Consider the following 47,013-nt stretch of genomic DNA (forward strand, 5'->3'; position numbering starts at 1 on the left):
CGGCGACGATGGAGCAGGGGCACGCCGCCGTCCGCTTCGTCAATCCGACGACCGGCGGCGATGTGATGTCCACCATCCGGTGCGAGTTCCACCGCCTTCGCGAAGGCACAAAGACGCCGGATCGACAGGAAGTGGGCTCGAGCGTTTTCCAGATATTCGAAGGCCGGGGGAGTGTCGTTCTCGACGGCAAGACACATCGGCTCGAAAAAGGCGACCTTTTCGTCGTGCCCTCCTGGGTGGCGTGGTCTCTGGAAGCGGAAAGCCAGTTCGACCTTTTCCGCTTTTCGGACGCCCCCATCATAGAGCGCCTCGACTTCGCCCGAACCCTTGTCGGGGGGCGCGAGGCGTGAGCGAGCTCGACTTCCGCAGGCAGGAATTGCGTGCGCGGCAGGGCGCTGGTGCGCGTTACGATGCGCCGGAAGCTCCTGTGGACGCGCTTGACCTCATGCGTCGCGGCACCGCCTATTTCGCACGTATTCTCAATGGATTGCCCGACGAGGCGCTGTTTGCACCCGTGCCGGCATGGCCGACGCGTGCGCACCTTGTTGCGATGATCGGCTTTCAGGCGCGGAGTATGTGCGCCACGCTTGCTGCCGTGCGGCGAGGCGAGCCGGTGACCGGGGTCGCTTACGATTTGGAACCAAACTGGACCGGAATCGCGGTCGCCGCCACCCTGCCGCCCCGCGCGCTGCGCAATCTGTTCGCGCATTCGGAAGTTCATTTGAACGTGGAGTTTCGCGATCTCGGTGACGCTGACTGGGCTGTCGAGCCGAAAGATCCTGCCGGCCGACCGTCGCCGGTCGCGCAGATGCCGCATCGCCGCGCGGTCACACTTTGGCAGACTTCGTTCGCCATGGCTGCGGGGGCAAGCGAACGGGACTGCCCGCCCGAGATCATGCAAGAGGTGTTCTGGAAAGATGCTCATCCCGAAGTCGAGGTCTAAACCGCTACCTTGATACGTTCGGAACGTTTGAGTGAAGAATTCCGACAGTGCCGTATTCTCCGATTTCCTGCCATATGAAGAGATGCGGGAGGTGATTGACTTGTTCTCACGGACGGGGCACCCACGCCATGTGTAATGCGAATGCCCCACTTGTGGCGGCGAGGAAAGCTCGATGCCGGATCATGACTGGTCGGCCGCGACGGCTGCGGCAGAGGAGAAGCTCGACGGTTGGGCGGAACACGACCCCGGCGGCGTTATTCTGGGGCTGGAGAATGGCGAGCCGCGCCTGATTGCGACGGCGGGAAAAGGCGGTGCGGGTCTTGGATCGCTCGGGCCCGAAAGCGTCTTTCGCTGGGCGTCGGTGACCAAACACATCTTTGCAAGCTGTCTTCTGGAAAGCGGTGCGTTCGCGCTCGACATGCCTCTGGGCGAGGCATTGCCGGACCTCGCTCCGGCTCCGGCTGCGGCAACGATCGGTCAGGCACTCGCCATGCAGGGCGGTCTGCCGGATCCGCGTGAGTGCCTCACCCTGTTGGGTTTTGGCGGCCATGCGCGAACGGAAGCCGACACACTTTATCGATGGATGGCCGGTCTCGATTGGCTCAATGCGGCGCCGGGCTTCGAAGTCGCCTATTCCAATGGCGGTTATCGGCTGCTGGAAGTGGCGTTGGCGCGGCGTGGTTTTGTTTTTTCCGAGATGATCGCTGCTCATGCTGAACGGCTTGGGATCGGTATGCGGGCGTCGGAACACTGGACGGATCCGGTTCCCGGTCTTGTGCCCGGGCACGTCCCCGACGACGATGGATGGTCCGAGGGGTTTCAGGGCATGCATCTTTCGGCGGCGGGATCGCTCTGCGGATCGGCGATGGATCTCGCGCTTTGGCTGACCGACCTGATGTCGCGGGAGATGTTTGCGCGGTTGGCCCGCCCGCTCCCGCTCGCTTCGGGGGAGCCAACCGGTTATGGGCTCGGGATGAGCCTGACACGCTTGGGTGCGATGGCGGTGCCGGGGCACGGAGGCGCGCAGGCCGGCTACCGCGCCGGCTTCCTGTGTGATCCCGCTAAGAAGGTTGTGCTGGTTGCGCTCACCAACCGCGACGAAGGCGATGCCACGGGCATTGCCGCACATGTGTGGGCCGCACTTTGCGGCGCACGGCAGGAGCTGCCGAAACCTGCGGGCGAATGGGCGCCACCTGGTTTGTATGCCGCCGGAGAGGGGGATCTCTGGGCGGAGGTGCGGCCCGGGTCGATTGTCGTTCGCGATGCCGAGGAAGCACTGTTCGAGGGAGAGGATGGCTGGTTCGTCTCGAATGCCGCGCAATCGCGCATGCGCCTGCGTCATGTGGAAGGCGCTTTGACCGGAAAGTTGTTTCACCGCCCGGTTCGGCTCCTGCCCATTGCCGATCATCGGGAGGCACCTGAACTCGATGGAGACTGGGCGTGCGGCGGTGCTCTGTTGCGGATCGAAGGGCGGCAGCTGCAGTGGGGAGTCGGACCGCTGCGAAAGACGGAGACGCTCATGCCTCTCGGCAATGGCCGGTGGCTCTTCCCGGCCAACGGGCGACGTATCTGTCTTCAGCGCCTGGCGGGTGACCGGCTCAAGCTCTCGCTCGCAAGGGCACGAGGGATTACGTACCGGCGCGTCTAGGATATCGACACTAGATGGCGCCGTCGGCGCTTTCCTTGCGGAATGTTTCGAATTCCCCGGCGGAGGCATAAGACTTCTGTGTGCCGCGCCGGCCGACCGAATAGGCCGCGTAGCACGCAGCGCTTTGCAGTGCGCTTTCCGTATCTCCTGTATCGGCCAGGAAATGCGCGAACGCGCCGATGAAGGCGTCGCCCGCACCGGTCGTGTCCACCGGTGTGACGCGAACCGGCTCGATGGTCGCGAAGCGGTCGGCGGTGACGAGACGTGCGCCGCGCGCACCGAGCGTAACGATAACGGTGCCGATGCCTTTTTCGATCAGACTTCGGGCGGCGGCAAGAATCTCGTCTTCGGTGTCGGTCGGCATGCCCGAGAGAAGGGCGAGCTCGCTTTCGTTGGGCACGAGAAAGCCGAGGCTTTTCAGATTGGCGACGCTGAGCGCTTCTGTTGCGGGTGCGGGATTAAGAATGGTGGGCACCCCCCATTCGGCCGCGCGGCGCACCGTGTGGTAAATGGTCTCCAGCGGAATCTCGAGCTGCATGAGGATCAGACCGGCTTCGCGCAGGACATCCTCCGCGGCGTCGACATCGGCCGGGAGTAGGTCCTCGTTGGCGCCCTTGACGATCAGAATGGAGTTCTCGCCGGATTCCTCTACGAAGATCGGCGCGACCCCGGACGACTTTCCCGCTACCTTGGCAACATGGCGTGTATCGATGCCGTGGTCCGAAAAGTTGCGGATCGTGTTGTCACCGAACAGGTCGTCTCCCACCTTCGAGACCATACTGACGGCCGAGCCGAGTTTTGCTGCCGCAACGGCCTGATTGGCCCCCTTGCCGCCGCAACCGCTCTCGAAACTCGGCGCTTCCAATGTTTCGCCGGGTGCCGGCATGCGGTCGATATAGGTGATCAAATCGACCATGTTCGAGCCGACAACGGCGATCCGGCCGGTTCCGCTGGGTGAAGCCATGGGTCAGTCCTTGCTCATATCGTTGATATCCGAGATCGCGGCCGGTGTTTCCTGCGCACTCAGGTAACCGACGGTGACGGGAAAGTTGACCGTCTCGCCGGGTGCCAGCATGCGCACATGCCCCTTGGCCTTCTCTGCCGTGTAGCCCTCGGGCTCGCAGGTGGAGGGCAGGGCGAAGGCCGCAACCTGCGCATCGCCATCGTTCAGGATCCAGCGGACGCAATGGGGGAGGTCTGCCGGATCGTAGCTGACGGAGAAACAGTCGCCATCCGGCAGTTCCATGACGAGCCGAGTGCGGCCTCGCTCATCGCGCCCGAGCCCACGGATATAAAAGACCTGTTCCGGGCTGTAGCGGTCGGGCTCATCGAGCTTTTGCATGCGTGCCGGATTGACGGCCAGATCTTCGAGAAGAGCGGTGAAATCCGGGGACGGCTTTACGTGCCCGGGGATCGTTTTGCGTACGACGGTGCTGTCAGGCGAAAAATCTGTCGGCTGATGGATCTGCGCCCCGGCGATGAAGTCGAAATTGGCATGCAGCATATACATGAGTTCCATGGGATGCGCCGACAGGTTCTTAACCGCCATCTCCACATCGATCAGGCCGCTTTCGGCGTGCAGTCTCACGCGCGGGCGGGCGCTGTAGTGCGGTCCGAACCCCATGACATATTCCGCATGGCCGCCGACTTCGACGAAAGCGCCGTGCTGATCATGGCCGCAGCGCAATTGGGCGCTGTCCATGGCTGCAACCGGCATTTCGCCGTGCAAAGGGTGATCATCCTGCGGGCCGGGTGTCCCATTGCGCAAAACGCCGGCGTGATAGGCGAAGGCGCCATAGGTTTCGAGGATGGATGCGCCACGGCGCGGATAAGGAAACATGTTGCCCATGGTGAGACGCCGCCCGTCGAACACGGCATCCCATATCATCTGTCCGAGATAAGGCAGGACCGTCACCTGGCCGCGCGCGTTCTCGATGCGCAGACCCTCGACGGAGGATGGATAGCGGAAGGCCGTGACGGTGAACGCGCCGTGCGTGGCCAGAACACGTTCGCCATGCGCGGGAAACAAATCCGGCGAAAGATGGAAAACGGTATCGTTGTCGGAAACGGTCATTTGCTGGACCTCAGATAGTTGATGGCGATCACCAACACCAGAAAGGCGCCCCAGACTGCGTCGATCATGAAGTTGGAAGCCCGCATCATCTGCATGCCGGAGGAGAGGAACATGAGTGCGACGAGCGCCAGAAGGACGCCAAGGACACGCCCCTTGCCGCCTGCCGGATTTGTGCCGCCGAGCACGGCGATGAGCACCGCCTGCAGGAGATAAGACGCGCCGAAATCGGCCTTGGCCGAATTGGTGCGCCCGGACAGAAGGATGCCTGCAATTGCGGCCATGACGCCGGTGAGGGCATAACTGTAAAGGATCATGCGCGAGCTGCGGATGCCGGCGAATACGGCGGCGCGCGCATTGGTGCCGATCAGCATCAGGTTCACGCCGAGATGGGTGCGGCGGAGCAGAATGGCGACCACGGCGGCAACGAGGATCAGCACCCAAAACGGAGCCGCGACGCCAAGCAGCTTTCCGGTGCCGATCCAGTTCCAGGTTTCGGGGAAGCCGACGATGGCCGGCCCGCCGGTAAGGACCAGCGCCAGACCCGAGAAGATCTGGCCCGTGCCGAGTGTCGCGAGGATGGGAATGATGCGCAGGCGCGATATCAGAAGCCCGTTCACGAGCCCTGCCGCGAGGCCCACAAGAAGCGCGATCGTCACGCCCATCGCGGTGTGCAGGACTAGCGCGAGGCCGCCGGCATCGAGAGCTTCGGCGACGACGGGATGGCGGAAATAGACCCCCGCCGTGATCGCGGCCAGATTGGCGATGGCGACGATGGAGAGATCGATGCCGCCCGTCAGCATGGCGACCATCATTGCGATACACAGGATGCCGAGCTCCGGCATGATGTAGGTAATGGATTCGAAATTGTAGTAGCGCAGGAATTTGTCGGGGTTCATCGCCGCCATCAGGACGAAGATCACCAGCGTGATTACGGCAAGCTGTGCAATGGAGGCATCGCTGCCCAGAAGGCGGCGAAGGAGGGGTTTCTCTTCAGCTTTTGCGGACATCTTATGCTCCCTCAAGCCAGTTTCTTGCGATCACGCCATGCGGTGATCGCCGTCGCGGCAACGATGATGACTCCGACAACGACACGCTGCCAGGTGGTGTCCACCTTCATGAGGATCAGCGAGTTCTTGACCATGACGAGCGTGAACACGCCGATCATCGTTCCCAGAACTGATCCGCGTCCGCCAAAGATCGAGGCGCCGCCGAGCACCACTGCGGCGATGACGTCGAGCTCCAGACCGATGAAATCGCGTGGGTTCGCCTGCCAGATCATCGAACTGTGCAGCAGACCTGCGAAGCCGGCCAGGAGGCCTGCGGTGCAGTAGACGAAAAAGATCGTGCGCCGCGTGTTAACGCCGGCACGGCGGGCCGATTCCATATCGTCGCCATAGGCGTAGATCGAACGGCCAGTCATGGTGTGCCGGAGGACCACATGGATGACGAGGGCGATCGCCAGATAGACGAGTATCATTGCGGTCAGGCCGACCGTTGCGCCGTTCTGGGCCGTCACGGTCGTCAGGTCTTGCTTGCCGAACTCGATCAGCGCATCCGGCATCTTGTTGATGTTGACGATCGAGGTGCCCAGCAGGCCCAGCACGAGGCCGCGTATGATCGAGGCTGTACCAAGTGTGACGATCAGCGGAATCATCTTGAACCGGTCGATGATGAAGGCGTTGAACGCGCCGAGCAGAACGCCGATCACGGAAGCGGCGATGAAAGGCAGGAGAACGCCGTCATAATCGAGCGCCACCATGGTGCGCACCGTTATGTATAGCGCGGCGGCGGAAATGGCGGGGAACGACACGTCGATGCCGCCCGATATCATGATCAGGAGCACGCCGAGCGCCATAATGCCGATTACGACATTGGCTTTTGCCAGGCTGAACAGATTGGCGACGCCCCAGAAGGCTGGATTGACAAGGCCGATGAGCACCATCACAGTCAGCAGGACGAGTGCAATCACGGCCTCCGTGGATTGAAACCTTTTCATCTCACCGCCCTATTTCAGTGCCTTCAGGCTGTCGTTGATTGCGTCCTCTGTCATGGCCGTGCTCGAGAATTCTGCTACGAAACGGCCTTCGTGCATGACGTGGATGCGGTTGCAGTTTCCGGTCAACTCCGGCACGTCGTCCGAAATCATCAGTACGGCCACGCCTTCCTTGCGAGCGAGGTCGCGGATGATGTGGTGAATCTTCGCCTTGGAGCCGACATCGACGCCCACGGTCGGGCCATTGAGGATCAGAACTTTTGCGCCGGTCAGAAGCCAGCGTCCCAGCATGACACGCTGTGCATTGCCGCCGGATAGGTTGCCCACGGCCGTTTCCGGCGAGGGCGCGGCAATCTGCATGGAGGCGAACATCTCCTCGGTCTTCCGGCGCATGGCATCGCGATCCAGGAAGAGGCCGCGCCGCAGGCGTTCCAGGATGCTGACCACCATGTTGCGTTCGATGGACTGGGTGAGAAAGAGACCTTCGCTCAGCCGGTCTTCCGGCACATAGGCTATGCCGTGCGCGATGGCGTCCTGCACGGAATGCGGAAACGCATCCACGCCGGCGATTCGGAAGGCTTCTGCTGTGGCATTCTCCATTCCGAAAAGCGCTTGGGCAAATTCGGTTCGACCAGAACCGATCAGACCCGAAATGCCGACGATTTCGCCCGGGCGCACGGAAAGGCTTACATTGTCGACGTGCCCGGGCACGCTCAAGCCTTGCACTTCGAGTGCGGGTTGGCTCTCGGATGGAATGTCGGGCGTGTAAGTTTCTTCGTCGATCTCCAGGCCGGTCATGGCGTGGGTGATCGCAGGTTCGTCGAAGCTGCTCATCGCGCCTTCGGCAACTTTTCTGCCGTTTCGAAACACGGTCAGGCGCTCCGAGATCTCGAGCATCTCGCGCATCTTGTGGCTGACGAAAAGTATGGCAATGCCTCGCGCCTGCAAGTCGCGCACGATGGTGAAAAGCGCATCCACCTCGTGTCCGGTGAGCGCCGTGGTCGGCTCGTCCATGACGATCAATCTGGCTTCGGCGAGAATGGCGCGGGCAATGGCAACGATCTGCTTACCCGATGTGGGCAGGGTCTCCACCTCCGCGTCCACATCGATCGCGACGTCGAGGCGAGTCAGGACTTCGCGCGCCATCTTGCGGGCACGGTGCCAGTCCATGCGTCCGCGCCCCTCGAGCAGATAGGTGTTGAGGGCGAGGTTCTCGGCTACCGTCAGATTTCCGAAAAGGGAGAAGTCCTGGTAAATGACCTGCACGCCGTTGTGAACGGCGGCGATCGGATCGAGACGGTCGACCGGCTTGCCGTCGATCAGGATTTCGCCCGCGTCGGGCGTGTAGATGCCCGACATGACCTTGATAACGGTGGATTTTCCCGAACCGTTCTCGCCGGCGAGGCAATGAATTTCGCCGGGGCGTATGCCCATGGAGACACCGTCCAGTGCGTGCACGCCACCGAAGCGCTTGCTGATGTTCTTCAGCTCGATCAGATACTCGGACATGGTTTTTCCGGCAGGCTGAAAAGGAATGTCCCGGTCAGCAAAGAGATATGGCCAGGGATGGACAAACGCCGGCACACGGACGCGCGCCGGCGTTTTCGGGATCAGAAGTCGTACTTGTCCATGTTTTCGGCGGTAACGCCGACCCATCCGGCTCCGTAGAGCAGGTTCGGACGATCTTCATTCGGCGTAATCAGCGACTCGTAGCCGTTGAGGCCGAGATTCAGCTCCGCCTTGATCTGGTCGCCTTTGCCCTCAAGTGCGGCAATGGCGAGCATGTTCATGGCATAGCCGGCTACCGCAGGGTCCCAGAACTGGATATACTGGATGTCGCCGTTGGCGAGGTACTCGCCAGCGACGGACGGCAGGCCAGTGCCGGCAAAGAAGACCTTGTCCTTGAGCCCGCTTTCGGCGATCAGTCGACCGGCGCCGGCCGAGGTCGGCATCGGTGCCCCGAGAATTCCGGTGATGTCCGGATAGGTGGTCATCGCTTCTTTCAGCTTGGTGTAGTCGGTTGCCGCGTCGTCATAGGTTTCAAGGCGGTCACCAACCATTTCCATGTCCGGGAAATGCTCTTCCTGATAGGCGACGGCACCGTCCACCCACTCCATCTGGCTCTTGGAGGTAAGGGAACCGACAGTCGCGACATACTTGCCCTTGCCGCCCGTGTATTTGCCAAGCTCCTTCATGAGATTGGCGCCATAGGCGAGGTTGTCGAAGGCTTCGAGATCGTAATCGGTGTTCTGGAGGTTCGAGGCTTCGTGTGAAATGACCACGATACCGCGGTCGCGCGCCTTCTTGAGCACCGGTTCCACCGCCTCGACCGAGAACGGAACGACGGCAATGGCGTCCACGCCCTGCGCGATCAGGTTTTCGATGATCTGCACCTGCGCGGCAGCGTCCGCCTGGCTGGGTCCCACCATCCAAACGTCGTGCCCGGTGTCGGATTTGAATTGTTCGACGCCGTTGCGCATGCGGTCGAACCAGGCAATGCCATCCACCTTCACAACGGTCGCAATCGTGTATTTCTTGTCGTCTTTCGTGGCGATCAGCTCTTCATTGAGCTTGGACGTATCCACGATCTGGTCCGCGAACGCGGATGTCCCCAGAAGGGACAGGGCTAAAGAAGCTGCGGTCAGCAGGGCTTTCATTGCTTTTTCCTCCTCCTCGATCCCGCCGGAACGCAAGGAAACCGCGTGGCGGGAACACATATTGAACGAATTAACTCAATATCTTGCGGCAATATTGATCAATTCGGTTCAATATGATCATATCCAATCAAAACCTGCAACCCTCTGCAAGCCAATCATCGCACTTGCGGACAATGGTTTTGGCGGTGGAGTATCGCTGAAACTATCATGTGGCGAGACCATCCGGACGAGCGGCGCGAATCGAAGCGCTCAGAAAGCTCTGCGCGTCGGGGACCATTCTGCATATCGCCGAAGCCGCGCAAGAACTCAAGACGTCCGAGATAACGATCCGCCGTGATCTCGGCGATGGCGAAAACGGCATATTGTGCCTCGGGGGCTATATCATGTCGGCCAACGAGAAGGGTGAGCGCTATTCCCTTTCGCACGCGCAGGGCACGAACACGCAGGCCAAAGCGCAAGTGGCAAAACAAGCCGCGGCGATGGTCGTTCCCGAAGACACGATCTTTCTGGATTGCGGTTCGACCCTCCAATATCTGGCGGCGAACGTTCCGCAGAATGCAAATGTCACCGTCGTCACGCAGGCGATGAACGTTGCCGAGATCATATCGCGGTTGGAAGGGGTGAGCCTGATCCTGCTTGCCGGCATTTATCATCCTGAGAGCGGCAGTTTTTCCTCCGACACGGCGCTGAAAATGCTTCAGGAGATCAATGTTACGAAAGGATTCTTTTCGGCGGCCGGCATTCATGAAAACGAAGGCGTTACCTGCTTTCACTTCCATGAAGTCGCCGCCAAGCGTGCGGCGATGGCGCGCTCGCAAAGACGTTTCCTCGTCTCCGACCCCTCGAAATGGGGTCGGTTGCGGCCCGCGACATTCGCTCAGCTGAACGAGTTCGAAACATGGATCGGCAAACCCGGAGCCGATTGAAAAACGCCGCATCGCTACGGCGTCTTTGTGCTCAATCGCGCAGCACTGTCAGTCTCTCCGGTTCCCAGCTGATCCAGAGTTGATCGTCGGATATCTGCGCCGCATTCCCGGCATCCATATAGGCGCGAATGACGGTGTCTTCCTTCTCGCCGACACGAATGTCGAGCGAAGTGCGGCTGCCCTTGAAGAGCTTGCTGACAATGCGGCCTTCGATCGCGTTCTCCCGCGATGGCTTTTTTGGATGGCAAACCACATTCTCGAGCCGCAGCGATGCGGTGACGTTGTCGCCTTCGCCAGGCCGGTGGCCGTGACCGGAGCCGCGTATGTCGAGGCCGTTCCAATCGATCACAACCCTATCGTCATCGATGCCGCGCACCGTGCCGTTGATGAGATTGGTTTCGCCGATGAATTCGGCCACAAACCGGCTCTCCGGACGGAAATAGAGATCTTCGGGTGTGCCGGCCTGTTCCACCCTGCCGGCATTCATGACCACGATGCGATCCGACATGGTCAGCGCTTCTTCCTGATCGTGGGTGACGAAGAAGAAGGTTTTTCCGGTGCGCTTCTGGATATCCTTGAGCTCGATCTGCACCTGACCGCGCAGCTTGGCATCGAGCGCTCCGAGAGGTTCGTCGAGCAGAAGCAACTTAGGATCCGGTGCGAGCGCCCGGGCAAGCGCGACGCGCTGGCGCTGGCCACCGGAAAGCTGATCCGGTGTGCGATCGCGGAAGCCGGAAAGCTGCAGGAAGTCGAGCAACTCCGTCATACGGCGTTCGATCTCGGGGCGTGACTGGCCCTTCAACTCCAGACCGAACGAGACGTTCTGGCCGACTGACATATGCGGAAAGAGGGCATAGTCCTGAAACACCATGTTGACGTCGCGACGGTTGGGCGGCTGACGGGTCACATCGACGCCGTCGAGCACGATACGGCCCTCGTCCGGAGTCTCGAAACCGCCGAGCATGCGCAGTGTCGTCGACTTGCCGCAGCCGGAGGGGCCGAGAAAGGTGACGAACTCACCGGCCACGATCTTCATGTCGAGCCGATCCACCGCGACGACATTGCCGAAGCGCTTGGTGATGTTGTCGATATGGACGATGGTGTCCTTTTCGCCGGTCATGTTCAGGACCCCTTGTTCAGGCGCCGCATGGAACGCTCGGCCCACAGGCCGAGGATCGCGGTCATGATGAGAACGATGGTTGAGATGGCGTTGATCTCGGGCGACATGCCCGAACGCAGCTTTGCGAAGATCAGTACGGGGAGGGTGGGCTGATACCCGCCGAGGAAGAATGCACGCACGAAATCGTCGAAGGACAGGAGCATGCAGAAAATGCCGGCGCCGATCAGTGCGGGCTTCAGATAAGGCAGCGTGACGCGGAAGAAGGCGACGATGCTGTCGGCGCCAAGATCGCGCGCGGCCTCGATATGGCTTTTCGGCTGGGTCGACAGGCGCGCCATCACCACCAGAGCCACGAAGGGTACATTATGAACCGTATGGCCGAGAATGATGGCGAACATGCCCGGCTCGATGTCGATGAGGCGGGCGAAGATGCGCAAGGCGATTGCCGAAATGATTCCGGGAATGACGGCCGGAAGGCAGGCGAGCGCGAATATGATCGCCTTGCCGCGGAACTTGTTGGGGCCGAGAAAGACGGCAATCCATGTGCCGATGATCAGCGAAAGGATGGTGGTCGAAATGGCAATGGTCATCGAATAGCCGAAGACCGAAAGAACCTCCGTGTCCTGGATCACGGCGGTGTACCAGTCGAGCGTCCAGGAACGGATCGGGAATCCGATGAATTTCGAATCCTTGAAGCCCATCGTCACCATGAGTGCCAATGGGACAAAAAGATAGACGATAAAGGCCCAGTAGATGACCGACATCAGGATGCGGGTATTGCGGGTCATCGCATCATTCCCTTTCCGTCGCGGCCCATCAGCTTCAGGAAGAGCCCGGTCACGCCCAGCGTGGCGATCAGCATGATCGACGAGAAGGCCGCGCCCATGGGCCATTGGTCGCCGGCGACGTGGAAGAAGCCGGCAATGGTTTCGGCGAAGACGGTCGAGCGTGGCCCGCCGAGCAGCACCGGAGTGGCGTAGTAGCCGGTCGAGATCAGGAACACGAGCGTGCAGCCCGAAGCGATGCCTTCCTTGGAAAGCGGCAGCGTGATGCGCCGAAAGCGCGTCCAAGCGCCGGCTCCGAGATCGGCTGCGGCCTCGAGGTAATTGTCGGGAAGCTTCTCCAGGGCCGAGTAGAGCGGGAGGAGCATGTAGAGCGCCGTCAGATAGATGATGCCGACCCCCAGCGAGAACCCGGTATACATGAAAGGAATGGGGCGCTCGATGAGGCCGAGCGACTTTAACGCCAGATTGACGGCGCCGTTGTTGCCCAGCAAGATCATGATCGCATAGGTGCGCACGATCTCGCCCACCCAGAACGGTATCAACAGCAGAAGCAGAAACAGAAGCTGGTTCTTGCGTTTCACGTGCTTGGCCAGGAAATAGGCCACCGGATAGGTGATCAGCAATGTGATCGCCGTGAAGATGAAGGAGAAGGCAAGCGTTCGAAAGAACGGGACGATAAACACCTGATCCTGAAAGAACGCGGCCCAGTTGGCCAGTGTGAACTGCGGCTCATGACCCACTTTCGGCGGATAGGAATCCAGGAACCCGATCCAGAACATCTCGACGATGGGTCCGAGATTGGCAAAGAATATCCAGAACAGCGGCAGGCTCGCGAGGATCAGGAATTGGCGTCGCTGCGTCTTGAACAGCGCGCTGGCCACCGCCTGGTAGGTGCCGTTGTGCAGCAGCGCTCCCCAAAAAGTCATTCTGCCACCCGGCGCGGTCGACTTTCGAAGGTCTGCCCTGTCGGTATCTGCATGGGCCATAGAGTCAGTTGCTCGTGCTTTTCAATGCGCGGTGTCGGGAAAAGGGGAGGTCCGTGCCGCGTCCGATTGTGTTTTTCAAGACCGCCCGGGCGGGTTTCCCACCCGGGCGGTTCGTTCATCAAGCGGCTTTGATTTCCTCGACTGCCGGATCAACGAGCTTGTATTTCATATCGTTGGCTTCGGCCCTGAAGAACTGCAGCCCGGCAAGTTCCTCCTCGGTGAAGGAGGATGCCTTCTTCTCGATGTCGGAGAGATACTGATCGGCGCCCTTGTAAGTGGAGATGAAGCCTGACGACTGGGTCATCTTCGCACCCACCTCGGGGTTTGCCAGAAGTGCGTCGAGAAGCTGATAGGCGTTGTCGGCATTGGGCGCGTTGTTGGTCACATTGAGCGTGTAGACGAAGCCGTACGTGCCTTCCTTCGGAATGGTCATGTCGACCGGGAAACCGTCGGCGATCAGCTTGGCTATCGGTCCGTTCCAGGCATGGGCGAGCACGATATCCTGGTTGATGAACATCTGCTGCACTTCGGCGCCGGCGTCGTAATACTTGCGGACAAGCGGCTTCTTCTCGATCAGGAAGTCGCGTGCTTCCTTGACGACTTCGGCAGCCTTTTCGGGATCGTCCATATAGGCAACCATATTGCCGTCATAGCCCTTGTAGAGCATCACGACGGACATCATGTCCTGGATCGTATAGGCGGTCTGGCCGCCATACTTCTCGGAGAAGAGCACGTCCCAGCTCCCCACCTCGTCCGCGCCGACAACCTCGGTGTTGTACGCGAGGATCTCCGCGCCGGACAGGATGGGTGCCCCCCATTTGTTGTCGTTGATCGTGGCCCAGTCGCTTTCCGAATAGATCGGATTGATGTTGCCCCAGTTTTTCAGGCGGTCCGTATCGAGCGGCGCCAGTAGATCGGACGAGATGAACTGGAGGAAGCGGTGACCGGCAACGGTGACGATGTCTGCTGTCGGGCTCGGCGCTTCGGCGGCGAGCAGGTTGAACTGTTTGCCCTGATCGTCGACCAGGCGAATTTGGATCTCAATGCCCGTGTCCTTCTCGAACTCCGCCTTGAAGTCGTCGGGAATGAAGTTCGCATAGGTCCATACATTGACCACGCCCGAAGCGCGGGCGGCGGTCGAGCGGAGATAGGCGGGAGCGGCAAGCAGTGCTGCGCCCGCGGCGCCGGTCTTGATGAAGCGTCTGCGGTTGGTGATAAATTTGGTCATCGCGATAAGCCCTCTTTCGGTTGTGATTTATCCGTCGCGTTATGCACATCGTTTGACGGAGCTCTTGCCGGCTCCTGTTGCTGCCTGGTCCTTCATGCTGGCTGCGTCTGCGGGCAGTAACCCTCACGGGACAAGGTCTTGAGGTCGGCAAGTGTCATTCTGTCTATCGCCAGTGCATCCAGAAGCTCGTTTTCGGCGAAGAAGTCACGGCCATACATGGCCGAGAATATCTCCACGCCAGCGCGGTGCAGCCGGGCCTCGCGCCCGGTCAATTCGCCCAGTTTCACGGTCATCAAAAGGCCATACGGCACATCCTCCGTGACATAGCGGCTGTCGGCGGTTGCTGGACCCGTGCCACCGCGGCCTTCTGCATGCATCTGCTGATTCATCGCCGACACGGTGTCTTGCGGCACATGGAACGAGAGATGGAAATGCTCGAAAATGGTGCGCACGGAAAGCCCGAGTGCCTCGGCGATGGCCAGTCGTTCGCGGTCGAGCGCTTCGAGAAGACGTCCCACATTGGGCGTAACGTTGAAGCCCTGACTCCAGGTTTCGCCGTGCTCCATGCGTGTCATGTTGCACAAAGCGATGCCCATATGATTTTGCGGGTTGAGATTGCTGAGTGCGATGGCCAGTAGCCCGTCGCGCTCGACGAAGCGGTCGCCGAAGAGACGCTGGCAAAGAGCCATTCCTTCATTGGCGCGGTCTTCGGGGACGGTGCAGAGATCGATTTTGCTGCGTACTGTGTTGACGCTGGCTTCGACCAGGCTCGGTTGTCTGCCGGTGGTGGCGGTGGTCCCCCAGGCGACAATGGGAACGGTTATTCCGCGTGCGGCCAGAAGTCGGGAGAGATAGAGCGCTCCGAACGATGCGTGCGAGGAAATGATCACCGCCTGACCGGGGCGAATATGGGGGGCTATCGCATCGAATGCGTGCTTGTGACCGTAGCCGGGCAGCGCGATCAGGAGCACGTCGGCTCCGGCAACGAGCGCTTCGGCCGATGGCGCGACGCCAGGATGGAACGAACCCTCGACGGCGCCGGTCGCAAGCAGTGGCTCACCGGCAGCCAGCCGGTTGGTGCGCTCGCCCGAGGGCGACCACAAAACCGGGCTGTGACCCGATTGTTCGAGAAATGCCGCCGCGCCGAACGCAATCGCGCCGGCTCCGGCGATGCCCACACGCAGTTTACTATCCACCTTACTCACAACATCTGCCCCAAACTGTTTTACTGCTCTTCGACCACGGGATCGCCCAGTGTGTGCATCAACCGGTTGGCCCAGCCAAAAAGAGACGCGGAAAGAATGAGATCGAGGATCTCGTCATCCTTGAGCCCGGCTGCGCGCAATGCCTGCATGTCCTCTTCCGTCGCTTCGCTCGGCGCCTTGGACAGTTTCGCCGCAAAAAGGAAGATCGCTTTCTGGCGCTCGTCGAGCGCGGCGTCTTCACCATCGGCGAAGATGCGCTGCATCGCCTCTTCGTCCTTGGTAAGTTGGTTATACCGGCTCGCATGCACGGCGGCGCAATAGACGCAGCGATTAACCACCGACGCGCCGACGGCGCTCAGCTCGCGCTCTGCCCGGCCCATACCACCGCGATTGTACATAATGGCATTGAAGAGCGGGGTGCGCACCTTCAGTGTTTCGACATCGTTGGCCAGCACCAGCACATAATCTGAGACTTTGGTGTTGGAGGGCGTGACCTTCAGTGCGTCGAGCTGTTCGGGCGTTGCCTCGTCGAGCTTGATGGGTTGAACGCGCGGACGCCAACCGGGGATCTTTGTCGTGAATTCATGGAGGATGGTGTTCATGCCGTCGCCTTCATCAGTTTCAGGCCGGCGATCACACGGATCTGATAAGCCAGAAATGCGTTCAACTCGGAAAGTCGCACGATGTCGGCATCGGAAACGCCGGCGCTTTTCAGGGCTTCGATGTCTTCCGGTGTGGTGTCGCGCGGATGTGTCGAAACGAGATCCGTATAGGTGAGGAGGGCGGCTTGCCGGGTATTCCCATTGCCCTTGTGTGCCGGATCGGCCATGGCTGAAATGTCATCGCCGGCGCCGGTTTCCTCCAGCAGAGCCATATAGTGTGCGGCAAGTTTATTGTCGGCGTTGAGCCGCGCCACGCGAGCGGCGAGGGCGGCGCGTTCGCCGTGCGAAAGGCCGCCGGGATCGCCCGGCTTCAGGGCCGCGTCATGCGTTGCCTGTGTCATGGCCATGATGTCTGCGCGACCTGTGAGCGCATCGCGGACAGGGCCACTTTGCGCCGCGTTTGCCTGCGCGATCACGATATCGTTTGGCGAAAGCTCGCTCATGCCGGTGTTCAGCCTCCAATCTGATAGGTGGGTTCGCGATCGATCGCGTCCGCACTGTCTTCGAGTTCTGTCTCGGTCCATTCGTCGCCGAGCAATTCTGGCTTGTCGTAATCGAGCATCGCCTGCCAGTGGCGTTCGACGTCTTCTCCATAGAGTTCGGCGGCTATGGCATAGGCCAGCCATCGCGCCCCGTCGCTGATGCCGGGGATGTCGCCCGAGACTTTACCAAGGCTCGCCGAGGCGCCGTAGTTGAAGCAATAGATGCTGGAGAGCCAGGGCGCAGTGCCAGGCGTGCGTTCGCGGAGCGAGAAATCGGGACTGAGATAAGGGAAATTTGCCAGCTCGCGGCTTTCTTCGCCTGCCGGCGGCGTATAGCGATCGCCCCAAAGCAGGATTTCTCGCGCGGCTTCACCCAACTCGGCCCGCGCCAGCGGATCGACGGTGAAACCGGTGCCGAGGATGAGATAATCGGTACGGACTGTCTTGCCGGCAGTGGTTTCGATGACCACTTCTTCGCCTTCATTCCAGACATGCCTGATACCCTGGCCGAAATGGAAGAAGGCGTTCTGGTGCCGGCTGACGCGCATGGTGGAGCCACGCGGCGAGGGGGTCTGCGTTGTGAAAGAGTATTGCATGAAGCGCCAACGCCACTCGTCCGGCAATTCGGCATAGCCGGCCGTAAACCCGAAGGATCCGATGCCCATCATCTTATTGATTGTCGGCATTTCCTTGCGGCGAATGAGGTGCCGCACTTCCTTCGCGCCGGCTTCGAGCGCCTCGGCCGAATTGTCGACCGCCGATGCGCCGACACCGATCACGACCACGCGTTTTCCCCTGAGGGCCGGAAAATCTATGTCTTCGGAGGAATGGGCCCAGAGGCGTTTCGGCAAAGCTGAGACGAAACCAGGAATGTTGGGGTGGCCGGTGCCGTCACGGCCCGTGGCCATGACGAATTTCCGAGTGAGGACTGAGCTTTCCTTTGCTCCGGCGCCGCGCAATTCGAGCCGCAGAAGATCCCCTTCCGGTGTCACGCTTTTGACCTCGACCTCGTTTTCCACCGGAAGATCGAGCACGTTCCGATACCAGATGAGATAGTCCATCCACATGGGGCGGGGAATCTTGTCCAATGCGTTCCAGGCATCGAGGCCGTATTGTGCTTCATACCATGCGCGAAAGGTGAGAGCCCCCATGCCATAGGCCGGTCCGGGCAGGGTTTTGGGCGAACGGAGCGTTTCCATGCGCGCATAGGTCAGCCACGGCCCTTCATATCCGCTGGGATTGCGATCGAAGATTCGCATGTTTCGAATCCCGCCAGATCGAAGCGCGAAACTCGCGACGAGGCCGCACATACCGCCGCCTATGACCACGACATCGTGAATCTTCTCGCCCGTTTCGGTGCGTCGCTCGGGTACCCAGTTGGGCGATGGCAGGTTGAGGCATTCCAGGTCGAACTGGATGCGATCGGCCAGGGCGTCGAGGCCTTGTGCAGCTCCGGGAGTGGAATGAAACTGACGGGTCATGCTGATCCTCGATGGTGGTCCTGGCTGTCCGATGAGGGCTGCGCGGCGACCGGCGTTCCCCGGTTCATCGTCTGCGCACTCTGCGCGGGGTCGAGTATCTTGAGATCCGGTATGATACGGCGTGCCTCTGCCTCGACGGCGTCGATCAACTGTGCCACGAGAGGGCGCAAGGGGCGTGAGGCCGCGGCGACGGCACCCCAATAAAATGGTACGGAGACGTCGATCGGCCGGATCACCACGCCTGGCAGTTGCACGCCATAGGCGCTGACGGGATCGACGATGGAGACGACTCCGGTCTTCTGCACCAGCCGCAAGGCGGAGTAGGATACGTTGGTGCGTATCAACGGTCCAGGACAGACACCGTGCGCTTCCATCACCCGAGAGACCTGACGTTGGAAACGACCGGGATCGAGCATGGTTACGAACCGTCGCCCCGAAAAGGCGGACAGCGGTACGGTGTCATATTCTGTGAGCGGGTCGCCTTCGGGCAGTGCGGCGACATCGTTGGCGCAGTAGAGGCGAACCAGTTCCAGGCCGGGTACGTCGAGCGGCATGCTGGAAAACCCGATCTCGGCACCGCCGGAGCCGACTTCCTGAGCAACCATGTTTGGAAGATATTGTGCGACCTGGATTTCAGGAGGCAGTTTCTCGGCGGCGAATTCGGCCAGCGCGGCGGGAATGACGCCGGTGGCGATGGCGGACGTGGCGGCAACCTGGAGCGTGCGCCCCTTGCCGGTGGCGATCGCGCGGGCGCGTGCCGCCAGGCCCGTTAGGGAATTCAGGACACGGCGCGCTTCTTCTTCGAAAGCGATGCCTTCATCTGAAAGCATGACGCGCCGTCCGGCACGCTGGAGAAGCGAAAACCCAAGCTTGGCTTCGAGGTCCTGAATGGTGCGGGTAACCGATGGCTGCGAGCGTTCCAGAAGCACCGCCGCCTTGGTGATGCTTCCCGTTTCGGCAACAGCCAGAAAGGTCTGAAGGTCCCGGGTTTCCATTTGATATATGCTATATGAATGATTTCGAATAATCCATCCATTATTGACATAAATCAAAGCGCCGGTGGCATACCGACGCTGGCCAGCGGTTCCGTCACCAATCAAATAGTCGGCGAAAGAGCTAGAGTGCCGGGTTGGCGGTGCTGTGAATGTCTCGGACCTGACCCTAGATGAAGCCGAGGCCGTTGATAAGGATCAGCGCGATGGCCAGTGGCGCGACATAGCGTATGATGAAGCGCCATGCGGAAACCAGGGCCGGGGCAAGGGCCGAGCCGTCAACAAATTCCTCCTCGCCCTTGTGCTTGAGGGACCAGCCCATAAACAGCGCAACCAGTAGACCGCCGAGAGGCAGCGTTATGTTGCTCGTCATATAATCCAGCGCATCGAGCAGCACGTTTCCGCCGATGGTGAAGCCGGACATGATGCCGAGGCTGAGCGAGGCGGGAACCGCCAGGGCGAAGGTTGCAACGCCCGCACCGACGGCCACCTTCGTGCGGTTCGCTTCGCCCTCGTCCATGAAGTAGGTAATGACGACCTCAAGCAGGGCGACCGAACTGGTGAGTGCAGCGATCGCGAGGAGAAAGAAGAAAAGCGCGGCAAAGAAGCTGCCGAACGGCATTTGCGCGAAGATCGAGGGCAGGGTGATGAAGGTAAGGCCCGGTCCGGCCGATGGGGTTGCACCGAAGGCGAAGACAGCTGGCAGGATCACCAGGCCGGCAAGCACTGCAACCAGGGCATCGAGAACCGTGACGGCCAGCGCCGAGCCGGCTATGTCGTCATGCCGATGCATGTAGGAACCGTAGGTGATCATCGCGCCCATGCCGAGCGAAAGGGAGAAGAAGGCCTGTCCCAGGGCGGCCAGTAGCGTGCCCCACGTGACCTTCGTGAAATCGGGTTGGAGGAAGAAGGCGACACCCTCGACCGCACCGTCGAGCGTGACCGAGCGCGCCACGAGGACGAGAAGAATGATGAAAAGCGCCGGCATGAGAAGACGCGCCGCGCGTTCGATGCCGTTGGCGATGCCACCCAGGGCGACGAAGACGGTAAGCCCGACGAAGAGAGCGGTGTATAAGACCGGCTCGAGGGGATCCGTGATGAAGGTGTCGAATGCGCTGCCGACCTGCTCGAGATCCGACAGCAGTACCGATCCCGCAATCGATTTGGCCATATAAGCGACGGTCCAGCCAGCGATCACGCAATAAAAGGACAGGATCACAAACGCGGTAAGAATGCTCATATAGCCGACAAGCGGCCACGCACCGCCGGCCAACTTTCTGAAAGCGCCAGCCGGGTCGAGTTGTGTCGATCGACCGATTATCAACTCCGCGATCAGCACGGAAACACCGATCGAAAAGACGATCCCGAGATAGATCAGCAGGAATGCTCCACCGCCGTTTTCCCCGGTGACATACGGAAAACGCCAGACATTGCCGAGGCCGACGGCAGAACCGGCTGCTGCCAGAATGAACCCCATTCTGGAGGTCCAGTGTTCGCGAGTTTGTTTCATTTGGTCGCCGACTGATTGTTAGTGAAATTTCTTGCTCGAAAGGATGGGGCGTCGGCTTTCGCTCACGCACCATCGCTTTTGGAAATGAGGATGCCGTTGGTGTCGCGTTACAATTGGGTGCGGGAAGCCACGGTGCCCGGTTGGCGTTTATGGGCAATAAGGGGGGCTGCAAAATCACTTTGATCGTCGGGCGGCAACATTCGATGATCCATAATTGGACAGTATCACATTATAACGAACGCTCTTCGGCACGCTGGGTGGATAAAGTTACCGTTCCGGAAAGCTGTCGATGGCGCGGCGCTTGACGTGCTCTATCGTTGAAAGAAGCGCCGGGCTTCATCAATGTGGAACCATGATTCGTCCTTCGTCACACCATCCGGAAAGGATGGCATCATCGGATGCGCTTTGTATGCGTATTCCCGATTGGTTGCGTTTGGCGATACAGGCTTCGGAACTAGACGCAACCTTTGCGGCAGGTGCTGCCTTCGCTGTGCTGGATGCGCATGTGCGCGAAACGAGGTTTTCGGCGCAGGCCTGGCGTTACCGCTTGGCCTTGGGTGCGGCGGCAACGGCTTGCCGAAAGACCGGCCGGCCGGAGGACGAGGCGGCTTTGCGCGATGCTTTTCTTCTCACGCGTACGGGTGACGATGCCGGTCCGGCCGGTCGGATGCTGCTCGGCTGGCGGCTGCTCGTTTCAACACCGGTCGATGAACTCGCAAGCGAGGACACGCTCGGCTCTTTGATCGAAATGTGCGGTTATCGGCTGGATGGCCGCGCGTCTGACCTTGGTGATTTGATGAAAGAGGCGACCGGCATCGGACAGAACCCGCTTGCCGCGGCGGAACGGGTCTATCGCTCGGTGCAGCGTCTCTGGCCGGAATACGAGGCCGTTATCGCTCCATGGCTCTGCGATGCCGTGGTAGCGCGCGTGCTTGGCTGGTCCCGGGCTGTTCCTCTTTTCCTGATTGCGGGAAGTGCGAGGCGCGATCGCGCCCAGGGATCTTATAAACCCGATCGCGGGGCCGACGGCTCCATGATTGCCAGCCGTTATGCCTGCGCCGCGCTGGAGGCGGTTGATCGGGCAATTCTGCTGGAGCGGCGGGCCACTCGGCTCCTTCAGGTCGCTCCCAAGCTTCGTGCCAAGGGTGCGCAGGGTATTGTGCAGACCCTTCTCGCCGACGATGCGTTGATGGCCTCCCATGCGTTTTCAAACATGAGTGACCGTGGACTGCGACGTCTTTTCGCTCGGCTTGTTTCGCTCGGCGCGGTGCGCGAATTGAGCGGCCGCGATAGCTTTCGCATTTACGGGCTGTGAAATGATGAGCGCGCAAACCGGCAAGCAGAAAAACGGGGCGGAAACGAACGCTCCTCTGTTCGACCGCGAACTCGAGCATTTGCCGCAGGCTCTCCGTTGGCGGGAATGGATGGCACGAGTGGAGGCGGTCATCTTCGCGGCGCGGGAACCCGTGACGCGCGAAACGCTGGCGCAGGTTGTGGGGCGCGGTTGCAACCTCGATCTTATCATCGAGGATATAAGCGCCGAACTCACCGACCGACCTTATGAACTGGTGCGCGTGGCTGGGGGCTGGCAGCATCGGACCCGGCCTTCCCTGGCCGACGCGATCCGCACGGCGTTTGGCATTGTCGAGACGGGGGAGAGCTTGAGCGAGGCCGAGGCTCTGGTGTTAATGTCCATCGGCTATTTTCAACCGATCACTCGTGCCGAACTGTCGAGCTTCTTTGCTCGCGAGGTTTCGCGCGACCTGATCGGCAAGTTGCGCCGTGCCGGCTTCATTGCCTCCGGTCCGCGTAGTCCGCAACCGGGTGCGCCCTATACCTATGTGACGACGCCGGCGTTTTTAGCGCATTTTGGCTTTGAGACGCTTCGCGACCTTCCCGATTTCGACATGCTGGAGGATGCTGGGCTCTTGAACAAGGAGCGCCTGCTCGAGGATATCCCTGGCGCCATGGGGCGTCTGTAACGGCAGGATCCGCAGTGCGGTCCCGGTCTTGGGCCGGTTTGCCGGGATCTCGAATGTGCCGGCCGGCAACCGGTCTACAAGAATCTGTCTCCCGGTCGTAAAAACGGCACAAGCCCTTCCGTCTTTCAAACTGTGGGAGATTGATGTGGGATCTCTCGTGCTGCCAGCGATTTTCGCCGAACATGTGCCAGGGTTTTTCTGCGATCGGCCAGCAATCTTTCCACAGGCTTCGGTACAGGATTTCCAGTGCGATATGCCCGAAAACGTCACGTTGCATACGTTGTCGATAAAATTTGACGCCGCGAGCGGAGCGCTAAAATCCAAGTTTTGCCTGTTGCGCTCGATGCAGAATGCGGACACTATACGACAATGAATACATTAAGGAGGAGGAGCCTTAATGGCCACAGTGATGTTTCGCGATGTCCGCAAGGCGTTCGGGCAGGTGGAAGTTCTGCACGGTGTCTCGGTGGATATCGAGGAGGGACAGTTCGTCGTTCTGGTCGGACCGTCCGGCTGTGGAAAATCGACCTTGCTGCGCATGTTGGCGGGCCTGGAGCATATAACCGCTGGTGAGATCGTGATCGGCGACAGGGTGGTGAACACGCTGCCGCCCAAGGATCGGGACATCGCCATGGTGTTCCAGAACTACGCGCTCTATCCACACATCACCGTTGCCGAGAACATGGGCTTCTCGCTCATGCTGAAGGGCGCGGCGAAGACCGACATCGAGGCGAAGGTGCGCCCGGCGGCGGAAATCTTGGGACTGACGCATCTGCTCGACCGCTATCCGCGCCAGCTTTCCGGCGGCCAACGCCAGCGCGTTGCCATGGGACGCGCCATCGTTCGCAATCCGCAAGTGTTCCTTTTCGATGAGCCGCTTTCGAACCTGGATGCCAAGCTGCGCGTTTCCATGCGCTCCGAGATCAAGAATTTGCATCAGCGGCTGAAGACGACAACGGTTTACGTTACCCACGACCAGATCGAGGCGATGACCATGGCCGACAAGATTGTCGTTATGCATGACGGCATCGTCGAACAGGTCGGCGAGCCGCTCGAGCTTTACGACCGACCGGCCAATCTCTTCGTCGCGGGATTTATCGGCTCGCCGGCCATGAACATGACGCCGGGGCGATTGAATGACGACGATCCTGGCGTGTTCGTGACCGGGCAGGGTCAGCGCATCAGCGTCGCCAATGTCGGCGCGGCAAAACCCGGACGCGACCTGATCTGCGGTATCCGGCCCGAGGCAATTCATCTGCGTGGCGATGTTGCCCTGCGCGTCAAAGTGGTCGAGCCGACCGGTTCTGAAACCCATGTCGTCGCCGATCTCGACGGAAATGAAATGACCTGCGTTTTCCGTGAACGCATCAAGGCCGGGCCGGGAGACGAATTGAAGGTCTCCATCGACCCGGAAGCCATTCATCTCTTCGATGCCGAGGGAGGTCAGAGGCTCTCGGCTTAACTTGATTTTGGCGTCGCCGGGGAGGACGACGCCAAATGTGGGGTGCCGTGGCGCCCGACGTTAATGCGGCAGTCAACCGCTTTGCGGCATCGCTCGGGTGTCGCGAGTTTGAGGAGGAGACGTGCAATGACGATCAATCGCAGGAGATTTCTATCGGGCACGGCGGGACTTGCCGCCGGCGGCCTATTGGCGGGAACGCTCGGGACAAGGCATGCGTTGGCGCAGGCATCGGCATCGATGTTTACACCGGAGGAAGGGGCGACATTGCGCCTTCTGCGCTGGGTGCCTTTCGTGACAGGCGAAGAGGAGACCTGGAACGCCAACACCGCCGCTTTCACCGAGGCGACCGGGGTTGAGGTGCGCATCGACCAGGAAAGCTGGGAAGATGTGCGCCCGAAAGCGGCGGTGGCGGCCAATGTCGGCTCCGGTCCCGACATGGTGATGAGCTGGTTCGACGATCCTTTCCAGTATCCTGACAAGCTGGTGGATGTGACGGATCTTGCCAATGCGCTCGGCGAGGAGCATGGCGGCTGGTATGAGGGTCTCGAGGGCTATGCCAGACAAGATGACAAATTCATCGCCGTACCGCTTTGCGCCATCGGCAATGCGATCTGTTATCGCGACAGCCATATGAAGGCGGCCGGCTTCAGCGAATTCCCGCAGGATACGGACGGTTTCCTGGAATTGTGCAAGGCGATGAAGGCCAAGGGTACACCGGCCGGTTTCCCGCATGGCAAAGCGGTCGGCGACGGCAATAACTATGCGCATTGGCTGCTGTGGAGCCATGGCGGTATGACGGTCGACGAAAGCGGCGCGGTGGCCATCAACAGCCCTGAGACCAAGGCGGCCATCGACTATGCCAAGGCGCTCTATGAGACCTTTATCCCAGGCACGGAAAGCTGGCTGGACATCAACAACAACCGTGCCTTCCTCGCCGGCGAGGTTTCACTGACGGCCAATGGTGTGTCGCTTTACTACGCCGCCGCCAAAGACGAGGCGATGAAAGAGATTGCTGAGGACATACGCACCACCAATCTGCCGGTCGGACCGGTGGGCACGTCGGTGGAGCTGCACCAGACCTCGACTATTTCGATCTTCAATCATTGTCAGTATCCGCAGGCGGCCAAGGCATATCTCGCCTTCATGTATCAGGCTGACCGTATGAACGCCTGGCTTGAAGGGGCGAGTGCCTATTGCTGCCAGGCCCTGAAGGGGTTCGAGAACAATCCGGTCTGGACGTCCAATCCCGTTCACGCGCCCTATGCGAAAGCCTCGGCCTCGCTGCGGCCCAACGGGTATGCGGGTCCGCTCGGGCCGGCATCTGCAGGTGTCATGGCCGATTATGTGCTGGTGGACATGTTTGCCGAGGCGGTCACCGGTCAGCGTTCGGCCGAAGAGGCCATCTCCAATGCGGAACGGCGTATCGCACGCTATTATCGTTGACGAATAGGCAACGCCGGCAAGTTGCCGGCGTTGTCTCGGCTTCTCACCGATCAATACGAAGAAAGGCAGGATGACCCATGCAGGCCAGGCCGGCGCGTTCATCTTCGATCCTCGGATGGCTTCTGGAAAGCCGCAATGGGCTCGGACTTCTGTTCATGCTGCCGGCGGCGGTGTTCCTGCTCTGCTTTCTCACCTACCCGCTAGGTTTGGGGGTATGGCTCGGCTTCACCGATGCGCGCATCGGGCGTGAAGGTATTTTCATCGGCCTGGAAAACTACATCTGGCTCTTCGACGACCCCGTCTTCTGGCTCTCCGTCTTCAACACCATGCTCTACACGGTGGTGGCCTCGGTGCTGAAGTTCGCGCTAGGGCTTTGGCTTGCCCTGATTCTCAATCAACATCTGCCGTTCAAGACGTTCTTCCGTGCCATCATTTTGTTGCCATGGGTTGTGCCAACGGTGCTTTCGGCTCTCGCATTCTGGTGGATCTACGATTCCCAGTTTTCGATCATTTCCTACGTGTTGATGAACCTCGGCGTAATCAACGAACCGATCAATTTCCTCGGCGATCCAACCAATGCGCGGGCTTCGGTGATCGCCGCCAATGTCTGGCGCGGCATTCCCTTTGTGGCGATTTCGTTGCTCGCGGGATTGCAGACCATTCCGCAGTCGCTGAACGAGGCGGCGGCGCTCGATGGGGCGACGTCCTGGCAGCGCTTCACCAAGATAACCTTGCCATTGCTCACACCCATCATTGCGGTGGTTATGACGTTCTCGGTGCTTTTCACTTTCACCGATTTCCAGCTCATCTATGTGTTGACGCGGGGTGGTCCCGTTAACGCCACGCATCTGATGGCGACCCTGTCGTTCCAGCGCGCGATTCCTGGCGGGCAATTGGGCGAAGGTGCGGCCATTGCCGTGGCGATGATCCCCTTCTTGCTGGCGGCGATCCTGTTTTCCTTCTTCGGATTGCAGCGCCGCAAATGGCAACAGGGCGGCGGCGACTAAGGAGAATGATCCGATGAGCGAGAGCACCCAAACCACCCAGCGCGCCGCCATAAACGACGATATGGAAGGCATGGAGCAGTTCAACACATTGCCGCGGCGTATCATGACGGTTTACCTGCCGCTGGCGGTGTTCATTTTCGTTCTTCTATTCCCGTTCTACTGGATGGCGATCACCGCCATCAAACCGGATTACCAGCTCACAAACTACGAGAACTACAGCCCCTTTTGGGTGATCGAACCCACGCTCGAACACGTGAAGTTTCTATTGTTCGAGACGTCCTATCCGGGCTGGCTGTGGAACACGATGCTGGTAGCGTTCGCCTCGACCTTCATTTCGCTGGCTGCATCGGTTTTCGCCGCTTATGCCATCGAACGCGTGCGTTTCACGGGCGCGCGGGTGACGGGGCTTATGATCTTTCTCGCTTATCTGGTACCGCCATCGATCCTGTTCATTCCACTGGCCTTTATCGTGTTCAAGGTGGGGATCTTCGATTCGCGCCTGGCGCTCATCCTGACCTATCCGACCTTTCTCATTCCGTTCTGTACCTGGCTCCTGATGGGCTATTTTCGCAGTATCCCCTTCGAACTCGAGGAAAGCGCACTGGTGGACGGGGCGACACGCTGGCAAATCCTCACCAAAGTCATTCTGCCGCTCGCGGTGCCGGGTCTTATCTCAGCAGGCATTTTCGCTTTCACGCTTTCCTGGAACGAGTTCATCTACGCGCTCACCTTCATCTCTTCGTCGGAAAACAAAACCGTGCCTGTTGGCGTCCTTACGGAGTTGGTGCGCGGCGATATCTACGAGTGGGGTGCGTTGATGTCGGGTGCTTTGCTGGGCTCCTTGCCGGTGGTGATCCTCTATTCTTTCTTCGTCGACTACTATGTTTCGTCCATGACGGGTGCGGTGAAAGAATGAAGGACTTTATACTCCAGGGAGCATGAGATGCGGGTAATGGTGATCGGCCTGGGGTCGATGGGAATGGGCGTTGCCCTGTCACTTGTGCGCGCAGGACACATGGTCTTCGGTGTCGATCCGCGAGCCGAGGCCTGCACGGAAATCCTCGATGCTGGTGCGACCGACGCCGGGCCCAACGGAGCAGCTTTTGCCGAGGATACAGAAGCGGTGGTTGTTCTGACCGTGAACGCGGAACAGGTGCGCAGCGTCTTGTTCGGCGAGGAGGGCATTGTCCGATTGTTGCCGACGGGGATACCCGTGATGGTGTCGTCGACGGTATCGACCGAAGATGCACGCGATTTCGGTGCGCGGCTGGAACAGACGGGACACCTGATGCTCGATGCCCCGGTTTCGGGTGGCCCGGTCAAAGCGCGCGAGGGCGCAATGACGGTCATGGCAGCGGGACCGAAGGCCGCTTTCGACACGCTTGCGCCGGTGCTTGCTGCCGTGGCCGAGCGGGTTTTCCGCATTTCCGACCGGATCGGCGACGGAGCGGCGGTAAAGGTCATCCACCAGCTCTTGGCCGGCGTGCACATTGCCGCCGGTGCTGAGGCGATGGCACTCGCGGCGCGTGCCGGCATCCCGCTCGACACCATGTATGAGGTGGTGACGAACGCAGCCGGCAATTCATGGATGTTTGAAAACCGCATGCGGCATGTCGTGGATGGCGACTATGCGCCGCGATCCATGGTCGATATTTTCGTGAAAGACCTCGGCCTTGTGACGGAGACGGGCAGGACCCTTCAATTTCCACTGCCGTTGGCTTCGACCGCCTACACCATGTTCGCCTCGGCCAGCACGGCCGGTTACGGACAGTGGGATGACAGTGCGGTTATCAAGGTGTTCCCGGGCATCACGCTTCCCGGCGACAGGATGGAATAGAATCCGGGCTGCCGGCTTGTTCCAGAGCCCAGAGCGGATTCTGCCATAGTCGGGATGCTCGGACATTGTCCGCCGAACCTCTGATCGAGAGCGGTCTATTCTGTGGCCTTGGATTGTGTTGGATGCTGGTCGACCGCAAAGTTGGAAACTTGAAAAGGTTTAAAACCCGATCAGTGTTCAGGACTGGCGGCGCGATGTAACGGTCGCTTTACAGGTGGACGCTTCTTTGTTCGCAACGCGAATGATTGTCGTCTACAAACGCCGCGAAAATATCCTATATATGCTTCGAAGCGAGGACGACCTCCCCCATCTCGGGAAACCATGTCGGGACGACCCGAGAAACCAACGGGGAGCAAAATGCGCACCGCTGCAGACCGTATCCGACATGCCGTCAGTTTCGAGCTGATCGCTCTTCTCATCGTGACGCCTTTGGCGTCTTGGGCTTTTGGCAAACCCATGTTCGACATGGGTGTTGTCGCGATCGTTAGCGCCACGATCGCCACCTTGTGGAATTATATCTACAATCTAGGCTTCGACCATGCGTTGCGCCGATTTACCGGCAGCGTGCGCAAGACTGTGCCGATGCGCGTGGTGCATGCTGTCCTGTTCGAAGGTGGACTGTTGTTAGCGTTGATGCCGACCACGGCGCTGTTTCTGGGAGTTCCAATCATCGAAGCGCTGTTCGTCAACGCCTCGTTCGCACTCTTTTACCTGGTTTACGCTTTCGTCTTCAACTGGGCGTATGACGTGATCTTTCCAGTGCCCGAAGCATCGACCGTCTCGGGCATTGGTAAAGCTTGAGTGGCTTCACGCTTTCAGCGGCGGGGCGCTGGTCTCGCCGCTTCCAAGTCGTTTTCCGGGATTGATTGCTTCGAGCCATAACAGATAGGCCGCGTGATCGTGGCGCCCCATCTTCATTTCATGGGCGAGCTGGTGGAACGCGTCGCGTGTTTTTTCCGTGAGAGGCAGTTCAAGGTTGGCCGCGCGTGCCACTTCGAGCGTGTTCTCAAGGTCTTTGAGCTGCAACTCGAGCGGGCCGCCGGGCAGAAAGTTTCGCTCGACCATCCGTTCGCCATGAAGATCGAGAATCCGCGAGGTGGCAAAACCGCCCATCAAAGCATCGCGAAGCGCTGCGGGATCACAGCCGCCCTCCTGCGCCAGAAGCATCGCCTCGGATACCGCACCGATGGTGACGGCGACAATCACCTGGTTGGCGAGCTTGGCGACCTGACCCGCGCCATGAATGCCGACATGGGTTGCCCTTCCCATAGAAGAGAGGAGCTCTTCGGCCTCTGTGAAATCCGTGGGGTCTCCCCCGGCCATGATAGCGAGCGCCCCTTCGAGCGCACCTTTTTCGCCACCGGAGACTGGTGCATCTAGATGCCGGTGTTCGGTTTTTGCCAGTGTTTGCGCATGGTCGCGTGCAACCGCCGGCTGGATCGACGACATGTCTATGAAGAGCGCGCCGCTCGGTGCGGTCTCTACAACACCCTTCTTACCGAAATAGATTTCGGTAACGATGGGAGAATTGTCGACCATCGTTACGATGGCGTCGGCGTTCGCTACTGCGGCTTGTGGGTCGTCAGCAATGGTGGCGACATCCGAAAGCGCTTCGGCCTTGGCGCGGGTGCGATTCCAGACGGTGAGTTTGAAGCCCGCCTTTGCAATGTTTCGCGCCATCGGGGCACCCATGATGCCGGTGCCGATGACAGTGACGTTTTTAATGCTCATGGCGGGCTCCAGATATTGCGATCAGGCGTTGACGATGGTCTGGCGCTGTTCACCGAGGCCGGCAATGGACAGTGTCATCACGTCGCCGGCCTTAAGGTATTGCGGCGGCTTCATTCCCATCCCAACCCCGGGAGGGGTGCCGGTCGAGACGACGTCGCCGGGCATCAGTGTCATGAATCGCGAGAGATAAGAGATTACATGCGGTACGTTGAAGATCAGTGTGTTGGTGTTGCCGGTCTGGCGACGTTCGCCGTTTACATCCAGCCACATGTCCAGATCGTGCGGGTCGCCCACTTCATCGCGTGTGACAAGCCAGGGGCCAAGCGGACCGAACGTGTCGTGGCTTTTGCCCTTGGTCCACTGGCCTGAGCGCTTGGTCTGGAAATCGCGTTCGGAAACATCGTTCATGATTGCGAAACCGGCAACATGATTCATCGCATCGGCCTCGTTCACATATTTCGCTTTCGTGCCGATGATGACAGCCAGTTCCACTTCCCAGTCGAGCGCTTTGGAGCCGCGCGGCATTTCAACATCGTCATCGGGGCCACACAGTGCGTTGAGCGCTTTGGCGAAGATGATGGGTTCTTCTGGCGGTTCCGCCCCGGTTTCGGCTGCGTGATCGGAATAGTTGAGTCCGATGCACACGATCTTCTGCAGGCCTGCAACGCAGGGGCCGAGCCGTGGATTTCCTTCCACTGGAGGGAGACTCTGCACATCGACGGCGCGCAGTCGGTCGAGCCCTGCCGGCGAAATGGCTTCGCCTGCGATGTCGGTGACAATGCTGGAAAGATCGCGCAGAATTCCATCCGCCGCGAGCATGCCCGGCTTTTCTTGCCCGGCAGGGCCGTAACGCAACAGCTTCATATTATCGTTCCTTTGTACTCTGGCAGTCAGTAGACGGCGCGGCCGCCGGAAATATCGAAGACCCCGCCCGTGGTGAAGGAGCATTCCTCCGAGGCGAGCCAGGCGATCATCGCTGCCGCTTCGGCAGGTTCGAGAAATCGCTCAAGCGGGATCTTCGACAGCATATAGTCGATATGCTCCTGGCTCATCTGGTCGAAGATCGGCGTACGGGCGGCTGCCGGCGTCAGGCAGTTGACGATAACGCCGGTCTTGGCGAGTTCCTTACCAAGCGATTTGGTCAACCCGATCAAACCCGCCTTGGACGCGGAATAGTGTGAGGCGTTGGGGTTTCCTTCCTTGCCGGCTATGGAGGCGATGTTGACGATGCGGCCATAGCGACGCTCGATCATGCCCGGCACCAGTGCCCGGCAGGTGAGGTAAGGCGCGACAAGATTGACCTCGACGGTGCGCCGCCACACATCCGGTGCCAGCTCCCATGTCTTGCCGTTGCCACCGGTGATGCCGGCATTGTTGACGAGGATGTCAACTGCGCCTGCCTCGAATGCCGCAGCGTTCACCGCGCTTTCGTCGGTGAGTTCCACCACGCGGCCGGTCGCCTTACCTCCCAATGTTTCCGCGGCGCGATCAAGATTTTCAGCATTGATGTCCCAAAGGATGACATCGGCACCGCTCGCGATGAAGCGTTCCGCCGTTGCCAGTCCGATACCCTGCGCGCCGCCCGTGACGATCGCTCTTCGTCCGGTGAGGTCGATTTTGTTCATGAACGCCCCTCTTCATTCTGTTCCAACCAGTGTAATCGCACAGACACTGAGAAGTCACAATGTATACATTATAGGCGGACATTGAAACGCCTATCCTATCGCTTCAGCACCACGAATGAGGCCAAGCCTATCCCCCTGGGGAGAACGATGCCTGCTGGCGTAGCAGTGAAACTAGCTGTTCGTCGGCACGATTGCGGTGCTGTTGGTGCAAACGAGTTGCCTCATCTTCATTTCCCGCAGCGATGGCAGCGAGGATGGCACGGTGCTCACGATCCGAGACGACGGGCAGGGGGCGCAGTTTGATGATTGCGCGGCGCGCATGATATTGCAGATCCCATAGCTGCCGCAGCATCGCCTGCAGACGCGGATTGCCACACAGTCCGACCAGTTCGGAATGAAACTCATCGTCGAGTTCGGACCATGCTTCGATATCGCCTCGTTTCGAGGCACGTTCCATTTGGGTGAGTATGCCGTCGAGTCGCTCGTGATCGGCTTCGCTGATGCCACGGCGGGCCGTAAGCTGAGCTGCTTTCACCTCGAGCGTGGAAAAAACCTGGTAGATCTGCTCGATTTCATTGACGGACAGCGCCTTTACAGTGATCCCGTGGCGCGGGCGAACATCCACCAGACCTTCTTCTTCAAGCCTTATAAGGGCCTCGCGCACCGGCGTGCGGCTGAGCGCGAGGAGGCTGGCGACCTCCGTTTCCAAAAGTGTCGTGCCGGGAGGCAGTCGCCCTTCGAGAATGCGAAATTTGAGTTCGTGGTAGGCACGATCACGCGCCGGCATTTTGGCAATGCCCTGAAGGCTCGGGCGAGGGCGCGAAGCGGCCTGCGCTTCCACGCTTTTGCTTTTCAGCGACCGCCCGGCGGTGCTCACCTTTCTTCGTTCGGTCGTCTTCAGCGTCCCCTCCCTGTGTGCCCGGTACCGTTCGGTTTTTCCACGACGGCACCGACGATGGTTGGCAGATATTCGCTGTTGTGTCCAAGCACTTGCGTCCCGCCGGGTTGGTTCTTCACAGACCGCAAGCGCTGCTTACCTGTCATTGTCGACCTCTTCAGCTCTTCGCTTTCCGGGCTTCTTCGTCGGCAAGGTGTGCTCGGATGATGGCATCGAAATCCTGATCGGCTTTGAAGCCAGCTTCTTCAGCGCGCTGGGCGTTGAAGTCGCGTGGCCAGCCATCGACGATGGCGGCGATCTGCGGGTCGTGTTGTCGCTTGATGTGCGCCACTGCCTCATTGCCGGCGACCCGCCCTAGAGCCTCGATCATCTCCGCGATGGTTACGGAAAGACCGGGCATGGTGAGCGAGCGACGGTCGCCGAGCTGTGCCAGATCCATGGTTCCGGCGTGCAGCAGGAAATGCACTGCGGCATCGGGGCTTGCCACCCAGTGCCGCACATCGTCCGCTACCGGCAGTATCGCATCAAGTCCGGCCAGCGGTTCACGGATGATGCCGGAGAAGAACCCCGAGGCCGCCTTGTTGGGTTTGCCGGGGCGCACGACGATGGTGGGCAGCCGAATGCCTATTCCATCCACGAAACCTTTCCGCGTGTAGTCAGCCAAAAGAAGTTCGCCGATCGCCTTTTGGGTGCCATAGCTGGTGAGTGGGGCACGGAAGAAATGGTCGTCGATCTTTTCGGGAAACGGCGCGCCGAAAACCGCGATGGAGGAGGTGAAGACGAGGCGAGGTCTATAGCCGGCGCCTATATGGCGGATTGCCTCGAGAAGATGGCGCGTACCATCCATGTTGATGTCGTAACCTTTTTCGAACTCGACCTCGGCCTCGCCGGAAACGATGGCGGCGAGGTGAAAGACGACATCGGGTTTTTGCGCGATCAGCCCTTCGACCGTTTGCGAATTTGCGATGTTGCCGGCCTGCGCTTCGATTTCGATGCCATTCGCCGAAACGAGCGGCGCTTCGACCACATCGAAGGCATGGATGGTGTCGATCCGCTCACTGCCGAGCCTGCCATCGGCGATCAGTTTCTCGGCAAGCCTGCGGCCAACCATGCCGGCCGCTCCGATAATCAGGATGCGCATACGGGTTCTCTCCTCCCAAATTGGTTCTTCCGTGTGTTGCGGACGGATCCGACCCTAGTGGTTGTCGCGCGGCACGGGCGGCATCTTGCCGTCTTTTCCGCCCTGGGCGAGCCGTTGATAGTTGACGGCGGGTTCCAGGACCATGCCGGCTTCGAGCTGAGCGATCATGCCGCGCTGAATCTCCTGCCAAGGCGTCTGGTGCGCTGGGTACGCATATCCCCCGGCTTTCTCCAGTTCCGCGCGGCGTTTGCCGAGTTCTTCCTCGGGTATGAGAATGTTCGCGGTGCATTTGTTCAGATCGATGCGCACGCGATCACCGCTCTTGAGAAGCGCAAGTCCGCCATTGGCTGCCGCTTCGGGCGAAGCGTTGAGAATGGAAGGCGAACCCGATGTTCCGGACTGGCGACCGTCGCCCACACATGGCAGAGAGGTGACGCCGCGCTTGATGAGATAATCCGGTGCGCGCATGTTCACCACTTCGGCGGCGCCCGGATAGCCTATGGGCCCCGCACCGCGCATGAAAAGAACGCTACTCTCGTCGATTGCGAGTGCCGGGTCATCAATGCGCACATGGTAATCCTCCGGCCCGTCGAACACGATCGCGCGGCCTTCAAAGGCCATGGGATCATCGGGATTGGAGAGATAGCGTTCGCGAAACTCATCGGACACGACCGACAGTTTCATAATCGCGGAATCGAACAGATTGCCCTTCAGGACGCGGAAACCCGCATTCAACTTCAGCGGATCGCCGAACGGGCGGATCACCTTCTCGTCGGAGATGGCCGCACCGCGGCAGTTTTCTCCGATGCTTTTGCCGTTTACCGTCAGCACATCTTCATTGATAAGTCCGACCGACATGAGCTGGTTGATGACTGCTGGCACGCCGCCTGCGTGGTAATAGTCTTCGCCGAGATATTCGCCAGCGGGCTGGAGATTGACTAGCAGCGGTACGGTTTCGCCGTATGTTTGCCAATCGTCGATTGAAAACTCGACGCCCAGGTGACGCGCGACCGCGGTCAGATGAATCGGCGCATTGGTGGAGCCGCCGATAGCCGAGTTGACACGAACCGCGTTTATGAACGCATCGCGCGTCATCACATCGCTCGGTTTGATGTCCTCATGCACCATATCGACGATGCGGAGGCCCGTACGCCAAGCCATTTCCTGCCGGTCGCGGTAGGGTGCGGGAATGGCGGCGGAACCGGGCAACTGCATGCCTAAGGCTTCGGCCAGGGAGTTCATGGTCGTCGCCGTACCCATTGTATTGCAAAAGCCGGTAGATGGCGCGGAGGATGCGACCAGCCGCACAAATCCTTCATAGTCGATCTCACCTGCTGCCATCATCTCGCGCGCCTTCCAGACGATGGTACCCGAGCCTGTGCGTTCACCCCGGAACCAGCCATTGAGCATCGGGCCCACCGAAAGCGCTATGGCGGGAATGTTGACCGTGGCTGCCGCCATAAGCAAGGCCGGTGTGGTCTTGTCGCAGCCGATGGTAAGAACAACGCCGTCGAGCGGATAGCCGTAGAGAACCTCCACAAGACTCAGATAGGCAAGGTTGCGATCAAGCGAGGCGGTGGGACGTTTGCCGGTTTCCTGGATCGGATGTACCGGAAACTCGATGGCGATGCCGCCGGCTTCGCGAATGCCTTCGCGAACGCGCTTTGCCAATTCGAGATGATGCCGGTTACACGGTGAAAGGTCCGATCCGGTTTGTGCGATGCCGATGATGGGCTTGCCCGATTGCAGTTCCTCCTGCGACAATCCGAAGTTCAGGTAGCGTTCCAGATACAGCGCCGTCATGTCCGGATTGCCCGCATTGTCGAACCAGGCGCGCGAGCGCAAGGAGGGGCGTTTGGGTTCTGTTTTCATGACAACTCCGGATGCTCAGTTCATTCATATTTTAGCCGCTCGCGAGTTAATGTATACACAAAAATCATAACATTTTTGATTTTCAAAGATTGAGGCAAGTGATTGCGAAGTCCTGTAATTCGGCGGAGAAAATCAAGTCAAATAAGGATCAACGCTCGAATGTGAGGGTGACATTTCCCCGCAAAAGCCCTCTTTCTCACCAGCATTGACTTTTATGGATACGTTGTCGCATTTAATCCGACATGTGCGTGAAGGAGGAGGTGCAAATGTTGCTCGGTTGCATTGGGGATGATTTTACCGGGTCCTCCGATCTCGCCAACACACTTGCCAAAAGCGGTATGAAAACCATTCAGTATTGCGGTGTGCCCGTTGACCCTGCCGATCCATCCGTCGAGGTGGGTGTGGTGGCGCTCAAGTCACGCACCATCCCGGTGACCGACGCCGTCCGCCAGTCGCTTCAGGCTGTCGAATGGCTTTTGAAGCAAGGCGCGCGGCAGATTTATTTCAAGTATTGCTCGACCTTCGATTCGACGCCTGAGGGCAACATCGGTCCCGTGATCGATGCGTTGATGGAACATCTTGGAGTGGAGCAGACGCTGGTTTGTCCGGCGTTCCCGGCGACGGGACGGACGGTTTATCAGGGGCATCTCTTCGTTAGCGACCGTCTGCTCAACGAAAGCGGGATGGAGCATCATCCTTTGACGCCGATGCGCGACGCCGATATCCGCCGCTGGCTCGCGCCGCAGACGCGCGGTGCGGTTGGGCATGTTTCCGCGCAGGCGGTTCGCGAGGGGCCGGAGGCCATTTTGGCTGCGCTTACACGGGAAGCGGCTGAAGGGCGAACGCGCGTTGTCGTCGATACGATTGCCGATGAGGATCTGCACTGGATCGGTGCCGCCGTCCGTGACATGAAGCTTGTAACGGGCGGGTCCGGTTTGGCTCTTGGCCTGCCGGCAAACTTTCGCGATGCGGGGCTTTTGGGAAGCGACAGAGAAACTTGGGAAGGATCGGCTGGCCGCGCTGTCGTCCTGTCGGGCTCCTGCTCGAACCAGACGCGACGGCAGATCGCGGAATATTCTCAAGGACATCCGATTTTGAAGGTCGAGCCGGAAGCTGTGCTTTCCGGCGCAATGACGCCACGAGCGGCGATGGAATGGATCGATGTCCAGCCTACCGGGATCGCACCATTGGTCTATTCCTCGTCTGAACCCGATGAGGTGCGTGCCGCGCAATCCAAGTTCGGACGGGACGAGGTTGCAGCCGCCCTTGAAGGCTTTTTCGCTGCAACGGCCCTGGAGCTTGTCGCCAACGGTTATGAACGGCTCGTGATTGCCGGTGGTGAGACGTCCGGTGCGATTGTCGAGGCGCTCGATTTCTCCGCCCTGGAGGTGGGACCTGAGATTGCTCCGGGTGTGCCGGCGCTGAAGGCCGAGGACCGACCGGTCTGGGTCGCGCTGAAGTCCGGCAATTTCGGTGACGAGGCATTTTTCGCGAAAGCGCTGGACGTGATGAAGGGAGAGACAACATGAGTGACGAAAGCAGGCTTCGCGAGGAAATGTGCCGCCTTGCTGCATCGCTGCACGCGCGCGGGCTCACTCATGGCGCGACCGGGAATGTTTCTGCGCGCACCAGCGATGGCGGTATGCTGGTAACACCCACCGGCTCGACCTTGGGTACGCTCGATCCGGCCCGGCTCAGCCGCTTCGATGCCCTTGGGCGGCATGTGGATGGTGACAAACCGACAAAAGAAATGCCCTTGCACGAAGCATTCTACGAGACACGCTCCAAAGCCGGTGCGATTGTGCATCTGCATTCAACGCATTCCGTCGCCTGGTCGCTTCTGCCGGATGTCGACCCGGACAACCTGTTTCCGCCACTCACCGCTTATTCAATCATGCAACTCGGCAAAGTGAAGCTCCTTCCCTATTTCATTCCCGGAGATGTTGCGATCGGCGAGGCGATCCGCGGGCTTGCCGGAAAACGCTCAGCCATCATGCTGGCCAATCACGGCCCGGTGGTGGCCGGCAAGGACCTGCGGGCTGCAGGCCAGGCCATCGAGGAATTGGAGGAGACCGCGCGGCTTGCGCTTCTGACGCGGGGACTGTCGCCTCGTGTTCTGACATCCGAGCAGGTCGATCAGGTGGTGACGACATTCGCTGTGGAGTGGTCGTGATGCTGCGTTTTTCCGCCAATCTCGGGTTTCTATGGACCGAACTCTCTCTTCCTGATGCGATCCGGCGGGCGCATACGGCCGGGTTCGAAGCCGTTGAATGTCATTGGCCCTATGCGGTTTCGACTGAGGAAGTGCGCGCAGCGCTTGAGGAAACGGGCTTGCCGCTTCTTGGCCTCAATACGCGCAAGGGCGGGCGTGAGGGAGATTTCGGTCTTGCGGCGCTGCCGGACCGAGAGCAGGAGGCACGTGCGACGATCGATGAGGCAGTGGCTTATGCCGTTGCTGTGGGTGCCAGTGCAATACATGTCATGGCGGGCCGAGCGACGGAAGGCGAGGCGGCGGAAACCGCATTTGCCGGCAACCTCACCCATGCCTGCGAGATCGCCAAGACGAACAATCTCACCGTCTTGATCGAGCCGATCAACCATCGCGACGTTCCGGGCTATTTTCTTTCCCGTGTCGAGCAGGCCGCTGACCTTGTTGACCGTGTAGGCGCGGCCAATCTGAAGATCATGTTCGATTGCTATCATACGCAAATCACCCAGGGCGATCTGCTCGGACGCTTCACTGCGCATCGCGCGATGATCGGTCACGTACAGATTGCTGCAGTGCCTTCGCGTGCGGAGCCGGACGAAGGCGAGGTATGCTTCGAACGTTTGCTGCCAGCCATGCGCGATGACGGTTATGAGGGATTCTTCGGCGCTGAATACAAGCCGCGTGCCGGCACCGATGCGGGACTTGGTTGGCGCGATGCTTTCTCGAGGATCTGACCGCCCGGTCAGATCCGGTCAAATATTGTCTTTCACGCGGTCCCAGGTGTTCATCAGATGTTGGGCCATGACTTGGCCCAACGCTTCACCGTCGCGCTTTCTGAGAGCGGCGGCCATTTGTTCATGCTCGGAAACCGCCGAGGCCCAGTAATCCGGTTTGCTGTTTCCGAGAAACCGGATCCGTTTGAGGCGTGCCTGGATGTTGGCCTGAACCTCGCGGAGCGATTCATTGCTCGCAAGCTGTGAGACGCGCGAATGAAACTCCTGATTCAGTTTGTAATAGGGCAGGCGATCGCCCTCGCGGTAACGCGCCAGCATGTCGTCGTGCAATTCAAGAAGACCCTCAATCTCAGCATCGCTGGCGCGCTGGCAGACCAGTCGTCCCGCCAATTCCTCCAAATGTGAGAGCAGTTCCAGCATGGAGAACACATCCTGTGCCGTGAGCTTTCGCACGACGCTGCCCTTGGACGGACGGATGATGACCAGCCCTTCTGCTGCCAACGTACGCAGCGCCTCGCGAAACGGTGTGCGTGAAACACCGAGTTGTTCAACGAGCGTCGTCTCGTCGATCCGGGTTCCGGGCGCAAGATGCCCCTCGATGATGAGGTCGCGAATGCGGTTGGCAACCTGGTCATGCAGCGTCTGCTTTTCGATTGCCACGGCTTCCATGGGAAAGGGGCTGCTGAGTTCCAAGCGAGATCTCCTGAATCATCCGGGTTTTTGGAACATACAAAAAGATGCGTTGACGTGCGAATTTTTAATTGTATATTTTGTATACAAAATAAGGAATACACAATGCAGCAATCACGCGTCGCCTTCGCGGTTGGAGATCCTGCGGGCATCAGCCCGGAGCTTTCGGCGCGTATCCTTGCCGATAAAGAGGTGAATCTCGGAGATCTGATCGTAATCGGCGACCAGCGTGTGCTGGCCTTGGGCGCACGCCAGGCTGGGGTAAATCTGGATCTGCCGGTGATGGAACGGGAGGCGCTCGAGAGCGCATTGCCTGAAGGCACGGTTCTGGTGGATATGGCCAATTGCGATCCGGAAGATGTGCCGCTTGGCGAGCCCAGTCTGAAGGGCGGCCGCGCCGCGCTCGATAATTTTGCAGCGGCATTGCGTGTCGGCAAAGCCGGTCTTGCAAAAGCGGTTTTCTTCACGCCTTTCAACAAGCACGCGATGCGAATGGCGAAAGCAGATTATGTGGATGAGATCGGTTTTATCGACGCTATCGTCGAGCCAGAACGAAGCGGCCGCGAGTTCAATGTGCTCGATGAGGTCTGGAACGCCCGTGTCACCTCGCACATACCTTTGCGGGAGGTTGCCGATAAACTGTCGATCGACAGGGTTTATGAAAGCCTCAAGCTCACCGTCGAGGTAATGGAGGGCGCCGGCATAAAGCGACCGCGCATTGGGGTCGCCGCACTGAACCCTCATGCTGGGGATGGCCGCAATTTCGGCTGGGAGGATGAGGATATCCTGCTTCCCGCGGTTCAGCGCGCGCAACAGGAGCAAATGGCGGTCACCGGACCGATCCCTTCCGACACCGTGTTCGTGCGGGCGGTCAAGGGCGAGTTCGATGCAGTGATGACCATGTATCACGACCAGGGGCAGATCGCGATGAAGCTGCTTGGATTCGATCGCGGCGTCACCTTGATTGCCGGCTACCCGTTTCCCATCGTCACGCCGGCCCACGGCACGGCCTATGATATTGCCGGCAAAGGCATTGCCGATACCGGTGCGTCGTTCAATGCATTGGCGCTCGGGCGCAGGCTTGGGAACGAATTCGGTTCGTCGTCGGGAGCCTGGCAATCTCAGGGCGCGCGCACTTACCAGGAGGCTTCTGGCTAGGCGGACCGGTATGAAAGACCGCGCGGCCGGGGAGGGCCGCGCGGAGTGCATTTCAAGGGAGGAAAGTCATGAAACTGAAGCATATAGCATTCTGCGTGGCGACTCTGTTGCCGGCTATGGGCGTTGGAGCCACCCAGGCGCAGGAGGAGATTATTTTCGGTATTAGCGCTGCCACCGGTTCGCTACAGGAACAAACGGCTAGCGAATTCGCTCGCCGCGCCAACGAGAAGCTCGGCGGCAAAGCAGTGGTCAAGGTCTTCGACAGCTCCCAGTTGGGCAAGGACAAGGACATGCTGCAGAAGATCAAACTTGGCACTATGCACCTGACATTGCCGTCGTCCACAATGCCCGATATCGCCGCCGAATACGCGATCTTCGATCTGCCTTTCCTCGTGGCGGACCGCGAGCACCTCAAGAAGATTGACGAAACCCTCTTCAAGGACGTGCTGGTGCCGGCCGCCATGGAACAGGGATATCGACCACTGGCGATATGGGAAAACGGTTTCCGACAAATCACCAACAACGAACGTCCGATCAACACACCGGCGGATCTCGAAGCTCTCAAAATACGCACACCGAATTCGTCCTGGCGTGTGGCCATGTTCAAGGAATATGGAGCGAATCCCACGCCTATGGGCTTTTCCGAAGTGTTCGTCGCACTCCAGACCGGCGTGATCGACGGCCAGGAGAATCCGCTTACCAATATCGCCGCCGGCAAGCTCAACGAGGTGCAGGAATATCTCTCGCTCTCAGGGCATGTCTATTCGCCGGCTTATCCGACCGTCGGCGTTGCCGCCTTCGAAAAACTCGATCCTGAAGTGCAAACCGTTCTGGTCGAGACAGCGCAGGAGGTTGCCGGTTGGGCACGCGATACCGGTGCTTCCAAGGATGACGATCTCCTGAAACAACTCGAGGAGAGCGGTATGAAGGTCAACAAGGCGGACCGTGCCGCATTCGTTGAAGCTTCCAAGCCGCTCTACGAGAAATTCGCAACCGAAGTCGAGAACGGCCAGGCAATGATCGACCAGGTTCTGTCGCTGGCCGACGGCTCCTGAGCTCCGCAGGCGGCCGTTCATCTGGGAGCCGCCGCCCGCCCTGTTCGCTCTGTACGCTTTTCGCCCCATTTGGGATCTCTTGACATGGCTCGGTTTGCCCATTGGCTCGATGTTTTTCTGCAGGCGGTGACCCTAACGTTGCTGCTGGCCCTCTCCTGCGTTGTGGTGCTCGGTGTCGCCTTTCGATATTCGGGCAACTCATTGATCTGGTATGACGAGGTCGCAGCGGTGCTTCTGGCATGGATTACGTTTTCCGGTGCAGCACTGGCGACGTTGCGCAACGCGCATCTAGGGTTCAATGGTCTGCTTCTCGGAGCGCCGTCCGCCGTACGCTCAGCACTCTTTTGGCTAGGCGAAGCGATCTTCATTGCGGTCTTCGCGGCCATGATGTGGGCTGGATGGGCCATCCTCGAGATATTCGGCAATGAGAGCATGACGACATTGCGTTTCGTACCGCGCAGCTTCGTGCAATCCATCCTGCCAATCGGTGCCGGGTTGATGATCGTCGGTCGTCTGCTGACCGTGCCGGATAGGCTACGCATTACGCAGGCGGGGATCGATCCCGAAGCCATCGAGATCGAACATGAAATCGCCCGCGCGCAGGATGAGTTGTCGCGCGTTCGAACGGAGCGCGCACGATGACCGAAGCCCTGATCCTGTTCTCCATGTTCGCGATGATCGCGATCGGCCTGCCGATTGCCGTGTCGATCCTTGCCAGTGCACTTTCGGGACTCTGGCTTCTCAACGGCCATCTGGGCTTTCTGAATGCGGCCCTCTCGATCTTCGACGGCGCGACCAGCTTTCCGTTGATCGCCATCCCGCTCTTCATTCTTGCCGGCGCACTTATGAACACTGGCGGCATCTCCACGCGTCTCATCGCCTTCGTTTCCGCCCTCATCGGCTTTATCCGTGGAGGCCTTGCCATGGTCAATGTCGGCGTATCGATGTTCTTCGCGGAGATCTCGGGCTCCGCCGTCGCCGATGTGGCCGCGACCGGGTCGGTCCTGATTCCGGCAATGAAGAAGCGCGGTTACAACCCGCGCTTTGCAGCAGCGATAACCTCGTCATCTGCATCGCTGGCAATCATCATCCCGCCGTCGATTCCCATGATTCTCTACGGTGCGCTCTCCGATACCTCCATCGTGCAACTGTTCGTTGCCGGCATCGTGCCTGGCGTGATCGGCGGCTTCCTCTTGATGGCGCTCTCCTATTATTTCGCCGTGCGCTACGATCTTCCGCGCGAAGCGGGCTTCAGTCTGCCGCGCCTGTGGGAGACGACGAAGGATGCGGCCTGGGCGCTGGTGCTGCCGGTCATCATCCTGGGTGGTATTTTCGGCGGTGTGGTCACGGCTACAGAAGGGGCCGGTCTCGCCGTGGTCACTGCGTTGTTCATCGGCGTGTTCATCTATCGAGAGATCGATCTGGGTCGTCTCTATCACGCACTGGTGGAAGGCGTTGTCCAGACGGCTGTCGTTATGTTGCTCGTCGCCACTTCGGCCGTGCTTGGTCTTTACCTTACCGAAACGGAACTGCCGCAACGGTTGGCGCAGGGTATTCTGTCCATCACGACCAACAAGCTGATTGTCCTGATGATCATCAACGTCTTCCTGCTGTTTTTGGGGATGATCCTACATGGCGCGGCGGCAATCATTCTGACGGTTCCGATCTTTATGCCACTCGTGCATCAACTTGGCATAGATCCGGTGCAATTCGGGATTCTGTTGACACTCAACATCGCACTCGGGCAACAGACGCCGCCCGTGGCGAGCGTTCTGGTAACGTCATGTTCAATCGCCAAGACCGATGTATGGAGCACGACCAAGACCAATCTGCCGTTCATCGCGATCCTGATGCTGGTGCTTCTTCTGGTCACCTATGTGCCCGCCGTGTCGCTGGGGCTCGTGGATGCCTTTTACGACCGTTAGCGCGACCAGCGGCCGTATGAAGAGCGGCCAGGGGCGTGGGTGCGCGCCTGTTCCGGTTGGCGCGCTGCCGCGAACGCGTCTTTATCGGATGTGAACTCGTCCAACGCGAACGGTTTGCTGAAATAATAGCCTTGCGCGATTTCGATAGCCGTATGCCTTCGGAGGTACTCGATTTCCTCGTGCGTCTCCACGCCTTCGATAACCAGTTTCATGTCGAGGGCGCGTCCGAGCGACTCGATTGCTTTCAAAACGCTTTGGCTGCGAGGTCTCAGATGAACGTTCTGAACGAATGAGCGGTCGATTTTGAGCTCGTCCGCTGTGACCTCGGCAAGTGCCGACAGGGAGGAGTAACCCACACCGAAATCGTCGATGGAAAGCTTCACGCCTGCCTCGCGCACCATGGGAAGGATGTTTTTGCTGAGGAGATCGCCGTTCAGAAACGCCTCCTCGGTAATTTCGAGCGTAAAACGTTGCGGGTGGTGGTAGGAGGTGAGAAGCTCGAGCAGCTTGCGCATGAAGCCGGGGTTCGTGGATTGGTGCGCCGTGATGTTGAGACTGATCGAGATGCCGGGGGCGAAGACGGCGTCGATGCGTGGAAGCGACACCATTACCTCGTTAAACACATAGTCCGAAACCGCATCGATAATGCCGGCATCCGTGGCAAGATTGACGAAATTGCCGAGGGCACGGAGCTGTCCGTCGTCGTCTCTCCAGCGCAGCAATGTCTCGACGCCGACCACGCCATTGGTTTTGATGTCGACCTTCGGCTGATACGCACAACAGAGCTGTTGGTCGCGCAGGGCCGTGCGCAGGCGTTGTTCGACGGACATGTCGGCGCCGCTGCGCTGGGGAGGTGTTTTAGGCTTGTACCCGATCCGTCCCTTGGATTCCGATTTCGCCGCTCGGAGCGCCTGATCCGCCGAGATGAGCAGTTCTTCAAAGCTCGTGCCATCCTTCTCGAACAGGCTGACTCCTATCGTAGCCGATGAGAATGTTTCGATGCCTTTCACGAGAAATGGCTCTTTGCTGCGTCCCAGGATCGCGTTTGCGTACTCCATAATGTCCCGATCAGCGAGCTCTGTTACGAAGACGCAGAACATTCCATTGCCGAAATATCCCAGGATATCGGAACGCCGCACACAGGTCTTCATGCGCTCGGCAAACGCGGCGATCAGGCCATCGGTGAAGTCTGCACCATAGTAATCGTTGGTACGGCCCAATCCGTCGAGGTCGACGAGAAAAAGTGCGGTTGCGCTTTCTTTATCGCCTTGAAGTTCTATCCTCACCGTGCGCGCAAGCAGGCTCTTGTTCGGCAGGCCGGTCAGAGCGTCGAAGAAGGCCAGCCTGAAAATTTCATCCTGGCGGTCTATCTGTGTTTCGGCTTCCAACCAGAGCCTGCAGGTAAAGGCACGCTCATTCGCTTCGGCGGTGAACTGGAGCCCCTGAGACCGGCCGTCTTCTTGCGACGATTCATAAGAACCGGCTTGACGATTGGCGTAAACCTGTCGCCCATCTGCATCGGTGACGGCGAGTCCGAATGGCGCGTTCTCGAGAAGAACCTCCAGATCGGGAGACGGAAGGCGCACCGAACTCATTGCGCTACCTGTTCATATATTCGCGCCTTGCGATTTGCAGGGCTTTGGAAATCTTGTCTTCCGCCTGCTCCGTGGGAGTGTGGGCGGTATCGCTCGTGGTCGGCTTGGCGTTAAGATTATCCTGCGGCGGGGTGTCCTGGGCCTGGTGCATGATAGACCCACGCCAGCGTTCCACGACCGCGTTGACGAATTCCCGGCGTGCCGTAAGACTGAGATCCTTGGGTAGGGAAGCGGCTGTCTCACTTCTGGGAAGCAATTCCTGTGACAACCGATTGAACACGAACTGAACGGGAAGCGGCATACCCTCGCCGAAGCCGACGACCTCGCCGGTGCCGAGCGAGGGAACGAATTCCACCAGATTTGCCGTCGCGTCGGAGACTGCCGATTTGAGCAGTGCCTGATCGCGTTCATTGGCCATGCGCATTGCAAAAAGCGTATTGCATTGAGAAATTATGGTGGGATCGAGCTCGGCGGGCCGTTGGGTCACGAGACCGAGGTAAACACCATATTTACGACCTTCCTTGGCCACGCGCGAGAGCGCGTTCTTGCTGGGCGCGAAACCGACGGTTGGATCAGCGGACGCGAAGCGATGCGCTTCTTCACAGACGAGCAGGAGCGGCATGGCCCCGTCGCTCCACATGCCGAAGTCGAAAGCGAGGCGTGAGATCACACAAACCGCCGCGTCGACCACCTCGACCGGAAGGCTGGCGAGTTGGATAACGGTCGCCGGCCGGCCATCCGCTTCGAGGCGAAAAAGTTCGGTGAGGATGGTCACCATCGTGTCGCCACCGAGCGTCGCGTTGGCGAACATGAAGGCATAGCGCGGATCGTTCTTGAGGGTCTCGATGCGGCCGATAAGCCGGTGGTGGATCATACGTGAGGAGCGGTTTTCCAATTTGCCCATGCGCTCGTCGATCAGCGCTACAAGATCCTGCATGAGATATGGAACCGGCGTATCGGCGGTAAAGCCTGTTTGCCTGGGCTCGACCTTGCGCAGCGCGCTCGGTCGTTCCGCATTCTGACGACGGTTTAGATATTGAGTCTTCGCCAGAGGAATGAGCTCGGAAAGGATATCCTGTTCTGCAGGTATGGGCGGCTTGCCCGCGTAGAGGACGTCGAGGAACTCCTCGAAATTGAAGAGCCAGAAGGGCAGGCGCAGGTTTTGGGGGCCGACCAGATTGGCTTTATCGCCGAATACGCTGCCATATTCGTTATGATGATCGAGAATAAGCACACGCAATTCCGGCCAGTGTGCGATCACCTGTCGAAGGATGATTGCAAGCCCGCTCGATTTTCCCACACCGGTGGAACCCAGAACGGCGAAATGCTTGGTGACGAGACTTTCGACGTCCACATAGGCCGGCACACTGGTGTCGTTGTGAAGACGACCGATTTCGGCAAAGGTGGACTTGTCGCCGCGAAAAATGAGACGCAATTGCTCGCTGCTTATGATCCGCGCCTGATCGTGGATGGCCGGATAGGCGCTCACACCCCGGCGGAAACGCAGTTGATCGGCCGCCTCGCTCGATATCTCTCCGACCAGATCAACGCGCGCCACCGCCTTCGGTTGTGAGGGTGCTTCCGCTTGCCCGGTTTTTAGCGAAACCTCCGTGACGACGCCGAGCAGTTCGCGTGTACCGGCTGCGATTGCCATGAACTTTCCAACCGTCGTGCGGAGCTCGTCCGTGGTCCGCTTGATGGGGAGTTCAATATAGGCTTCCGAACCTTTGACCGAGCACACGTGGCAATCTGCTGAACTCTGGCCGGGCAATGCATTCGCAATGCCGTTGGAATGCTCAGACATCGTATCTGGTTCCTGCAACTTATTGGTCGTACGGGTAGATGCTTGGTCGCGTGAAACGGGAATTTGCCATGCATTTCATAATTTTTGCGTTAAGACGCGCGGTTTCCCGCCAAAAGAAACGCAGATCGATGGAATAATATTCTCAGTCCAAAC

The 47,013-nt window shown here is 59.5% G+C and carries 44 protein-coding genes; 19 read left to right on the forward strand and 25 right to left on the reverse strand.

Going from position 1 to position 47,013, the window contains the following annotated elements; all coding sequences use genetic code 11:
* The 3 genes from QZ638_RS04640 to QZ638_RS04650 all read left to right on the forward strand — a co-directional run.
* On the forward strand, positions 1-350 hold a 350-nt coding region (locus tag QZ638_RS04640), incomplete at its 5' end, for a cupin domain-containing protein (protein WP_295807486.1).
* On the forward strand, positions 347-943 hold the full coding sequence (locus QZ638_RS04645; RefSeq protein WP_295807488.1) for a maleylpyruvate isomerase N-terminal domain-containing protein: 597 nt from the start codon (positions 347-349) through the stop codon (positions 941-943). The genes QZ638_RS04640 and QZ638_RS04645, both read left to right, overlap by 4 nt.
* A gap of 172 nt (positions 944-1,115) precedes the next feature.
* On the forward strand, positions 1,116-2,591 hold the full coding sequence (locus QZ638_RS04650; RefSeq protein ID WP_295807490.1) for a serine hydrolase: 1,476 nt from the start codon (positions 1,116-1,118) through the stop codon (positions 2,589-2,591).
* Positions 2,592-2,601: 10 nt separating this feature from the next.
* On the opposite strand, the gene rbsK is transcribed toward QZ638_RS04650, so the two are convergent.
* The 6 genes from rbsK to QZ638_RS04680 all read right to left on the reverse strand — a co-directional run bounded on the left by rbsK (position 2,602) and on the right by QZ638_RS04680 (position 9,315).
* Positions 2,602-3,555, reverse strand: a complete 954-nt coding sequence (gene rbsK, locus QZ638_RS04655; protein WP_295807491.1) for a ribokinase — start codon at positions 3,553-3,555, stop codon at positions 2,602-2,604.
* A gap of 3 nt (positions 3,556-3,558) precedes the next feature.
* Entirely contained in the window at positions 3,559-4,665 is a 1,107-nt protein-coding gene (locus tag QZ638_RS04660; protein ID WP_295807494.1) for an aldose 1-epimerase family protein, read from the reverse strand.
* Positions 4,662-5,672, reverse strand: coding sequence for an ABC transporter permease (locus QZ638_RS04665; protein WP_295807496.1), 1,011 nt, complete (start codon positions 5,670-5,672; stop codon positions 4,662-4,664). The genes QZ638_RS04660 and QZ638_RS04665 overlap by 4 nt, the downstream gene beginning before the upstream one ends.
* A gap of 11 nt (positions 5,673-5,683) precedes the next feature.
* The gene (locus QZ638_RS04670) at positions 5,684-6,661 is read right to left on the reverse strand and encodes an ABC transporter permease (RefSeq protein WP_295807498.1); all 978 of its coding nucleotides are present in this window, start codon (positions 6,659-6,661) and stop codon (positions 5,684-5,686) included.
* 9 nt (positions 6,662-6,670) lie between these two features.
* Positions 6,671-8,167: a sugar ABC transporter ATP-binding protein gene (locus QZ638_RS04675; RefSeq protein ID WP_295807500.1), complete on the reverse strand. Its 1,497-nt coding sequence runs from the start codon at positions 8,165-8,167 to the stop codon at positions 6,671-6,673.
* A gap of 101 nt (positions 8,168-8,268) precedes the next feature.
* Positions 8,269-9,315 (reverse strand): autoinducer 2 ABC transporter substrate-binding protein, encoded by a 1,047-nt coding sequence (locus QZ638_RS04680; protein ID WP_295807502.1) that lies wholly within the window; start codon positions 9,313-9,315, stop codon positions 8,269-8,271.
* Positions 9,316-9,524: 209 nt separating this feature from the next.
* On the opposite strand from QZ638_RS04680, the gene QZ638_RS04685 reads away from it, so the two are divergent.
* Entirely contained in the window at positions 9,525-10,241 is a 717-nt protein-coding gene (locus QZ638_RS04685) for a DeoR/GlpR family DNA-binding transcription regulator (protein WP_295807503.1), read from the forward strand.
* Positions 10,242-10,272: 31 nt separating this feature from the next.
* Here the strand turns inward: QZ638_RS04685 and QZ638_RS04690 are convergent, their stop codons facing one another.
* From QZ638_RS04690 to QZ638_RS04735, 10 genes are all read right to left on the reverse strand, one after another.
* A complete protein-coding gene (locus QZ638_RS04690) occupies positions 10,273-11,361 on the reverse strand; it encodes an ABC transporter ATP-binding protein (RefSeq protein ID WP_295807506.1) in 1,089 nt (362 codons plus the stop codon).
* Between the two features lie 2 nt (positions 11,362-11,363).
* Entirely contained in the window at positions 11,364-12,149 is a 786-nt protein-coding gene (locus QZ638_RS04695; protein ID WP_295807509.1) for an ABC transporter permease, read from the reverse strand.
* Complete coding sequence (locus QZ638_RS04700; protein ID WP_295807512.1) at positions 12,146-13,072, reverse strand: ABC transporter permease; 927 nt, start codon at positions 13,070-13,072, stop codon at positions 12,146-12,148. Before QZ638_RS04700 ends, QZ638_RS04695 begins: the two co-directional genes overlap by 4 nt.
* A 178-nt stretch (positions 13,073-13,250) precedes the next feature.
* Entirely contained in the window at positions 13,251-14,360 is a 1,110-nt protein-coding gene (locus QZ638_RS04705) for an extracellular solute-binding protein (protein WP_295807515.1), read from the reverse strand.
* A gap of 92 nt (positions 14,361-14,452) precedes the next feature.
* Positions 14,453-15,544, reverse strand: a complete 1,092-nt coding sequence (locus QZ638_RS04710) for an NAD/NADP octopine/nopaline dehydrogenase family protein (RefSeq protein ID WP_295807579.1) — start codon at positions 15,542-15,544, stop codon at positions 14,453-14,455.
* Positions 15,545-15,585: 41 nt separating this feature from the next.
* Positions 15,586-16,167, reverse strand: a complete 582-nt coding sequence (locus QZ638_RS04715) for a peroxidase-related enzyme (protein ID WP_295807516.1) — start codon at positions 16,165-16,167, stop codon at positions 15,586-15,588.
* Complete coding sequence (locus tag QZ638_RS04720; protein ID WP_295807518.1) at positions 16,164-16,670, reverse strand: hypothetical protein; 507 nt, start codon at positions 16,668-16,670, stop codon at positions 16,164-16,166. The genes QZ638_RS04715 and QZ638_RS04720 overlap by 4 nt, the downstream gene beginning before the upstream one ends.
* 8 nt (positions 16,671-16,678) lie before the next feature.
* Complete coding sequence (locus QZ638_RS04725; RefSeq protein ID WP_295807521.1) at positions 16,679-18,190, reverse strand: NAD(P)/FAD-dependent oxidoreductase; 1,512 nt, start codon at positions 18,188-18,190, stop codon at positions 16,679-16,681.
* Positions 18,187-19,185 (reverse strand): LysR family transcriptional regulator, encoded by a 999-nt coding sequence (locus tag QZ638_RS04730; protein ID WP_295807525.1) that lies wholly within the window; start codon positions 19,183-19,185, stop codon positions 18,187-18,189. The genes QZ638_RS04725 and QZ638_RS04730 overlap by 4 nt, the downstream gene beginning before the upstream one ends.
* A gap of 166 nt (positions 19,186-19,351) precedes the next feature.
* Complete coding sequence (locus QZ638_RS04735) at positions 19,352-20,692, reverse strand: sodium-dependent transporter (protein WP_295807526.1); 1,341 nt, start codon at positions 20,690-20,692, stop codon at positions 19,352-19,354.
* A 409-nt stretch (positions 20,693-21,101) separates the two neighbouring features.
* On the opposite strand from QZ638_RS04735, the gene QZ638_RS04740 reads away from it, so the two are divergent.
* The 8 genes from QZ638_RS04740 (at position 21,102) to QZ638_RS04775 (ending at position 29,224) form a co-directional block, all read left to right on the forward strand.
* On the forward strand, positions 21,102-22,007 hold the full coding sequence (locus QZ638_RS04740; protein ID WP_295807529.1) for a DUF1403 family protein: 906 nt from the start codon (positions 21,102-21,104) through the stop codon (positions 22,005-22,007).
* 4 nt (positions 22,008-22,011) lie between these two features.
* Positions 22,012-22,674 carry an SMC-Scp complex subunit ScpB gene (locus tag QZ638_RS04745; protein ID WP_295807530.1) on the forward strand — a complete coding sequence of 221 codons (663 nt, stop codon included), beginning with the start codon at positions 22,012-22,014 and terminating at the stop codon, positions 22,672-22,674.
* Between the two features lie 397 nt (positions 22,675-23,071).
* A complete protein-coding gene (gene ugpC / locus QZ638_RS04750) occupies positions 23,072-24,136 on the forward strand; it encodes a sn-glycerol-3-phosphate ABC transporter ATP-binding protein UgpC (protein ID WP_295807533.1) in 1,065 nt (354 codons plus the stop codon).
* A 126-nt stretch (positions 24,137-24,262) separates the two neighbouring features.
* A complete protein-coding gene (locus QZ638_RS04755; RefSeq protein ID WP_295807535.1) occupies positions 24,263-25,579 on the forward strand; it encodes an ABC transporter substrate-binding protein in 1,317 nt (438 codons plus the stop codon).
* A 77-nt stretch (positions 25,580-25,656) separates the two neighbouring features.
* Positions 25,657-26,586: a carbohydrate ABC transporter permease gene (locus tag QZ638_RS04760; protein ID WP_295807538.1), complete on the forward strand. Its 930-nt coding sequence runs from the start codon at positions 25,657-25,659 to the stop codon at positions 26,584-26,586.
* Between the two features lie 61 nt (positions 26,587-26,647).
* Positions 26,648-27,502 carry a carbohydrate ABC transporter permease gene (locus QZ638_RS04765; RefSeq protein WP_295807581.1) on the forward strand — a complete coding sequence of 285 codons (855 nt, stop codon included), beginning with the start codon at positions 26,648-26,650 and terminating at the stop codon, positions 27,500-27,502.
* Between the two features lie 27 nt (positions 27,503-27,529).
* Entirely contained in the window at positions 27,530-28,423 is an 894-nt protein-coding gene (gene ltnD / locus QZ638_RS04770) for an L-threonate dehydrogenase (RefSeq protein WP_295807539.1), read from the forward strand.
* 357 nt (positions 28,424-28,780) lie between these two features.
* Positions 28,781-29,224, forward strand: a complete 444-nt coding sequence (locus tag QZ638_RS04775) for a PACE efflux transporter (RefSeq protein WP_295807540.1) — start codon at positions 28,781-28,783, stop codon at positions 29,222-29,224.
* Between the two features lie 6 nt (positions 29,225-29,230).
* Here QZ638_RS04775 and QZ638_RS04780 read toward each other — a convergent pair whose 3' ends face one another.
* The 6 genes from QZ638_RS04780 to QZ638_RS04805 form a co-directional block, all read right to left on the reverse strand.
* Positions 29,231-30,154, reverse strand: a complete 924-nt coding sequence (locus QZ638_RS04780; protein ID WP_295807543.1) for an NAD(P)-dependent oxidoreductase — start codon at positions 30,152-30,154, stop codon at positions 29,231-29,233.
* 21 nt (positions 30,155-30,175) lie between these two features.
* Positions 30,176-31,018 carry a fumarylacetoacetate hydrolase family protein gene (locus QZ638_RS04785; RefSeq protein WP_295807547.1) on the reverse strand — a complete coding sequence of 281 codons (843 nt, stop codon included), beginning with the start codon at positions 31,016-31,018 and terminating at the stop codon, positions 30,176-30,178.
* A 26-nt stretch (positions 31,019-31,044) separates the two neighbouring features.
* Positions 31,045-31,779 carry an SDR family NAD(P)-dependent oxidoreductase gene (locus tag QZ638_RS04790; RefSeq protein WP_295807549.1) on the reverse strand — a complete coding sequence of 245 codons (735 nt, stop codon included), beginning with the start codon at positions 31,777-31,779 and terminating at the stop codon, positions 31,045-31,047.
* A 127-nt stretch (positions 31,780-31,906) separates the two neighbouring features.
* Entirely contained in the window at positions 31,907-32,656 is a 750-nt protein-coding gene (locus tag QZ638_RS04795) for a GntR family transcriptional regulator (protein ID WP_295807551.1), read from the reverse strand.
* A gap of 178 nt (positions 32,657-32,834) precedes the next feature.
* On the reverse strand, positions 32,835-33,818 hold the full coding sequence (gene denD, locus QZ638_RS04800; RefSeq protein ID WP_295807554.1) for a D-erythronate dehydrogenase: 984 nt from the start codon (positions 33,816-33,818) through the stop codon (positions 32,835-32,837).
* Positions 33,819-33,872: 54 nt separating this feature from the next.
* On the reverse strand, positions 33,873-35,690 hold the full coding sequence (locus QZ638_RS04805) for an IlvD/Edd family dehydratase (RefSeq protein WP_295807558.1): 1,818 nt from the start codon (positions 35,688-35,690) through the stop codon (positions 33,873-33,875).
* A gap of 266 nt (positions 35,691-35,956) precedes the next feature.
* Here QZ638_RS04805 and otnK point away from each other — a divergent pair, with 266 nt between their 5' ends.
* Genes otnK through QZ638_RS04820 form a run of 3 tightly spaced genes read left to right on the forward strand, consistent with a single transcriptional unit; the run spans position 35,957 to position 38,633 of the window.
* A complete protein-coding gene (gene otnK, locus QZ638_RS04810) occupies positions 35,957-37,219 on the forward strand; it encodes a 3-oxo-tetronate kinase (RefSeq protein WP_295807560.1) in 1,263 nt (420 codons plus the stop codon).
* Entirely contained in the window at positions 37,216-37,863 is a 648-nt protein-coding gene (locus tag QZ638_RS04815; RefSeq protein WP_295807563.1) for an aldolase, read from the forward strand. The genes otnK and QZ638_RS04815 overlap by 4 nt, the downstream gene beginning before the upstream one ends.
* Entirely contained in the window at positions 37,863-38,633 is a 771-nt protein-coding gene (locus QZ638_RS04820; protein ID WP_295807564.1) for a TIM barrel protein, read from the forward strand. The genes QZ638_RS04815 and QZ638_RS04820 overlap by 1 nt, the downstream gene beginning before the upstream one ends.
* An 18-nt stretch (positions 38,634-38,651) precedes the next feature.
* On the opposite strand, the gene QZ638_RS04825 is transcribed toward QZ638_RS04820, so the two are convergent.
* Positions 38,652-39,326 (reverse strand): GntR family transcriptional regulator, encoded by a 675-nt coding sequence (locus tag QZ638_RS04825; protein WP_295807566.1) that lies wholly within the window; start codon positions 39,324-39,326, stop codon positions 38,652-38,654.
* 102 nt (positions 39,327-39,428) lie between these two features.
* On the opposite strand from QZ638_RS04825, the gene QZ638_RS04830 reads away from it, so the two are divergent.
* From QZ638_RS04830 to QZ638_RS04845, 4 genes are all read left to right on the forward strand, one after another.
* On the forward strand, positions 39,429-40,481 hold the full coding sequence (locus tag QZ638_RS04830; protein WP_295807569.1) for a 4-hydroxythreonine-4-phosphate dehydrogenase PdxA: 1,053 nt from the start codon (positions 39,429-39,431) through the stop codon (positions 40,479-40,481).
* A 68-nt stretch (positions 40,482-40,549) separates the two neighbouring features.
* Positions 40,550-41,536, forward strand: a complete 987-nt coding sequence (locus QZ638_RS04835; protein ID WP_295807570.1) for a TRAP transporter substrate-binding protein — start codon at positions 40,550-40,552, stop codon at positions 41,534-41,536.
* 84 nt (positions 41,537-41,620) lie between these two features.
* Positions 41,621-42,178 carry a TRAP transporter small permease subunit gene (locus QZ638_RS04840; protein WP_295807572.1) on the forward strand — a complete coding sequence of 186 codons (558 nt, stop codon included), beginning with the start codon at positions 41,621-41,623 and terminating at the stop codon, positions 42,176-42,178.
* Positions 42,175-43,461, forward strand: a complete 1,287-nt coding sequence (locus tag QZ638_RS04845; RefSeq protein WP_295807574.1) for a TRAP transporter large permease — start codon at positions 42,175-42,177, stop codon at positions 43,459-43,461. Before QZ638_RS04840 ends, QZ638_RS04845 begins: the two co-directional genes overlap by 4 nt.
* Here QZ638_RS04845 and QZ638_RS04850 read toward each other — a convergent pair.
* Both QZ638_RS04850 and QZ638_RS04855 read right to left on the reverse strand, forming a co-directional pair.
* Positions 43,458-45,056 carry a bifunctional diguanylate cyclase/phosphodiesterase gene (locus QZ638_RS04850; protein ID WP_295807575.1) on the reverse strand — a complete coding sequence of 533 codons (1,599 nt, stop codon included), beginning with the start codon at positions 45,054-45,056 and terminating at the stop codon, positions 43,458-43,460. The two genes, QZ638_RS04845 and QZ638_RS04850, sit on opposite strands and share 4 nt — an antisense overlap.
* A 4-nt stretch (positions 45,057-45,060) precedes the next feature.
* A complete protein-coding gene (locus tag QZ638_RS04855; protein WP_295807577.1) occupies positions 45,061-46,860 on the reverse strand; it encodes a DUF87 domain-containing protein in 1,800 nt (599 codons plus the stop codon).
* Positions 46,861-47,013: the final 153 nt, after the last annotated feature.

The organism is uncultured Nitratireductor sp. (assembly GCF_913053745.1).
Classification (GTDB): Bacteria; Pseudomonadota; Alphaproteobacteria; order Rhizobiales; family Rhizobiaceae; genus Nitratireductor.

What these genes read in the sequence shown, in the direction of transcription:
- QZ638_RS04700 (WP_295807512.1), bottom strand. Translation starts at nt 13,072, where the DNA reads ATGACTTTTTGGGGAGCGCTGCTGCACAACGGCACCTACCAGGCGGTG.
- QZ638_RS04755 (WP_295807535.1), top strand. Translation starts at nt 24,263, where the DNA reads ATGACGATCAATCGCAGGAGATTTCTATCGGGCACGGCGGGACTTGCC.
- QZ638_RS04745 (WP_295807530.1), top strand. Translation starts at nt 22,012, where the DNA reads ATGAGCGCGCAAACCGGCAAGCAGAAAAACGGGGCGGAAACGAACGCT.
- QZ638_RS04775 (WP_295807540.1), top strand. Translation starts at nt 28,781, where the DNA reads ATGCGCACCGCTGCAGACCGTATCCGACATGCCGTCAGTTTCGAGCTG.
- ltnD (WP_295807539.1), top strand. Translation starts at nt 27,530, where the DNA reads ATGCGGGTAATGGTGATCGGCCTGGGGTCGATGGGAATGGGCGTTGCC.
- ugpC (WP_295807533.1), top strand. Translation starts at nt 23,072, where the DNA reads ATGGCCACAGTGATGTTTCGCGATGTCCGCAAGGCGTTCGGGCAGGTG.
- QZ638_RS04830 (WP_295807569.1), top strand. Translation starts at nt 39,429, where the DNA reads ATGCAGCAATCACGCGTCGCCTTCGCGGTTGGAGATCCTGCGGGCATC.
- QZ638_RS04725 (WP_295807521.1), bottom strand. Translation starts at nt 18,190, where the DNA reads ATGACCCGTCAGTTTCATTCCACTCCCGGAGCTGCACAAGGCCTCGAC.
- QZ638_RS04665 (WP_295807496.1), bottom strand. Translation starts at nt 5,672, where the DNA reads ATGTCCGCAAAAGCTGAAGAGAAACCCCTCCTTCGCCGCCTTCTGGGC.
- denD (WP_295807554.1), bottom strand. Translation starts at nt 33,818, where the DNA reads ATGCGCATCCTGATTATCGGAGCGGCCGGCATGGTTGGCCGCAGGCTT.
- QZ638_RS04835 (WP_295807570.1), top strand. Translation starts at nt 40,550, where the DNA reads ATGAAACTGAAGCATATAGCATTCTGCGTGGCGACTCTGTTGCCGGCT.
- QZ638_RS04780 (WP_295807543.1), bottom strand. Translation starts at nt 30,154, where the DNA reads ATGAGCATTAAAAACGTCACTGTCATCGGCACCGGCATCATGGGTGCC.
- otnK (WP_295807560.1), top strand. Translation starts at nt 35,957, where the DNA reads ATGTTGCTCGGTTGCATTGGGGATGATTTTACCGGGTCCTCCGATCTC.
- QZ638_RS04735 (WP_295807526.1), bottom strand. Translation starts at nt 20,692, where the DNA reads ATGAAACAAACTCGCGAACACTGGACCTCCAGAATGGGGTTCATTCTG.
- QZ638_RS04660 (WP_295807494.1), bottom strand. Translation starts at nt 4,665, where the DNA reads ATGACCGTTTCCGACAACGATACCGTTTTCCATCTTTCGCCGGATTTG.
- QZ638_RS04855 (WP_295807577.1), bottom strand. Translation starts at nt 46,860, where the DNA reads ATGTCTGAGCATTCCAACGGCATTGCGAATGCATTGCCCGGCCAGAGT.
- QZ638_RS04840 (WP_295807572.1), top strand. Translation starts at nt 41,621, where the DNA reads ATGGCTCGGTTTGCCCATTGGCTCGATGTTTTTCTGCAGGCGGTGACC.
- QZ638_RS04790 (WP_295807549.1), bottom strand. Translation starts at nt 31,779, where the DNA reads ATGAACAAAATCGACCTCACCGGACGAAGAGCGATCGTCACGGGCGGC.
- QZ638_RS04680 (WP_295807502.1), bottom strand. Translation starts at nt 9,315, where the DNA reads ATGAAAGCCCTGCTGACCGCAGCTTCTTTAGCCCTGTCCCTTCTGGGG.
- QZ638_RS04815 (WP_295807563.1), top strand. Translation starts at nt 37,216, where the DNA reads ATGAGTGACGAAAGCAGGCTTCGCGAGGAAATGTGCCGCCTTGCTGCA.
- QZ638_RS04690 (WP_295807506.1), bottom strand. Translation starts at nt 11,361, where the DNA reads ATGACCGGCGAAAAGGACACCATCGTCCATATCGACAACATCACCAAG.
- QZ638_RS04845 (WP_295807574.1), top strand. Translation starts at nt 42,175, where the DNA reads ATGACCGAAGCCCTGATCCTGTTCTCCATGTTCGCGATGATCGCGATC.
- QZ638_RS04740 (WP_295807529.1), top strand. Translation starts at nt 21,102, where the DNA reads ATGCGTATTCCCGATTGGTTGCGTTTGGCGATACAGGCTTCGGAACTA.
- QZ638_RS04820 (WP_295807564.1), top strand. Translation starts at nt 37,863, where the DNA reads ATGCTGCGTTTTTCCGCCAATCTCGGGTTTCTATGGACCGAACTCTCT.
- QZ638_RS04720 (WP_295807518.1), bottom strand. Translation starts at nt 16,670, where the DNA reads ATGAGCGAGCTTTCGCCAAACGATATCGTGATCGCGCAGGCAAACGCG.
- QZ638_RS04850 (WP_295807575.1), bottom strand. Translation starts at nt 45,056, where the DNA reads ATGAGTTCGGTGCGCCTTCCGTCTCCCGATCTGGAGGTTCTTCTCGAG.
- QZ638_RS04805 (WP_295807558.1), bottom strand. Translation starts at nt 35,690, where the DNA reads ATGAAAACAGAACCCAAACGCCCCTCCTTGCGCTCGCGCGCCTGGTTC.
- QZ638_RS04705 (WP_295807515.1), bottom strand. Translation starts at nt 14,360, where the DNA reads ATGACCAAATTTATCACCAACCGCAGACGCTTCATCAAGACCGGCGCC.
- QZ638_RS04715 (WP_295807516.1), bottom strand. Translation starts at nt 16,167, where the DNA reads ATGAACACCATCCTCCATGAATTCACGACAAAGATCCCCGGTTGGCGT.
- QZ638_RS04785 (WP_295807547.1), bottom strand. Translation starts at nt 31,018, where the DNA reads ATGAAGCTGTTGCGTTACGGCCCTGCCGGGCAAGAAAAGCCGGGCATG.
- QZ638_RS04675 (WP_295807500.1), bottom strand. Translation starts at nt 8,167, where the DNA reads ATGTCCGAGTATCTGATCGAGCTGAAGAACATCAGCAAGCGCTTCGGT.
- QZ638_RS04730 (WP_295807525.1), bottom strand. Translation starts at nt 19,185, where the DNA reads ATGGAAACCCGGGACCTTCAGACCTTTCTGGCTGTTGCCGAAACGGGA.
- QZ638_RS04695 (WP_295807509.1), bottom strand. Translation starts at nt 12,149, where the DNA reads ATGACCCGCAATACCCGCATCCTGATGTCGGTCATCTACTGGGCCTTT.
- QZ638_RS04760 (WP_295807538.1), top strand. Translation starts at nt 25,657, where the DNA reads ATGCAGGCCAGGCCGGCGCGTTCATCTTCGATCCTCGGATGGCTTCTG.
- QZ638_RS04765 (WP_295807581.1), top strand. Translation starts at nt 26,648, where the DNA reads ATGGAAGGCATGGAGCAGTTCAACACATTGCCGCGGCGTATCATGACG.
- rbsK (WP_295807491.1), bottom strand. Translation starts at nt 3,555, where the DNA reads ATGGCTTCACCCAGCGGAACCGGCCGGATCGCCGTTGTCGGCTCGAAC.
- QZ638_RS04650 (WP_295807490.1), top strand. Translation starts at nt 1,116, where the DNA reads ATGCCGGATCATGACTGGTCGGCCGCGACGGCTGCGGCAGAGGAGAAG.
- QZ638_RS04670 (WP_295807498.1), bottom strand. Translation starts at nt 6,661, where the DNA reads ATGAAAAGGTTTCAATCCACGGAGGCCGTGATTGCACTCGTCCTGCTG.